General features: G+C 58.0%; 56 protein-coding genes (2 of these 56 only partly in view). 28 read left to right on the top strand and 28 right to left on the bottom strand.

The genetic code is table 11. The annotated features are described in order from the left end of the window. From AA74_RS0117585 to AA74_RS0117575, 3 genes are all read right to left on the bottom strand, one after another. Positions 1-512 carry the 5' portion of a helix-turn-helix domain-containing protein gene (locus AA74_RS0117585; protein ID WP_023292914.1) on the bottom strand. The gene continues 112 nt to the left of window position 1, outside the view, so only the first 512 of its 624 coding nucleotides appear in the window; its start codon is at positions 510-512; its stop codon lies beyond the left edge, outside the window. Positions 513-787: 275 nt separating this feature from the next. Continuing rightward, positions 788-1618, bottom strand: a complete 831-nt coding sequence (locus tag AA74_RS0117580; RefSeq protein WP_025912908.1) for an N-acetylmuramoyl-L-alanine amidase — start codon at positions 1616-1618, stop codon at positions 788-790. Beyond that, positions 1615-1938 carry a heavy metal-binding domain-containing protein gene (locus AA74_RS0117575; RefSeq protein WP_008500028.1) on the bottom strand — a complete coding sequence of 108 codons (324 nt, stop codon included), beginning with the start codon at positions 1936-1938 and terminating at the stop codon, positions 1615-1617. Before AA74_RS0117575 ends, AA74_RS0117580 begins: the two co-directional genes overlap by 4 nt. 97 nt (positions 1939-2035) lie before the next feature. On the opposite strand from AA74_RS0117575, the gene AA74_RS0117570 reads away from it, so the two are divergent. From AA74_RS0117570 to artJ, 6 genes are all read left to right on the top strand, one after another. Further along, entirely contained in the window at positions 2036-2554 is a 519-nt protein-coding gene (locus AA74_RS0117570) for a lipoprotein (RefSeq protein ID WP_023292915.1), read from the top strand. A gap of 226 nt (positions 2555-2780) precedes the next feature. Beyond that, positions 2781-3509, top strand: coding sequence for an arginine ABC transporter ATP-binding protein ArtP (gene artP, locus AA74_RS0117565; protein ID WP_008500030.1), 729 nt, complete (start codon positions 2781-2783; stop codon positions 3507-3509). Positions 3510-3528: 19 nt separating this feature from the next. Beyond that, positions 3529-4260 (top strand): arginine ABC transporter substrate-binding protein ArtI, encoded by a 732-nt coding sequence (gene artI, locus AA74_RS0117560; RefSeq protein WP_008500032.1) that lies wholly within the window; start codon positions 3529-3531, stop codon positions 4258-4260. A gap of 6 nt (positions 4261-4266) precedes the next feature. Continuing rightward, positions 4267-4983, top strand: a complete 717-nt coding sequence (artQ, locus tag AA74_RS0117555; protein ID WP_025912907.1) for an arginine ABC transporter permease ArtQ — start codon at positions 4267-4269, stop codon at positions 4981-4983. Beyond that, complete coding sequence (gene artM, locus AA74_RS0117550; RefSeq protein ID WP_008500034.1) at positions 4983-5651, top strand: arginine ABC transporter permease ArtM; 669 nt, start codon at positions 4983-4985, stop codon at positions 5649-5651. The genes artQ and artM overlap by 1 nt, the downstream gene beginning before the upstream one ends. A 174-nt stretch (positions 5652-5825) precedes the next feature. Beyond that, positions 5826-6557, top strand: a complete 732-nt coding sequence (gene artJ / locus AA74_RS0117545; RefSeq protein WP_025912906.1) for an arginine ABC transporter substrate-binding protein ArtJ — start codon at positions 5826-5828, stop codon at positions 6555-6557. Between the two features lie 84 nt (positions 6558-6641). On the opposite strand, the gene AA74_RS0117540 is transcribed toward artJ, so the two are convergent. The 11 genes from AA74_RS0117540 to nfsA all read right to left on the bottom strand — a co-directional run bounded on the left by AA74_RS0117540 (position 6642) and on the right by nfsA (position 17363). After that, positions 6642-8111: an ATP-binding protein gene (locus AA74_RS0117540; protein WP_025912905.1), complete on the bottom strand. Its 1470-nt coding sequence runs from the start codon at positions 8109-8111 to the stop codon at positions 6642-6644. Then, positions 8095-8802, bottom strand: a complete 708-nt coding sequence (locus AA74_RS0117535; protein ID WP_025912904.1) for a response regulator transcription factor — start codon at positions 8800-8802, stop codon at positions 8095-8097. The genes AA74_RS0117540 and AA74_RS0117535 overlap by 17 nt, the downstream gene beginning before the upstream one ends. A 105-nt stretch (positions 8803-8907) precedes the next feature. Continuing rightward, positions 8908-10047, bottom strand: a complete 1140-nt coding sequence (gene rlmC / locus AA74_RS0117530) for a 23S rRNA (uracil(747)-C(5))-methyltransferase RlmC (protein WP_025912903.1) — start codon at positions 10045-10047, stop codon at positions 8908-8910. 40 nt (positions 10048-10087) lie between these two features. After that, complete coding sequence (locus tag AA74_RS0117525; RefSeq protein ID WP_021240927.1) at positions 10088-10561, bottom strand: YbjO family protein; 474 nt, start codon at positions 10559-10561, stop codon at positions 10088-10090. A 65-nt stretch (positions 10562-10626) separates the two neighbouring features. After that, the gene (gene potI / locus AA74_RS0117520; protein WP_008503447.1) at positions 10627-11472 is read right to left on the bottom strand and encodes a putrescine ABC transporter permease PotI; all 846 of its coding nucleotides are present in this window, start codon (positions 11470-11472) and stop codon (positions 10627-10629) included. Beyond that, complete coding sequence (gene potH / locus AA74_RS0117515) at positions 11469-12422, bottom strand: putrescine ABC transporter permease PotH (protein WP_021240928.1); 954 nt, start codon at positions 12420-12422, stop codon at positions 11469-11471. Before potH ends, potI begins: the two co-directional genes overlap by 4 nt. Before the next feature lie 10 nt (positions 12423-12432). Then, positions 12433-13566, bottom strand: coding sequence for a putrescine ABC transporter ATP-binding subunit PotG (gene potG / locus AA74_RS0117510; protein ID WP_021240929.1), 1134 nt, complete (start codon positions 13564-13566; stop codon positions 12433-12435). A gap of 98 nt (positions 13567-13664) precedes the next feature. After that, positions 13665-14777, bottom strand: coding sequence for a spermidine/putrescine ABC transporter substrate-binding protein PotF (potF, locus tag AA74_RS0117505; RefSeq protein ID WP_008503444.1), 1113 nt, complete (start codon positions 14775-14777; stop codon positions 13665-13667). Between the two features lie 351 nt (positions 14778-15128). Then, on the bottom strand, positions 15129-15605 hold the full coding sequence (locus tag AA74_RS0117500; protein ID WP_003858385.1) for a YbjN domain-containing protein: 477 nt from the start codon (positions 15603-15605) through the stop codon (positions 15129-15131). A gap of 63 nt (positions 15606-15668) precedes the next feature. Then, positions 15669-16571, bottom strand: coding sequence for a 30S ribosomal protein S6--L-glutamate ligase (gene rimK, locus AA74_RS0117495; RefSeq protein ID WP_021240931.1), 903 nt, complete (start codon positions 16569-16571; stop codon positions 15669-15671). 69 nt (positions 16572-16640) lie between these two features. Further along, positions 16641-17363, bottom strand: a complete 723-nt coding sequence (nfsA, locus tag AA74_RS0117490; RefSeq protein ID WP_008503442.1) for a nitroreductase NfsA — start codon at positions 17361-17363, stop codon at positions 16641-16643. Between the two features lie 185 nt (positions 17364-17548). Between nfsA and AA74_RS0117485 the strand changes: the two genes are divergently transcribed. Continuing rightward, entirely contained in the window at positions 17549-17818 is a 270-nt protein-coding gene (locus tag AA74_RS0117485; protein ID WP_006809455.1) for a GrxA family glutaredoxin, read from the top strand. Positions 17819-17853: 35 nt separating this feature from the next. On the opposite strand, the gene AA74_RS0117480 is transcribed toward AA74_RS0117485, so the two are convergent. Beyond that, positions 17854-18228 carry an inner membrane protein YbjM gene (locus AA74_RS0117480; RefSeq protein ID WP_025912901.1) on the bottom strand — a complete coding sequence of 125 codons (375 nt, stop codon included), beginning with the start codon at positions 18226-18228 and terminating at the stop codon, positions 17854-17856. Positions 18229-18501: 273 nt separating this feature from the next. Between AA74_RS0117480 and AA74_RS0117475 the strand changes: the two genes are divergently transcribed. The 6 genes from AA74_RS0117475 (at position 18502) to arsC (ending at position 24519) form a co-directional block, all read left to right on the top strand. Then, a complete protein-coding gene (locus AA74_RS0117475; protein ID WP_008503440.1) occupies positions 18502-20187 on the top strand; it encodes an aspartate:alanine antiporter in 1686 nt (561 codons plus the stop codon). A gap of 604 nt (positions 20188-20791) precedes the next feature. Further along, positions 20792-21499 (top strand): hypothetical protein, encoded by a 708-nt coding sequence (locus AA74_RS0117470; protein WP_025912900.1) that lies wholly within the window; start codon positions 20792-20794, stop codon positions 21497-21499. 221 nt (positions 21500-21720) lie between these two features. Beyond that, positions 21721-22200: a type VI secretion system tube protein TssD gene (locus AA74_RS0117460; protein ID WP_021240935.1), complete on the top strand. Its 480-nt coding sequence runs from the start codon at positions 21721-21723 to the stop codon at positions 22198-22200. A 224-nt stretch (positions 22201-22424) separates the two neighbouring features. Further along, on the top strand, positions 22425-22745 hold the full coding sequence (locus AA74_RS0117455) for a metalloregulator ArsR/SmtB family transcription factor (protein WP_025912898.1): 321 nt from the start codon (positions 22425-22427) through the stop codon (positions 22743-22745). A gap of 40 nt (positions 22746-22785) precedes the next feature. Beyond that, the gene (locus AA74_RS0117450) at positions 22786-24075 is read left to right on the top strand and encodes an arsenic transporter (protein WP_025912897.1); all 1290 of its coding nucleotides are present in this window, start codon (positions 22786-22788) and stop codon (positions 24073-24075) included. A 12-nt stretch (positions 24076-24087) separates the two neighbouring features. Then, entirely contained in the window at positions 24088-24519 is a 432-nt protein-coding gene (gene arsC / locus AA74_RS0117445) for a glutaredoxin-dependent arsenate reductase (RefSeq protein WP_025912896.1), read from the top strand. A gap of 69 nt (positions 24520-24588) precedes the next feature. On the opposite strand, the gene AA74_RS0117440 is transcribed toward arsC, so the two are convergent. Further along, positions 24589-26046, bottom strand: a complete 1458-nt coding sequence (locus tag AA74_RS0117440) for a GGDEF domain-containing protein (protein WP_253270963.1) — start codon at positions 26044-26046, stop codon at positions 24589-24591. A gap of 164 nt (positions 26047-26210) precedes the next feature. Next, on the bottom strand, positions 26211-26774 hold the full coding sequence (locus tag AA74_RS0117435; protein WP_021240939.1) for a TetR/AcrR family transcriptional regulator: 564 nt from the start codon (positions 26772-26774) through the stop codon (positions 26211-26213). A gap of 81 nt (positions 26775-26855) precedes the next feature. Between AA74_RS0117435 and AA74_RS0117430 the strand changes: the two genes are divergently transcribed. Then, positions 26856-28070, top strand: a complete 1215-nt coding sequence (locus tag AA74_RS0117430; protein ID WP_023326980.1) for an MFS transporter — start codon at positions 26856-26858, stop codon at positions 28068-28070. Further along, positions 28060-28872 (top strand): Cof-type HAD-IIB family hydrolase, encoded by an 813-nt coding sequence (locus AA74_RS0117425; RefSeq protein WP_025912894.1) that lies wholly within the window; start codon positions 28060-28062, stop codon positions 28870-28872. The genes AA74_RS0117430 and AA74_RS0117425 overlap by 11 nt, the downstream gene beginning before the upstream one ends. A gap of 58 nt (positions 28873-28930) precedes the next feature. Here AA74_RS0117425 and AA74_RS0117420 read toward each other — a convergent pair whose 3' ends face one another. Continuing rightward, complete coding sequence (locus tag AA74_RS0117420) at positions 28931-30163, bottom strand: MFS transporter (protein WP_025912893.1); 1233 nt, start codon at positions 30161-30163, stop codon at positions 28931-28933. Positions 30164-30331: 168 nt separating this feature from the next. Between AA74_RS0117420 and AA74_RS0117415 the strand changes: the two genes are divergently transcribed. The 3 genes from AA74_RS0117415 to deoR all read left to right on the top strand — a co-directional run bounded on the left by AA74_RS0117415 (position 30332) and on the right by deoR (position 32502). Further along, complete coding sequence (locus tag AA74_RS0117415; protein ID WP_021240943.1) at positions 30332-31060, top strand: phosphatase PAP2 family protein; 729 nt, start codon at positions 30332-30334, stop codon at positions 31058-31060. Between the two features lie 7 nt (positions 31061-31067). Continuing rightward, on the top strand, positions 31068-31676 hold the full coding sequence (gene ybjG, locus AA74_RS0117410; protein ID WP_021240944.1) for an undecaprenyl-diphosphate phosphatase: 609 nt from the start codon (positions 31068-31070) through the stop codon (positions 31674-31676). A 67-nt stretch (positions 31677-31743) separates the two neighbouring features. Next, on the top strand, positions 31744-32502 hold the full coding sequence (gene deoR, locus AA74_RS0117405; RefSeq protein ID WP_023292922.1) for a DNA-binding transcriptional repressor DeoR: 759 nt from the start codon (positions 31744-31746) through the stop codon (positions 32500-32502). Positions 32503-32588: 86 nt separating this feature from the next. On the opposite strand, the gene dacC is transcribed toward deoR, so the two are convergent. Continuing rightward, positions 32589-33794 carry a serine-type D-Ala-D-Ala carboxypeptidase gene (dacC, locus tag AA74_RS0117400; RefSeq protein WP_008501207.1) on the bottom strand — a complete coding sequence of 402 codons (1206 nt, stop codon included), beginning with the start codon at positions 33792-33794 and terminating at the stop codon, positions 32589-32591. 241 nt (positions 33795-34035) lie between these two features. On the opposite strand from dacC, the gene AA74_RS0117395 reads away from it, so the two are divergent. Continuing rightward, positions 34036-34662 (top strand): glutathione S-transferase family protein, encoded by a 627-nt coding sequence (locus AA74_RS0117395; RefSeq protein WP_023326978.1) that lies wholly within the window; start codon positions 34036-34038, stop codon positions 34660-34662. Here the strand turns inward: AA74_RS0117395 and AA74_RS0117390 are convergent, their stop codons facing one another. Both AA74_RS0117390 and bssR read right to left on the bottom strand, forming a co-directional pair. After that, complete coding sequence (locus tag AA74_RS0117390) at positions 34663-35781, bottom strand: PQQ-dependent sugar dehydrogenase (RefSeq protein ID WP_023326977.1); 1119 nt, start codon at positions 35779-35781, stop codon at positions 34663-34665. A 106-nt stretch (positions 35782-35887) separates the two neighbouring features. Beyond that, entirely contained in the window at positions 35888-36271 is a 384-nt protein-coding gene (gene bssR / locus AA74_RS0117385) for a biofilm formation regulator BssR (RefSeq protein ID WP_021240947.1), read from the bottom strand. Between the two features lie 216 nt (positions 36272-36487). On the opposite strand from bssR, the gene rimO reads away from it, so the two are divergent. Next, positions 36488-37813 carry a 30S ribosomal protein S12 methylthiotransferase RimO gene (gene rimO / locus AA74_RS0117380; RefSeq protein WP_008501203.1) on the top strand — a complete coding sequence of 442 codons (1326 nt, stop codon included), beginning with the start codon at positions 36488-36490 and terminating at the stop codon, positions 37811-37813. A 64-nt stretch (positions 37814-37877) separates the two neighbouring features. On the opposite strand, the gene gsiD is transcribed toward rimO, so the two are convergent. From gsiD to iaaA, 5 genes are read right to left on the bottom strand one after another with little or no spacing between them, the layout of a single operon-like run. Continuing rightward, a complete protein-coding gene (gene gsiD / locus AA74_RS0117375; protein WP_021240948.1) occupies positions 37878-38789 on the bottom strand; it encodes a glutathione ABC transporter permease GsiD in 912 nt (303 codons plus the stop codon). Position 38790: 1 nt separating this feature from the next. Further along, positions 38791-39711 carry a glutathione ABC transporter permease GsiC gene (gene gsiC, locus AA74_RS0117370; RefSeq protein WP_025912892.1) on the bottom strand — a complete coding sequence of 307 codons (921 nt, stop codon included), beginning with the start codon at positions 39709-39711 and terminating at the stop codon, positions 38791-38793. A gap of 5 nt (positions 39712-39716) precedes the next feature. After that, the gene (gene gsiB, locus AA74_RS0117365) at positions 39717-41255 is read right to left on the bottom strand and encodes a glutathione ABC transporter substrate-binding protein GsiB (RefSeq protein WP_025912891.1); all 1539 of its coding nucleotides are present in this window, start codon (positions 41253-41255) and stop codon (positions 39717-39719) included. 23 nt (positions 41256-41278) lie between these two features. Further along, the gene (gene gsiA, locus AA74_RS0117360; RefSeq protein ID WP_025912890.1) at positions 41279-43150 is read right to left on the bottom strand and encodes a glutathione ABC transporter ATP-binding protein GsiA; all 1872 of its coding nucleotides are present in this window, start codon (positions 43148-43150) and stop codon (positions 41279-41281) included. Between the two features lie 11 nt (positions 43151-43161). Beyond that, positions 43162-44100: a beta-aspartyl-peptidase gene (iaaA, locus tag AA74_RS0117355; RefSeq protein WP_025912889.1), complete on the bottom strand. Its 939-nt coding sequence runs from the start codon at positions 44098-44100 to the stop codon at positions 43162-43164. 187 nt (positions 44101-44287) lie between these two features. Between iaaA and moeA the strand changes: the two genes are divergently transcribed. Both moeA and moeB read left to right on the top strand, forming a co-directional pair. After that, positions 44288-45520 carry a molybdopterin molybdotransferase MoeA gene (moeA, locus tag AA74_RS0117350; RefSeq protein ID WP_025912888.1) on the top strand — a complete coding sequence of 411 codons (1233 nt, stop codon included), beginning with the start codon at positions 44288-44290 and terminating at the stop codon, positions 45518-45520. A gap of 1 nt (position 45521) precedes the next feature. Further along, a complete protein-coding gene (gene moeB, locus AA74_RS0117345) occupies positions 45522-46274 on the top strand; it encodes a molybdopterin-synthase adenylyltransferase MoeB (RefSeq protein WP_025912887.1) in 753 nt (250 codons plus the stop codon). Positions 46275-46360: 86 nt separating this feature from the next. Here moeB and fsa read toward each other — a convergent pair whose 3' ends face one another. After that, on the bottom strand, positions 46361-47023 hold the full coding sequence (gene fsa / locus AA74_RS0117340) for a fructose-6-phosphate aldolase (protein WP_025912886.1): 663 nt from the start codon (positions 47021-47023) through the stop codon (positions 46361-46363). 129 nt (positions 47024-47152) lie between these two features. Between fsa and AA74_RS0117335 the strand changes: the two genes are divergently transcribed. From AA74_RS0117335 to AA74_RS0117320, 4 genes are all read left to right on the top strand, one after another. Further along, positions 47153-48052, top strand: coding sequence for a glycyl-radical enzyme activating protein (locus AA74_RS0117335; protein ID WP_025912885.1), 900 nt, complete (start codon positions 47153-47155; stop codon positions 48050-48052). Positions 48053-48056: 4 nt separating this feature from the next. Continuing rightward, positions 48057-50489, top strand: coding sequence for a formate C-acetyltransferase/glycerol dehydratase family glycyl radical enzyme (locus AA74_RS0117330; RefSeq protein ID WP_023343643.1), 2433 nt, complete (start codon positions 48057-48059; stop codon positions 50487-50489). A gap of 166 nt (positions 50490-50655) precedes the next feature. Beyond that, positions 50656-51471, top strand: a complete 816-nt coding sequence (locus AA74_RS0117325; RefSeq protein ID WP_008501192.1) for a Cof-type HAD-IIB family hydrolase — start codon at positions 50656-50658, stop codon at positions 51469-51471. Between the two features lie 151 nt (positions 51472-51622). Further along, positions 51623-52879: a DUF1479 domain-containing protein gene (locus tag AA74_RS0117320; RefSeq protein ID WP_025912884.1), complete on the top strand. Its 1257-nt coding sequence runs from the start codon at positions 51623-51625 to the stop codon at positions 52877-52879. Here AA74_RS0117320 and AA74_RS0117315 read toward each other — a convergent pair. Beyond that, entirely contained in the window at positions 52876-53949 is a 1074-nt protein-coding gene (locus tag AA74_RS0117315; RefSeq protein ID WP_025912883.1) for a LacI family DNA-binding transcriptional regulator, read from the bottom strand. The two genes, AA74_RS0117320 and AA74_RS0117315, sit on opposite strands and share 4 nt — an antisense overlap. A gap of 288 nt (positions 53950-54237) precedes the next feature. Here AA74_RS0117315 and AA74_RS0117310 point away from each other — a divergent pair, with 288 nt between their 5' ends. Together AA74_RS0117310 and AA74_RS0117305 are read left to right on the top strand one after the other, a co-directional pair. Continuing rightward, a complete protein-coding gene (locus AA74_RS0117310) occupies positions 54238-55539 on the top strand; it encodes an MFS transporter (RefSeq protein WP_025912882.1) in 1302 nt (433 codons plus the stop codon). Positions 55540-55556: 17 nt separating this feature from the next. Beyond that, positions 55557-56935, top strand: partial view of a TIM-barrel domain-containing protein gene (locus AA74_RS0117305; RefSeq protein WP_025912881.1) — the 5' portion only. Its footprint extends 985 nt past the window's final position; only the first 1379 of its 2364 coding nucleotides appear in the window; it begins with the start codon at positions 55557-55559; its stop codon lies beyond the right edge, outside the window.

Below are 56935 nucleotides of genomic sequence, written 5' to 3'. Positions count from 1 at the left end.
CTGGTGTATTCCTGAATATAATCATAAACATTAATATCGCGTTGATGATGTACAATCAGTTCATTAATTTCCAGCAAAAACTCGCGCACGACAGAATAGGCGCTGCGGGCAACCAGCACGTCATCGCGCTTGCTCAGGAGACAGATATACCAGGCCAGCACCTTGGTGAGTTCAGGCCACAAGCCTTTCTCGGTCATCAGTTGAGAGAAAACGCTTTTCGGAATCGAGCGCACCACGGTATTCGAGCGGACCAGGCCATACATATGGGACGAATGATAGAAAATGGAAGAGAGTCCAAAAATGCACTGCCCCTGCAGGGTGAACAAGCAGAGCTCGTCGGATTCGCGGCGGAATTCCACTTCACCGCTGACGATAATATGAATAAATTCATTATCGACGGTGGAAATTTTTTGCCATTTCTTTAACGATTTTTCTTCAAATCCTTCCGTTGCGGAAATGATTTTTTCTATTTCATGATGAGGACGTAATTTTCTGCCGTAAATGCTTAACATTGTTATACCCGAATTAAGATGTAAATTTTAGATAAAAAATGGCCACGGTGGAACCACCGAAACTATTCGTATAATCCTGATAAAAAACTTCAAGGAGAAGTGATAATAAAAATCACTATGCAGGTGTTATTTTTTATAAATACTTAGCAAGCTATACGTCTATCTTAAATGAGGGTACTTTTAAGTCAATTAACTAAAAATGAATTGAGAATGTACTTAAGATTAATCTCAAGAAAACTAAGGTAATACGGCCTGGTCAGGGGCAGCCCTGAGGACTACCCTTGCCCGTACTTCTCTAAAAGCGCCTCGGCGATGGCCAGGGTTTCTACGTCAGCCACGCCGTTCCACAGCGCGGGGCGGAAGTGCATCTGAAACGCGCTGATCACCCTCTTCTGCTGCTGTTCTGTGGCGTTGTCCGGCACCTCGTAGCCATAGCGTTTCAGCACATCAAGCAGCGCACCGCGCTCGACCTCCTGATAGCGCGGCCGCCCGTTAAGATAGAACGCCACGCGCGCGGGATCGGGCCAGGCACCTATCCCCTGCTGCGCCAGCTGCTGCCACGGAAACAGCGGGCCGGGATCGTCTTTACGCTGCGGGGCTATGTCGGCATGGGCAACCACGTTCTGCGGCTGAATGTCATAGCGGGCAATAATGTCCCTGGCAAGCGGGATCAGCGCTGCAATCTGCGCAGGCGCAAACGGGGTAAAGGTTTTCACGCCGTCACGCGTTTGCCAGCCGCGGTTCTCGAGCTCAATCCCCACGGACGTATCATTAATCCGGTTGGTGCCGCGCCAGAAGCTAATGCCCGCATGCCAGGCCAGCTCGCTCTCGGGAACCAGCTGCCAGATGCGCGGCTTGCCGTCCGGCGCCGGGGGGCTGGCGGGGATCAAATAGTGAGAGCTAACGTTTTTATCCGTCAGCGTGGCCAGCGAGCTGTCAAAATCATCCGCGGTGTAGTGGATCACCAGCACCTTGATGCGCGGGTAAGCCGCCTGCGCCTGATGACGCGTATCCAGCTCGTAGGCACCTTTATCGATAATCCCCTTTTCCGTAACGCATCCTGCCAGCAGCAGCGCCAGCAGGAGCGTGGCAAACGCACGCCTCATCGCAGGGTTTTCACCGCCGTACCGCTTACGCTCACCATCAGCATGCTGCCGTCTTTCCCGACCGTTTCGTAGTCAATATCGATTCCCACGACCGCATCCGCGCCGAGGGCTTCCGCCTGCTCGCCGAGCTCTTTAAAGGCGATTTCGCGTGCTTTGCGCAGCTCTTTTTCGTATGCGCCAGAGCGGCCACCCACGATATCGCGGATACCGGCAAAAAAGTCACGGAAGATATTGGCGCCGAGAATCGCTTCACCGGTGACCACGCCGCAGTACTCGGTTATTGTCTGTCCTTCCAGGGTTGGCGTTGTTGAAAACTGCATGGTTTCTCTCCTTCTTTAGCGTTCAATGCCTTAGGCACAGCATTATCGGTTCGTTACGCTATGATTGAAAGGATAGTTAATAAATAAGGAAATCAACATGCGCTATTCAGCTTTAACACTTTTCGTGCCCTGCGCGCTGGTGCTCAGCGCCTGTACCACCACGGTCACGCCAGCCTTTAAGGATATCGGTACACGCAGCGGCCCCTGCATTGAGGGCGGCCCGGACACCGTGGCGCAGCAGTTCTATGATTACCGCATTCAGCACCGCAGCAACGACCTCACCGGCCTGCGCCCGTATCTGAGCGATGGTCTGGCAAAACTGCTTAACGATGCCACCCGCGATCCGCAGCACAACGCGCTGCTGAAATCCGACCCGTTCTCCAGCCGCACCACGCTGCCGGACAGCGCCGAAGTGGCCAGCGCGTCAACCATCCCGAACACGGATGCCCGTAATATTCCGCTGCGCGTGAAGCTGACGCAGGGCAGCCAAACCTGGCAGGACGAAGTGCTGATGATCCGTGAAGGACAGTGCTGGGCGGTGGACGACGTACGCTACGTGGGCGGCAGCGTGCATGCCCCGGCAGGCACGCTGCGCCAGTCGATTGAGAACCGCTGATTCATCAGTGATAAAAATGTTACCCCCGTAAAATGTCCGGCATTTCTCGCGGAATGCCGACATTTATACTCGCCGCCCTTGCCCTTCGCTATTTTGTGCTATGTTTAAGAGGAAATACGGGTTATATTTAACTTTTAACGCAGAAATATTGCATAACTATTCTGTCAACGGTACTATCTGCGGCCTCAATTGCTATAGATTGCCTGGATGAGTAAAGACTGCCCCGATGAGTATTAAACTAAACGGCATTAACTGCTTCTACGGCGCACACCAGGCGCTGTTTGACATCACGCTGAACTGCCCGGAAGGCGAAACGCTGGTTTTGCTTGGCCCAAGCGGTGCAGGCAAAAGTTCCCTTCTGCGCGTCCTTAATCTGCTTGAAATGCCTCGTTCAGGTACGCTGGCAATTGCCGGTAACCATTTTGATTTCGCAAAGACGCCGTCTGATAAGGCGATTCGCGAGCTGCGTCAAAACGTCGGCATGGTCTTCCAGCAATACAATCTCTGGCCGCACCTGACGGTGCTGCAAAACCTGATTGAAGCCCCGTGCCGCGTGCTGGGGTTAAGCAAAGATCAGGCCATCGCGCGTGCCGAAAAGCTGCTGGAGCGTCTGCGCCTCAAGCCCTACAGCGACCGCTACCCGCTGCACCTGTCCGGTGGTCAGCAGCAGCGCGTGGCCATTGCCCGTGCGCTGATGATGGAGCCTGCGGTACTGCTGTTTGATGAACCCACCGCCGCGCTGGACCCGGAAATCACCGCTCAGATCGTCAGCATTATTCGCGAGCTGGCGGAAACCAACATTACGCAGGTTATCGTTACCCACGAAGTGGAAGTGGCGCGTAAAACCGCCAGCCGTGTGGTGTACATGGAAAACGGGTATATCGTTGAGCAAGGTGATGCGAGCTGCTTCGCTAACCCGCAAACCGATGCCTTCAAAAACTATTTATCTCATTGATTGTGTCAGGGGAAATATAATGAAAAAAGTATTACTTGCCGTGCTGCTTGCTGGCGTTACCCTTTCCGCTACCGCAGCTCAGACCATTCGTTTCGCCACGGAAGCCTCTTACCCTCCGTTTGAATCCATTGATGCGAACAACAAAATTGTTGGCTTTGACGTGGACCTGGCTAACGCCCTGTGTAAAGAGATCGATGCGACCTGCACCTTCAGCAACCAGGCGTTCGACAGCCTGATCCCAAGCCTGAAGTTCCGCCGTATCGACGCCGTAATGGCCGGTATGGACATCACCCCGGAGCGTGAAAAGCAGGTGCTGTTCACCACCCCTTACTACGATAACTCTGCCCTGTTCATTGGTCAGAAAGGCAAATTCACCTCTGTCGATCAGCTGAAAGGCAAAAAAGTGGGCGTGCAGAACGGTACCACGCACCAGAAATTCATCATGGATAAGCATCCGGAAATCACCACCGTGCCATATGACAGCTACCAGAACGCGAAGCTGGATCTGCAGAATGGCCGTATCGACGGCGTATTTGGCGATACCGCTGTCGTGACCGAGTGGCTGAAAGCCAACGACAAGCTGGCGCCAGTGGGCGACAAAGTGACCGATAAGGACTACTTCGGTACCGGTCTGGGGATTGCCGTTCGTCAGGGCAACACTGAGCTGCAGCAGAAATTCAACGCTGCGCTGGAAAAAGTGAAGAAAGACGGCACCTACGAAACCATCTACAAAAAATGGTTCCAGAAGTAATTCCTGATGAATGAAATTTTTCCTTTAGCAAGCGCCGCCGGGATGACCGTCGGCCTTGCCGTTTGCGCACTGATTATCGGCCTGGTGCTGGCGATGTTCTTTGCGGTGTGGGAATCCGCGAAATGGTTCCCCGTCGCCTGGGCAGGCTCCGCGCTGGTCACCGTGCTGCGTGGGCTACCGGAAATTCTGGTGGTCCTGTTCATCTATTTCGGTTCCTCGCAGCTGCTGCTCACGCTGTCGGACGGCTTCACGATTAATCTCGGCTTTGCGCAGATCCCGGTGCAGATGCAGATTGACAACTTCGACGTCAGCCCGTTCCTGTGCGGCGTCATTGCGCTCTCCCTGCTCTACTCCGCGTACGCGTCGCAAACCCTGCGCGGTGCGCTGAAGGCCGTGCCGCAGGGACAGTGGGAGTCGGGTCAGGCGTTAGGGTTGTCGAAATCCGCCATCTTCTTCCGTCTGGTGATGCCGCAGATGTGGCGTCATGCCCTGCCGGGCCTCGGCAACCAGTGGCTGGTGCTGCTGAAAGATACCGCGCTGGTGAGCCTGATCAGCGTTAACGATCTGATGCTGCAAACCAAAAGCATCGCCACCCGTACCCAGGAGCCGTTTACCTGGTACATTGTGGCGGCGGCAATCTACCTGGTGATCACGTTGCTCAGTCAGTACATCCTCAAGCGTATTGACCTGCGAGCGACGCGCTTTGAACGGAGACCAGGCTGATGCTTGAATACTTTCCCGAGTTGATGAAAGGGCTGCACACCAGCCTGACGCTGACCGTGGCGTCCATTATCGTGGCGCTGATCCTGGCGCTCATCTTCACCATCATCCTGACGCTGAAAACGCCGGTGCTGGTGTGGATTGTGCGCGGGTACATCACCCTGTTTACCGGTACGCCGCTGCTGGTGCAGATCTTCCTGATTTACTACGGCCCGGGCCAGTTCCCGTCGCTGCAGGAATATCCGGTTATCTGGCATCTGCTCTCTGAGCCATGGCTGTGTGCCCTGATTGCCCTTTCGCTGAACAGCGCGGCCTATACCACCCAGCTGTTCTTTGGTGCGATCCGCGCCATTCCGGAAGGCCAGTGGCAGTCCTGCGGGGCGCTGGGCATGAGCAAGAAGGACACGCTGGCGATCCTGCTGCCGTACGCCTTTAAGCGCGCGCTCTCCTCCTACTCCAACGAAGTGGTGCTGGTGTTCAAGAGTACCTCGCTGGCCTATACCATCACCCTGATGGAGGTGATGGGACACGGACAGCTGCTGTACGGGCGCACCTATGACGTGATGGTGTTCGGTGCGGCGGGCGTGGTCTATCTGGTGGTGAACGGTCTGCTGACGCTGATGATGCGCCTTATTGAGCGTAAAGCGCTGGCGTTTGAGCGCAGGAATTAACCGCGCAAGTGCATAAAACGGTATTCATGGAGCGGGTAACCTGATGGGTTATCCGCTTTTTTTTCGCGCTCAACACAATACTTAATCATTTTTATTGCATACAAATTCATTAACTGGCATTGTACATCCAGGCCGCAGACACGGCGCATCAATAAGACAGACGGGAGCATTACAATGAAAAAGTTAGTTCTGGCCGCATTACTCGCCACCTTCGCCGCTGGCGCATCCGCTGCGGATAAAATCAATTTCGGCGTCTCCGCCACCTATCCGCCGTTTGAATCGCTGGATGCCAGCAACCAGATCGTCGGTTTCGATATCGATCTGGCGAAAGCGCTGTGCAAACAGATGCAGGCCGACTGCACCTTTACTAACCATGCTTTTGACAGCCTGATCCCGTCGCTGAAGTTCAAAAAATACGACGCGGTGATCTCCGGGATGGACATCACGCCTGAGCGCAGCAAGCAGGTCGCGTTCACCGACCCGTACTACGCCAACTCGGCGGTGGTGATTGCGAAGAAAGGCGCGTATACCTCTTTCGAGCAGCTGAAAGGCAAACGCATCGGGATGGAAAACGGCACCACGCACCAGAAATATCTCCAGGACAAACATCCGGAAGTGAAGACCGTGGCCTATGACAGCTACCAGAACGCGATTATCGACCTGAAAAATGGCCGTATCGACGGCGTCTTCGGCGATACCGCCGTGGTGAACGAATGGCTGAAAACCAACCCGCAGCTGGGCACCGCAACGGAAAAAGTGACCGACCCGCAGTACTTCGGCACGGGCCTCGGCATTGCGGTACGTCCGGATAACAAAGCCCTGCTGGAAAAACTGAACGGCGCGCTGAAAGCGATTAAAGCGGACGGGACGTACCAGAAAATTAGCGAACAGTGGTTCCCGCAGTAATGTCTTTTGCCGGGTGACGGCTTCGCCTTACCCGGCCTACGGGGGGAGTTGTGCCGGGTAAGCGCAGCGCCACCCGGCACTCTCTCACAGCGGCACAAAGAACCTGAACCGCGCCCCGCTCGCCGACTCCATCAGCCTGATCCCGCCGCCGTGCAGCTCCAGCATCCGTTTCACAATCAGCAGCCCTAACCCGCCGCGATTCTCTCTCGACGCCTGGGTGTTGAGCGCCGACGGCCGCTGGAACAGATCGTCGCGCAGCGCGGCATCCACGCCCGTTCCGCTGTCGGACACTTCGACCTGCAGCTGTTCATTTTCCTGCCACACCGCCAGGCGAATTTCTCCGCCGCCAGGCGTATGGCGCATCGCGTTATCCAGCAGGTTGGTCACCACGCGTTCAATCATCGACACATCGGCGTTTACCATCGGCAGCGGCCCCGGCACGTCAATATGCAGATTGACCTCGCGCGTGCGGGCCGTGAGCTCAAACTTCTGCGCCACGTCGGAAATCAGCTCCGCCATTGCGAACCGCTCGCGCTGGGGTTTAATACCGCCGTGTTCAAGGCGCGCCAGCTCAAAAAGCTGCTGCGAAAGATGCCGGACTTTTTGCCCCTGACGCAGCGCGGTGGCGAGATACTGCTGATGCTCCTGCGGCGTCAGGGTGGCGGATTTGAGCGACAGGGTTTCGAGATAGCCCAGCAGCGAGGTGAGCGGCGTGCGGAGATCGTGCGAAATATTGGCGATAAACTCACGACGCTGACGATCGCTGTCGGCCAGCCGATCCCACTGTTGGGTGATTTTGCGCGCCAGCTCGATAAAGCTGTTGCGCAGGATCGCCACCTCATCTTTTGCCGCCGCGTCCGGCGTCTGTCCCGCCAGCAGCCTGATGGCGCTTATGCTGTCCTGCTCCAGCCCGGCGACCTCCACCGTCAGCTGTTTGACCGGGCGCGTGACCCAGTACCAGACCAGCAGCCCTGCCAGCAGCCCAAACAGCGCGACCCACAGCAGCGACCACAGGACGGTACTCCACAGCGCCTTGTGCCAGGCCATTTCCGCCAGGGCGTTTGACTCCTCGCCCTGCAAAATAATGTACAGATAGCCTTTTAGCTCGCCGTCCTGCCGCAGCGGCGTGGCGCTAAAGACTTTTTGATTTTGACTGCGCGGATCGTCGCCCAGTACCGGCATGGCGGTGCCGCTCAGGAAGCTCTGCACCGGTGCCAGATCGATTTTTTGCCGCTGAATATGGCCCGGCGGGGCAGCGTCGGCGAGGATATCGCCGTCCGGGGAGACAACGTAGAGCTCAACGCTCGGATTAAAGGTCATCAGCCGGCCAAACAGCGGTTTCAGCGCGCTGCGGTCGACCCTGCCCTGCGCATCCAGAATCGGTTCGCGCTGGACGATCTGCTGCGCCAGCCCGCCCGATAACCGCTGCACCATCGCATTACCGTACTGCATGCTGCTGTAGAGCTGGACCGCGCAGGCGACGGCGGCGCAGAGCATCATCAGCAGGATGAAGAGCAGCGTCAGGCGCTGGCTCAGGCTAAAGCGACGCATCATGCTGCGGCTCCGCAAATTTGTAGCCCTTGCCCCAGACGGTGCGAATGATCTCCGGCTCGGCGGCGTCCTTCTCTATCTTGATGCGCAGGCGGTTGATATGGGTGTTGACGGTGTGCTCGTAGCCTTCGTGCTGGTAGCCCCAGACCTGCTCCAGCAGCGCCAGACGGGAGAACACCTCACCGGGATGACGGGCAAAGAAGTAGAGCAGCTCGAACTCGCGCGGGGTGAGGTCCACCACCTGGCCGTGAAGCAGCACGCTGCGCGCCAGCGGATCGATGGTCAGCCCGTGCGCCTGAATATGTCCGTCAGTTTGCGCCTGCCCCATCGCCTGCTGGCGACGAAACAGCGCTTTGATCCGCGCAATCAGCTCCTGCACGGAGAACGGTTTTGCCAGATAGTCATCGGCGCCGGTTTCCAGCCCGGTAATGCGGTCGGTTTCGCTGCTGCGGGCGCTGATGATGATCACCGGCAGGTAGCGCGTCATCTGACGGATGCGGCGGCAAATCTCCAGACCGTCAACGTTGGGCAGCATCAGGTCGAGGATCACCGCATCCCACGTCTGGGCTTCAAGACGCTGTAAGGCGTTGCCCCCGTCGGGCTCGTGGGTGATGGCGTAGCCTTCGTCTTCTAAATTGAGTCGCAGAAGCGCCGCGATATCGTGGTCGTCTTCTACCAGCAGGATCTGCTTCATGGGTAAGCCTATATTCATGTCTTATGACGTAAGCTTACCTGATTTCGCCGGGATGAAGAGTTCACATTTTGTTGAACATTGTGCGGGGGTCATGCCGGGTGGCGGCTACGCCTTGCCCGGCCTACGGGTTAACAACGTCAACACTTCATAATGTGCGGTGTGCGGGAACATATCGAAAAGCTGAACGCGTTCAATGCGATAGCCCGGCAGTTGAGCGATGTCTTTCGCCATGGTCTGCGCGTTGCAGCTGGAATAGATGATGTATTCCGGCGCCATCTGGCTCAGGTAGTCGCATAGCACATTCCCGATGCCGCGGCGCGGCGGGTTAACCAGCACCAGCTCCGGCACGTTGCCCTGGCCGGTGGCGAACTGCGTGGAGTCGAGCGCCTGGAAGCGCAGATTCGTTAACCCCAGCTCAGAGGCAGACTGCTTCGCGCAGGCAATCGCTTCGGCAGAGATCTCAATCCCGGTGAGCTGCATCTCCGGCGTGGCGCAGTGCAGGCCAAACCCGCCCACGCCGCAGAACAGATCCCACATATGGTGAACGTTCAACGCACGCACCCAGTCGCGGGCGGTGGCGTACAGGCGGCTTGCCACGGTCGGGTTGGTCTGGAAGAAGCTTTGCGGGCGGATCCACAGCGGCACGCCGTTGAAGCGCTCCGCCAGCGCGTGCTGGTCGGTGAAGAAAATCTCTTTCTCCCCTTCCATGATCGCCATATGCACCGGCTGAATGTTCGCCGTAATGACCTTCAGCTGCGGAAGCTGCGCCTGCAGCCACGGCAGGGCCGCGCGCAGCTGCTCAAGCTTAGTTTCAGAGCGCAGCACGAAGCGCAGCATCATGCCGCCGTCGATCTGGCTTTCGGTCAGCAGAAGGTATTTCAGCTCGCCGCGCTTGCGGGCCACGTTATAGGGCGTTAACCCCGCCCGGGCAATAAACGGCTTAAGCGCGGCAAAGACCGGTGCAAAGGAGTCGGGATACAGCGGGCAGTCGGTTAAGTCTTCCGGCGTGCCGTCGCGGTGCAGCATTCCCAGCAGCGGTTTTTCTACGCTGCCGCTGACCACCATTTTGGCTTTGTTGCGAAAACCCTGTTCCGGGCCGCTGACGGGTGCGCACCACTCGCCCACCGCGTGTGCTGCCAGCAGCTGTTGCAGGTCGGCCATTTTGGCGGTGAGTTGTTGAGAGACCGGCTGTTCTATCCACTGACAGGAGCGGCAGCGTCCGGCGTCATAGAGTGCGCACTGCATATCAAAACCTTAAGAATCACGAGGGCTGCGATTATACACATTATTGCAGGCGGAAGAACCGCCGACTGGAGGCCGGAACGAAGAGGAGACAGAGCACCAGCATATCCGGCAGCTTTTGCATAAACAGCGCGCGCAGGATCTCACGTTTGGATTCACCGGCAATGCTGAACAGCTCCGGGTAGCCGTAGCCCAGCGAGGCGGCCCACAGATAGCTCGCCGCGGTAATCTGCGTCAGCAGATAGACCCAGCGCGCCCAGTTGCGCCCTTTGACCAGCGAAAACGCGCAGTAAATCTCGATAAACACCAGCACCAGGCTGCTCAAAAAGACCAGCGTCAGATTCCACGTCTGCACGCTGCGGTGAATGAATTCACCGATGCCGCGCACGCCCAGGGTGTTTAAAATCATCAGCACGTCCAGGCAGCGGATCATAATAATGGCGAGCGCCGCCACCTGAACCAGTGCAGGTACGTTAGGACGCGCGTGCGTAATACGTGATTTTTTTAATAATCCCAATGTTTTACTTCCCTGAAAAACAGTGCCGCGTCATGCGCGGCACATCACTGGAAATTTTAAATCCTTCAGCCGCGTCTTGCACGCTGGATATCGCGCACGCGCTGTTTTTCCGCGCGCGCCATCAAATACCAGGCGATAAATCCGACAATTCCGACCACGCCGAGGATGATAGAGGCCAGGGCGTTGATCTCCGGGTTGACCCCCATGCGCACGCTGGAGAAGACCAGCATCGGCAGCGTCGTCGCCCCCGGGCCGGAAACAAAGCTGGCGATCACCAGATCGTCGAGCGACAGGGTAAACGCCAGCAGCCAGCCAGAGATCACCGCCGGCATAATCATCGGCAGCGTGATGATGAAAAAGACCTTCAGCGGCGTCGCGCCGAGATCCATCGCCGCCTCTTCAATGGAGCGATCCAGCTCGCGCAGGCGCGAGGCGATCACCACCGCGACATAGGCGGTACAGAAGGTGACGTGCGCCAGCCAGATGGTGAGCATCCCGCGATCCGCCGGCCAGCCGATGGCATGCGCCAGGGCCACGAACAGCAGCAGCAGCGCGAGACCGGTGATCACGTCCGGCATAACCAGCGGGGCGGTGATCATAAAGGCGAAGCCGTTCGAACCGCGAAAACGCCCGAAGCGCACCATCACCAGCGCGGCGATCGTGCCCAGCACGGACGCCATGGTCGCCGCCAGCGCCGCAATGGTCAGGCTCAGCCCCACCGCGCTCATCATCGCATCATCGTGGAACAGCTCGCTGTACCAGCGCGTCGACCAGCCTGCCCAGACCGTCACCAGTTTGGAGCTGTTGAACGAGTAGATCACCAGCATCAGCATCGGCGCATACAGGAAGGTAAAGCCGATGACCAGGATCGCAATTCGCCACGGGGAGCGCACTACCGGTAAGTTGTTCATCCGCGATCTCCCATCTGTTTCTGCTGATGCTTGTGGAACCACATGATCGGCACGATCAGCAGCAGCAGCATGACAATCGCCACCGCCGACGCCACCGGCCAGTCGCGGTTATTGAAGAACTCCTGCCACAGCACGCGGCCAATCATGATGCTGTCCGGGCCGCCGAGCAGTTCAGGGATCACAAACTCCCCTACCGCCGGGATAAAGACCAGCATTGACCCGGCGATAATGCCGCCTTTGGTCAGCGGGACAATGACGCTGAAGAAGGTTTTTAACGGGCGGGCGCCGAGATCGAGCGACGCTTCCACCAGCGAATAATCAATGCGCGTCAGCGCCGTGTAGATCGGCAGCACCATAAACGGCAGGTAGGCGTACACAATGCCGATATAGACCGCGAGGTTGGTGTGCAGGATCGTCAGCGGCTGATCGATAACCCCGAGCCACATGAGAAAGTTATTCAGCACGCCATTGTTTTTCAGGATCCCCATCCAGGCGTAAACGCGGATCAGGAACGAGGTCCACGACGGCAGGATCACCAGCAGCAGCAGGATGTTACGCGTCGACGGCTTGCTGTGCGCCACCGCCCACGCCAGCGGATAGCCCATCACCAGACAGCAGAGCGTCGAGATCGCCGCTACCTGCAGCGACTGCAGATAGGCTTCGAAATAGAGCGGATCGTCGGTGAGCTGCAGGAAGTTACCCAGGTTTAAGGTCAGCGTCAGCTGCCCGTCGGCCCAGTCCAGCAGGTTGGTGTAAGGCGGGATCGCCCGCGCCATTTCCGCCAGGCTTATCTTGAAAACAATCAGGAACGGCAGCAGGAACAGCAGGATCAGCCACACGTATGGCATGGCGATCACCAGCTTGCGGCCGTGCTTCATCTGCATGCGCGTCAGCCAGTGGGCAAAGCCGCCCGGCTTTTCGACGCGGGCTGGAGGTTCAAGTGTACTCATTGGCCGCTCCTTATACCGTCAGCACAACGCAACTGTCTGCATCCCAACACAGGCGCACTTCGTCGCCCCAGGTAGGCTGCCCCTTGCGGTAGCGATGTTCGTTCTGTAACTGCGCGCTGAGCATCTGCCCGCTTTTCAGGCGCACGTGGTAGATGGAGAGATCGCCCAGATAGGCAATGTGCACCACTTCGCCCACGGCAAAGTTATAGCCATCGGCAGGCGGATCCTCACAGAGCATGATCTTCTCCGGACGCAGCGCGACGTAGACCGGCACGTTATCCACCACGGAGTTATCCGGATCGACCTTAAGCGGATGCTGCAGCCCCGGCGATTCGATGACCAGACCGTCTTCCTGACGATCTTTCAGCAGCCCCTCGAAGACGTTAACCGAGCCGATGAACTCCGCGCTGTAGCGGGTGGTCGGATGCTCATAAATCTCTTCCGGCTCGCCAATCTGCACGAACTTCCCGCGGTTCATGATGGCGATACGCCCGGCCATGGTCATGGCCTCTTCCTGGTCGTGGGTGACCATCACGCAGGTCACGCCCACGCGCTCGAGGATATCGACTACTTCAAGCTGCATACGGTCGCGCAGCTTTTTATCCAGCGCGCCCATCGGCTCATCAAGCAGCAGCAGTTTCGGGCGTTTTGCCAGGCTGCGGGCCAGGGCCACGCGCTGGCGCTGGCCGCCGGAGAGCTGGTGCGGCTTACGCTTCGCGAACTCCTGCATGTGCACCAGGCTCAGCATCTCTGCCACGCGCGCGGTAATTTCAGCCTTCGGCAGCTTGTCCTGCTTCAGGCCAAAGGCGATGTTCTGCTCCACCGTCATATGCGGGAACAGCGCGTAGGACTGGAACATCATGTTGATCGGGCGCTGATACGGCGGCACGCTGGAGAGGTCCACGCCGTCGAGCACGATCTGCCCGGCGGTGGGCTGTTCAAAACCGGCCAGCATACGCAGCAGGGTCGATTTACCACAGCCAGAGGCCCCCAGAAGGGCAAAAATTTCGCCTTTATAGATCGTCAGGCTGACGTCGTCCACGGCATGCTGGCCATCGAAAGATTTGGTGAGGTTACGAATTTCAAGAAGCGGGGTCAGCGCTTTACGGACTTTCGCCTGCGGGCGGGGGATCGCGTCATTCACGGGGTGTTCTCCGGTAGAGATCAAATCATGGTGCAGGCGCACCAGAACGGTGCGCCTGTTGCCGGGGGCGCTTCGCTTGCCCGGCCTGTGACAAAGGGTTATTTACCGCTTTTCACCTTGGTCCACGCGCGGGTACGCACGCGGTCAATTTTTGGATCCTGGACTTTCAGGGTGAAGAGCTTGGCGAACACATCCGCTGGCGGATAGATAGCCGGGTTATTACGGATCTCTTCGCTCACCAGCGGCACGGAGGCCTTGTTACCGTTCGCGTAGTAAACGTGGTCGCTGATGTGGGCGATAACCTCAGGACGCATCAGGTAGTTGAGGAACTGATACGCTTCGTCTTTGTTTTTGGCGTCAGCCGGCATCGCGAAGACGTCGAAGAAGGCCAGCGCCCCCTCTTTCGGAATGAAGTAGGAGACGTTCACGCCGTTTTTCGCCTCTTTCGCGCGGTTCGCCGCCTGCCATACGTCCCCTGCCCAGCCGATCGCGACGCAGATGTCGCCGTTCGCCAGGTCGTTGATGTACTGGGACGAGTGGAAGTAACGAATGTTTGGACGCAGCTTCAGCAGCAGATCGGTCGCCGGGCCTGTGTAATCATCGGCCTTATTGCTGTTCGGATCTTTGCCCAGGTAGTTCAGCACGGTCGCGAAAATCTCTTCCGGCGCATCGAGGAAGGAGACGCCGCAGCTTTTCAGCTTCTCAAGGTTTTCCGGCTTCAGCACCACGTCCCAGCTGTCCAGCTTCACGTCCGGGCCCAGCGCGGCTTTGACTTTATCCACGTTGTAGCCGATACCGGTGGTCGCCCACAGGTAAGGCATCGCGTATTTGTTGTCCGGGTCGTGCTTAGCCACCAGCTTCAGCACTTCCGGATCGAGATTTTTCCAGTTCGGTAATTTGCTCTTATCCAGCGGCTGGAAGACGCCTGCCGTCAGCTGGCGCTCCAGGAAGCTTGCGGAAGGCACCACGAGGTCGAACCCGGTGCTGCCCGCCATCAGCTTTCCTTCCAGCACTTCATTGGAATCGAACACGTCGTAGACGACTTTAATGCCGGTCTCTTTTTCAAAATTTGCCACCGTGTCCGGCGCAATATAGTCAGACCAGTTATAAACGTGCAGCGTTTTTTGTTCCGCAGCGAGCGTGCCGGCAGAGACGGCCATCAGAGCACCCGCAACCAGACCCGATAACCATTTTTTATTCAAGGCGATCATAGTGTTATTCCTTCTGAAAGCTCGTTAACAAACGAACTAAAACTGTGCAATCAGGATATATGCAAAAATCATGCATAGTTTGTCGCTCTGCTCAAAATAAAAAGAAACCTCTTTACCCGGCAGCTTCCGCTCGCTTTTTTAAGCATCGCAAGAATAACTGTAGCCCGTGTCCCCGGCTATAGCCCAGACGAAAAAACGCCTTTTATCAATTTTTTATGCAGGTTAAGTCTACGTGATAAGCCGAAACGGCCTTCAGGGAGGTGAATAATTCTTTAAAGAAAGGTTAAAAGCAGCAGAAAAAATGGCCTTCTGCAGCCGCTATGGCAGCGACTGCGCAAAAGTCAGACAGGCTTAGTGAAGAAAATTGGGAGATGCATCATTATTCTCTGCATCATCTTCCGCGCTATACAGCAGATGGTGTGCATTGGCTTCCATCATAACCATGGAAATTTGCTCTTCGCTCAAGCGCATAAACCAGGCGAACTGCTTGAACGACAGCCCTGCCCCGGAGAATAAAGACTGGCAAACGACCAGTTTTGGCAGATTATCATCCTGTATGTCGAGAAATGCCTTCACCGTCAAAGAACTGGCATTGATTGCCGACAGGTCGGAAGCCAGCGCCAGCAGCGCGGAGGGCTTCACTTCGGCCAGCGCGGAGAAAAGGATCACGTCGTTAATCAGATCGATTTTGGCATCGAAAATGCCGTCGAAATTCTGCATATGAGGCAGATGCAGCGCCTGGCAGGAATCACATTCGAAGAACGTAATTCCGGCATCATCAAGCCATTGACGTAACGTATCCAGTGTAGGTACGACCTGTAAATCCATCGCGATGCAGCCTCTTTAATAAAAACTTCGCATAGGGTACTTAAAAAGCGCGCGGTAATCCATTTAACCACCCGTTTTCAGACAGTAGCCCGGCGTCGCATGACGCTCGATCCATAAGATCATTTTACCCGCAATATCGACCCCTGTGGTTTTTTCCACACCTTCCAGCCCCGGCGAGGCGTTCACCTCCATGACCAGCGGCCCACGCGTCGCCCGCAGAAGATCTACACCCGCCACGTCCAGCCCCAGGGTTTGCGCCGCTTTCACGGCAATTTCCCGTTCGCGATCGCTGATATCGGCGATTCTGGCAATGCCGCCGCGGTGAAGATTAGAGCGGAAATCGCCCTCTTTGGCCTGCCGCTCGATAGCCGCTACGACCTCGTTACCCACCACAAAACAGCGAATATCGCGCCCTTTCGCCTCTTCGATATACTCCTGCACCAGAATGTGGGCATTGAGGCCCCGGAAGGCATCAATCACGCTCTCCGCCGCCTGACGGGTCTCCGCCAGCACCACGCCAATGCCCTGCGTGCCTTCCACCAGCTTGATCACCAAAGGCGCGCCGCCCACCATGTCGATCAGATCGCTGGTGTCGTCCGGGGAATGGGCAATCCCGGTGACGGGAAGATCGATCCCCTGACGGGCAAGAAGCTGCAGCGAGCGCAGCTTGTCGCGGGCGCGGGAAATGGCGACGGATTCGTTGAGCGGGTAGCTGCCCAGCATCTCGAACTGGCGCAGCGCGGCGGTGCCGTAATAGGTAATCTGGGAGCCGATGCGGGGGATCACCGCATCAAAGTGCGGCAGCTTGCGGCCTTTGTAGTGAATCGACGAGGCGGCCGGATCGATGTTCATATAGCAGGACATCGGGTCGAGGATTTCAACCTGATGCCCGCGTTTCGCCGCCGCTTCTCGCAGGCGCTTACATGAATAGAGCGTTCCATCCCGGGACAATATGGCAATTTTCACCCTGCACCTCTCTGAAGACATGGAAAAAGCCTGCGTATCATATACGCAGGCAGGCGCAGGATAAATGGACTATCGCGTCGCCCAGCCCTGTTTGTGCAGGTAATCAAGAATAAACGGGCGATTTTCTTTAATGATGGTGCGGCGAATATGGTCCGTCCAGGTGTCGCGACGGTTATTGCTGCCGCGCGTCATGTAGTAGTTCGCCAGCTCTTCGTCGTAGTGATTCAAGACGTCCTGATCGACCGGCTGGTAGTGGTTTTCATGCACCAGCATCGCCGCAGGAATGCGCGGCTTCAGATCCGGGTTATCCGCCGGCCAGCCAAGGCACAGGCCAAACAGCGGCAGCACGTGTTTTGGCAGCTTCAGCAGGTCGGTCACACTTTGAATGTTGTTACGCAGGCCGCCAATGTAAACGCCGCCTAACCCCAGCGACTCCGCCGCCGTAAAGGCGTTTTGCGCCATCAGCGCGGTATCCACCACGCCCAGCAGCAGCTGTTCGGCCAGGCCCAGCTCGGCCTCAGGGCAGATCTGCAGGTGGCGGTTAAAGTCGGCGCAGAATACCCAGAACTCGGCAGCCTGAGCCACATGCTTCTGCCCGCCGGTCAGCGTCACCAGCTGTTCACGCATCGCCGGGTCGGTAATGCGGATAATGGAGCTGCACTGCAGGAAGCTGGAGCTGGAGGTCGCCCTTGCGCTGTTAATAATCGCTTCGCGCTGCGCATCGGTAATCGGCTCATCGGTGAAGTGGCGAATGGAACGATGGGAAAGGAGCAGGTCTATGGTTGGCGTCATCTTATCTCTCTTTGTCTTGCTTAAACCGTATGGCAGCCAGTATAGGCAATGATATGCGCGGTGTAATTGGCGAAACATAGCTCATAGATATTATAACGACAGGCGAAACCTTCTTTAATGACGACAGGTTATGGGGCACTATACGTGTCATTCGCCGTCAGGCTTGTTTTTTTGAGGAGAGAGAAATGTTTGCAGTTATTTTTGGTCGTCCAGGGTGCCCTTACTGTGTGCGCGCGAAAGAGTTGGCTGAGAAACTGACCGAAGAGCGCGATGACTTCAACTTCCGCTATGTGGACATCCACGCGGAAGGCATCACCAAAGCCGATCTGGAAAAAACTGTCGGTAAGCCGGTTGAAACCGTACCGCAGATCTTCCTCGATCAGAAACACATTGGCGGCTGCACCGACTTTGAAGCTTACGCCAAAGAGCACCTGGGCCTGTTTGCTGCCCAGTAATGAAATGAAAGGACGCCCTCACCGAGAGGGCGTTTTTATTTGTGGTGCCGTCGGTTATGAAGCAGACTGCGCACAAATAAGTAGCAGAGCGCGCCAAGGGCGCACCAGAAAACAGCGCTCATCAACCACGCCAGCTCCTGCCAGAAACTCCGCGTAGAGATATACAGCAAGCGCATCATCAGCAAACAGAGCGGCGCGGCCAGCATGGCGCCCAGCAGTGGCTTCACCACCTCCCCTTTACGGGAGAGAAAACTGGCAGCTGCCCCCGGCAGGGTAAAAAAGAGCAACCCGAGCTCCGGATGACCCGACGCCCTGAATGCCCCTTTCACGTTAAAAGCAAGCGACATGCATACGACCGTGAACAGCAAAAAGCAGCTGATCACCCCCGCCCAGTTTCGTTTCATATTCAACCTATCCTCCTGACTTATCTCTATCAAATACACTTTCGTCGGGTAGACGCCCAGTCAGATAAAGCAATGCGGCAATCCTTGCCAAAGTACGCACAGGGTGATGCGATAATCAGTAGCTGTCAGTAGCTAATGCGATTAAACTACACGCCAGCTAATGTTTTAGGGAATAAAGCAGGAAACAGGGAGCGTTAACGCTTTTCCCTGACCCAAAAAACAGTAGCCCAAAAAGTCCTTTCATTCAACAACTTACTGGTAAACAAGAAGTTAGCCTCCGTGAATATAAACGTCGCAGACTTGTTAAATGGGAATTACATCCTGTTATTATTTGTGGTACTGGCGCTGGGTCTTTGCCTGGGTAAATTGCGCCTGGGTTCGGTTCAACTCGGTAATTCCATTGGCGTTTTAGTCGTCTCCTTATTATTAGGCCAGCAGCACTTCAGCATTAACACGGACGCGCTCAACTTAGGTTTTATGCTGTTTATTTTTTGTGTTGGCGTGGAAGCGGGGCCGAACTTTTTTTCTATTTTCTTCCGCGACGGCAAAAATTATCTGATGCTGGCGCTGGTGATGGTCGGCAGCGCGCTGCTGATCGCGTTAGGGCTGGGTAAACTGTTTGGCTGGGATATCGGGCTAACGGCCGGTATGCTGGCAGGTTCGATGACCTCCACCCCGGTGCTGGTGGGTGCCGGTGATACCCTGCGCCACTCCGGGATGGCCGGGGAACAGCTCTCCACCGCCCTCGACCACCTGAGCCTGGGCTATGCCCTGACCTATCTGATTGGTCTGGTAAGCCTGATCGTTGGCGCACGCTACCTGCCAAAACTGCAGCATCAGGATCTGCAGACCAGCGCCCAGCAAATCGCCCGCGAGCGCGGTCTGGATACCGACTCCAAACGTAAAGTTTATCTCCCGGTGATCCGCGCCTACCGCGTCGGGCCGGAGCTGGTGGCATGGGCAGACGGCAAAAATCTGCGCGAGCTGGGGATTTACCGCCAGACGGGCTGCTACATCGAACGTATCCGCCGCAACGGCATTCTGGCGAACCCGGACGGCGACGCGGTGCTGCAGATGGGCGACGACATCGCGCTGGTCGGTTACCCGGACGCCCACGCCCGTCTCGACCCGAGCTTCCGTAACGGCAAAGAGGTGTTCGACCGCGACCTGCTCGACATGCGCATCGTCACCGAAGAGATCGTGGTGAAAAACCATAACGCCGTGGGCCGTCGCCTGGCGCAGCTGAAGCTGACCGACCACGGTTGCTTCCTCAACCGCGTGATCCGCAGCCAGATTGAGATGCCGATCGACGACAACGTGGTGCTCAACAAAGGCGACGTTCTGCAGGTCAGCGGCGACGCCCGCCGCGTGAAAACCGTGGCCGACCGCATCGGCTTTATCTCCATTCACAGCCAGGTCACCGACCTGCTGGCCTTCTGCGCCTTCTTTATCGTTGGCCTGATGATCGGGATGATCACCTTCCAGTTCAGCAACTTTAGCTTCGGCATCGGTAACGCCGCCGGGCTGCTGTTCGCCGGGATCATGCTGGGCTTCCTGCGAGCGAACCACCCGACCTTCGGCTACATTCCGCAGGGCGCGCTGAACATGGTGAAAGAGTTCGGTCTGATGGTCTTTATGGCGGGCGTCGGCTTAAGCGCGGGCAGCGGCATTGGCCACAGCCTCGGCGCCGTTGGCTGGCAGATGTTGGTTTCCGGACTTATCGTCAGCCTGGTGCCGGTGGTGATCTGCTTCCTGTTCGGCGCCTACGTGCTGCGCATGAACCGCGCCTTGCTCTTCGGGGCGATGATGGGGGCGCGTACCTGTGCGCCTGCTATGGAAATCATCAGCGACACCGCGCGCAGCAACATTCCGGCGCTGGGCTATGCGGGCACCTATGCTATCGCTAACGTACTGCTCACGCTGGCGGGTACGCTGATCATCATCATCTGGCCGGGGCTCGGATAACTCCTAAGAATGCGCGTGGCGGAAAATATTTTCGTTACGCGCAGAACTTTTTTATCAGGGGGCAGTCATAACTAGTGCCACTGCTTTTCTTTGATGTCCCCAATTTGTGGAGCCCATCAACCCCGCCGTTTTGGTTCAAGGTTGATGGGTTTTTTGTTGCCTGAAAATTACCACTCTGTAAATTAATGCTTTATGCCGCCACGTTCCCCTGCATAGTGACATCGTCGCGGCAGAACTTATATAGCTGTAACAGGTAATAAAAAACCAGCCAGCGGCGGGTCTATATTAGTCAGCTAACTGTTCCTGCAATCCATTTGGGCTTTGGAACGCGCCACTCAGTATTGAACTCATCTATTCGCCCTAAAACCTCCCGATAAATCGTATTTAGATTAAAAAATATCAGGTCATTCTCCTAAAAATCCCCTGTTTTTCATAAACATGATCTGCTTTGAACTTCCATATTAGTTACGGGCATACGCTGGAGCGGATAGAAACACTATGGAGGGGACAGGAATGCAGTTTTCAAGCTCAGTAATGGCAATTCCGGTCTTGGGGAATGCAGCAAAAGATCGCTCAAGTGAGCTGAAGTGCGAGGTCAGTAAGCATGTACCATTCTGAAGAGATCATCCGCCAGCTTCAGAGCCAAAAAATACTGGCCATGAAGCTGGACCAGGCGGTACGCGCGGTAGGTGAAGAAGTAAAGAGCCAGCTGAGTAATATAGGTGCCGGTGCCCAACGCCTGCTGTACTACACTTCCTGCTTTACTGATGAATATTACGATGTATGCACCCGACAAAACCTGGAGGACACTCGCTTCCGAAAGGGCATATTCCATCTCGTTTCTCGCTGGAACATCGTCTTTGACCTAATCAACACGTACGTTGAGGAGCTGGTTAAGGATTATTCCCCGGCAGAATTATCAGGGATACAGCATGCTCTAATGCGCGCTAACGTTTATATATCCACCAGCACGCTAACCTCTTATTCATTCTCTGCAGGGGTCACATCGACTGTTTGCCTTTATATAACCCTTCCACCTTCAGGGTTAAAGGTCGTTTCAGGATTAACGGGCGCGGCTATTGGCGGGCTGGGGATATATGGGATTGTGCAACAGGCCGCTGACAGCGCTCATCGCTTGCAAGTGATGCATCCCGCCTACTATCAAGCGTTGTACCTGCGAGAACTGGAAATGATGTATTTCCTGGTGGAACCTGCTTTTATGCGCGCGGGCGTGCTAACCCATCAATGGACCGACAGTCAAAGCCCTTATGATGCTGCTGACACTATCCTGAAGCTCATGGGCAGGCACTAATGGGCTTTCTAAGACGCTGGCTCAAATCTCAGGCCCAGTTTTTCTTCTGGACTTATCTACCCATCATCCTCGCGTTCATTTTTGGCTATGTCCTTGACGTTTACTTCCCTGAGGTTAGCCAGGGATTCATCCTCCTGTTTTACCTGGTCACACTGGGGCTGGCTTACTGGATATGGCATTGAGGACCATAAAAGCTTCACGTTTGCTAATAAGGAAATGACATGTCTACACCCGCACATCTCTGGCTTGAGGACGAGAACGGCTCGCCAATTGTTGGTAGCTGTATGATGCCCACCCGTCATGGTTCCATAGAACTGAAATCGTTCTCCCATGGCGTAACCATTCCGGTTGACCCAAGTTGGGGCAAGCTCACCGGCACGCGCGTCCATCGCCCTATTACGATAATCAAAGAATTTGATCAGACTACCCCACTTCTTTACCGAGCCGTGTGCGAAGGGCGAGTGATGAAGAAGGGGATTATTAAGATGTACCGTATTCTGGAGTCCGGTATCGAGGCCGAATATTTCAATATCGTGATGGAAAACGTTAAGTTCACGACAGTGGCACCCTTCCTGACCCCTAACGGGATGAGCAGCACCCATCTTGAAACACTCGAATTGCGTTATGAAGCTATCTCATGGAAGTACACGGAGGGGAATATCATTTACCGTGACACCTGGAACGATCGCTGTTGCGCCTGAGCACAGAAGAGTGTTGAAAGTGAGCAGATAAAATGAAACCGTTCCAGGGGACGGTTTCTTTCCCATGACTGTCAGGATTGGTCCGGGCAAGCCATAAAAGACTATTTTGACCTTCAACAAGCCCTCCCTGAGTTTTTCTATCCTTCCTGCTTTTCCCTCTTCTCTCGCCAGCCATAAACACATATGATTTAATGCATATGATTAAAGACATTCAGGATGACCGAATGCTCCACCCACTCCACCTCTTCAAAACCCTCTCCGACGAAACGCGGCTCGCCATCGTCATGCTGCTCCGCGAAGCGGGCGAGCTGTGCGTCTGCGATCTCTGCGCCGCCACCGCCGAATCTCAGCCGAAGGTTTCCCGCCATATGGCGCTGCTGCGCGAGTCCGGGCTGGTGATCGACCGTCGCGAGGGTAAGTGGGTCCATTACCGTCTCTCTCCCAACATGCCTGCATGGGCGGCAGCCGTTATCGACACCAGCGGGAACTGCCTGCGGGAAGAGACGCGTATGAAGCTGAAAAACCGGCTTCCGGGTTCGTGCTAATTGCAACACATTCACAAAAACAGATATAACGGAGTAAGCGATGTTTCTGGCAGGGGCAATTTTTCTGTTTACGCTGGTGCTGGTCATCTGGCAGCCCAAAGGACTGAGTATCGGCTGGAGCGCGACTCTTGGCGCCGTGCTGGCGCTGGCCAGCGGCGTAATTCACATTAACGATATTCCGGTAGTCTGGAATATCGTCTGGAACGCCACGGCAACGTTTATCGCCGTCATCATTATCAGTCTGCTGCTGGATGAGTCCGGCTTTTTCGAGTGGGCAGCGCTGCACGTCGCTCGCTGGGGGAAAGGTCGAGGGCGATTGCTGTTTACCTGGATTATCCTGCTGGGCGCAGCCGTCGCAGCGCTGTTTGCTAATGACGGCGCGGCGCTGATCCTCACGCCTATCGTCATCGCCATGCTGCTGGCGCTGGGGTTCAGCAAACAGGCCACGCTGGCGTTTGTGATGGCGGCAGGTTTTATCGCCGATACCGCCAGCCTGCCGCTGATTGTCTCCAACCTGGTCAACATCGTCTCGGCAGACTTCTTCACGCTGGGGTTCAGCGAATACGCTTCGGTGATGATCCCGGTGGATATCGCCGCGATTGCCGCAACGCTGGTCATGCTGCACCTGTTCTTTCGCAAGGAAATTCCTCCAGAATATGACCTGGCGAAACTCCAGGAGCCTGCGCGGGCCATTCACGACCTCCCGACGTTCAGAACGGGCTGGATCGTCCTCCTTCTTCTGCTCGTCGGTTTCTTCGTGCTTGAACCTCTCGGCATTCCGGTCAGCGCCATTGCGACCGTCGGCGCGCTGATTTTATTCGCTGTCGCAAAACGCGGACATGCGATAAATACCGGAAAAGTGCTGCGCGGCGCGCCGTGGCAGATCGTCATCTTCTCGCTGGGGATGTATCTGGTGGTGTATGGCCTGCGTAATGCCGGGCTGACGGACTCTCTCACAGGCGTACTGAATAGCCTGGCCGGACACGGGCTGTGGGCCACCACGCTGGGAACCGGGTTCATCACCGCGTTCCTGTCATCCATAATGAACAATATGCCCACGGTGCTGATTGGCGCGCTCTCCATTGACGGCAGCACGGCAACAGGGTTGATAAAGGACGCGATGATTTACGCCAACGTGATTGGCTGCGATCTGGGGCCAAAAATCACGCCTATTGGTAGTCTCGCCACCCTGCTCTGGCTCCACGTGCTGGCGCAGAAAAACATGACGATTACCTGGGGCGGCTATTTCCGGACGGGCATCATCATGACGCTGCCGGTCCTGTTTGTGACGCTCGCCGCCCTGGCGCTACGTCTCTCCTTCACACTGTAATGAGCCACTGATATGAGCCACATCACCATTTACCACAACCCCGCCTGCGGCACCTCGCGCAACACGCTGGCGATGATCCGCAACAGCGGCGCGGAGCCAGAGATTATTCTCTATCTGGAAACCCCGCCGTCGCGCGATACGCTGACCGCCCTGATTGCCGATATGGGCATTTCGGTGCGCGATTTGCTGCGTAAAAACGTGGAGCCCTATGAACAGCTCGGCCTTGCCGACGATAAGTTCACCGACGACCAGCTTATCGATTTTATGCTGCAACACCCGATTCTGATTAACCGTCCGATTGTGGTGACGCCGCTGGGCACCCGCCTGTGCCGCCCGTCTGAAGTCGTCCTCGACATTCTGCCGGACGCGCAGAAAGGGGCGTTTACGAAAGAAGATGGCGAAGCGGTGGTGGACGCCAGCGGGAAGAATATCCTGAAAAAATAATCCATCCTCAGGTGGACGACAGGGCCAGCGCCCGGCGGGCCCTGAACGCCTGGAGAAAACAACCGCCCGCTAGCTCGCCACGCAGACCCGGTTGCGCCCCTCACGTTTTGCACGATAAAGCTCACGATCGGCTCGCGCCAGGGCTGACTGCATGCCATCTTCAATCTCCAGTTCATCCGGCGTCATGCATACGAGCCCCATGCTGGCGGTGAAGCGGATCGTCTGCCCGTTGAAGTCGACGTTCTGGCTGGCAAGGCTCATCCGTACGCGCTCGGCGATCTCAGCGGCCGTCTCCAGAGAGGTCTGCGGCATTGCCACGACAAACTCTTCCCCGCCGAAGCGGGCGACAATGTCGCTGCCTCTCACCAGTGCCGGAAGCGCGTTGCCAATATGCTTCAGCACCGCATCGCCGCCGTCATGGCCCCAGGTGTCGTTAATACGCTTGAAGAAATCCAGATCCATGCTCATCAGGCACAGGGGTTGCTGATGCCGACGGGCAAGATTGCAGGCCCGCAAAGACCACTCATCAAACTGGCGACGGTTTGCCAGCCCGGTGAGCGGATCGAGCCGCGCCTCCTGCTGGAAACGCGCCCGCTGCAGGGCGTTGACGTGGATGTAATGCATCAGAAACCACTGCGTAATGGAGATAACCAGAATCGCCAGCGCCGTCCACAGAGCCTGATAATACCAGCCGTGCAGCACGTCTTTTCTGGCCAGCCCGACGGCCAGCACCCATTTGCGTTCGTTGAGGTTAAGAAATACACCCATACGTTCAACGCCATCAATCGGAGAGGTATATCGTTGGACCTGTGCGGTATCGCTTGCGTATTCCAGCAGCTTCGCGAGGCGCGGGTCGGAGGTGTTCAATTGCGAACCGTCATTCGCCCCCATACGGGCAAGCTGCACCGCATTGTCACGATCAAGGACCGCCATCGCCCCACCCTGACCTAAATCGAAGCCCTGCGCTTCCATTTTGCGAAACATATCGTTCATGGTGTTACCATTGAAGAAACCCAACGCACCACCAAGAAAGCGACCATGCGCATCGCGCACTGCACGGAACATAACGAAGCCCAACATGTTTTTATCCGTGCCGTTGCTCTGCCAGTAAAACAAACTTTCGGTAACTTCATCCCGGCGAAAACCGGTAAACAGAGGGTGCTGCCGAAAGCTGGCCTGCGCAAGCGTAGTGGCGTCCAGAGCGCGCTCAAAAGGAAATAGCGCGCGGCTGCTGAGAAAATCACCGTCTTCATCAAAGACGACAACGCCATCCAGCCAGGCGCGCTTGAGCTCCCCTTGCAGGAATGGCTGCGCGTTTTCAGGCGTGACCGTATGGTTGAGCAGAAAGGCATTCCCGATAAAGCGCATCTGGTAGCGCATCGCGTTAAGGCTGGTTTCAAACTGCTGGGACTGGAGTATGGCCGTATTGCGAAGAATACGTGCGGCGTTATCCTCCACATAGCCGCGCTGGTAGAGCAGATGCCCAATCAGCAGACTCGTCTGAACCAAAATCAACAGTACTAACAACGCTCTCTTTTTTGCCAGACTGACCTGCACGATCCAGGTACTTACTTTTTCACCCAACGCCAACCTCAACCACTGAACAGTAAATAACCGCCGCGGTGGATAGTCACGTGATCGGTCCGGATTGTCAATATGGAGAAAATTCGTAACACATTGAAAAATATTAACTAATTTTCTTTATTTAACGGTGTAATGCCCGCAATCCTCCCCACCATCGCCCGAATCTCCTCCCGGCTTAACGGCGCCCGGTCGGTGACATAGTGCAGCGTCATCCCTTCGATAAACGCGTCCAGCGCGCGGGTGGTGACCGGGTCGAACCACTGCTCCAGCGTGGTCTGGCTCATCTTCATCCAGTCCTGCATCACCGTTTTGAGCGCCGCGCTGCGGTGCATAAAGGCGTAGAGCTGATACATCAGCGCCATGTTGTGCGGCGTGGTCACCTGCGAGCTGTGGATCAGCGTGGTGATGGATTCGCACGCCATTTCCGGCCCGGTGACGCCCGCGAAGAAATCCCGGTACTGCTGCGACATCTGGCGGGTAAACCACGTGAAGGCCTCCTCCAGCAGCGGCTCCATGCCGTCGAAATAGTAGGTCATCGACCCCAGCGGCACGCCCGCGCAGGTGGCGATTTTACGGTGCGTGACGGCGTGAATACCGTGTTCAGCAATGGTGTCGAGCGTCGCCTGCAGGATCTTCTCCCGGCGATGCGGATCGTTGGGTGGTCTGCTCATCAATTCCTCACCTGGTTTGTGTACAAATGTACACAAACTTGCTAGTGTTGTCGCTATTGTTGTACTTCTGGTGCTATCCCGATGACGCTGACCTCTCCCCGCAAAGCCCTGCAGCTCCGCCTGTGGGCGCTGTTTATGTTCTTCTTCATTCCCGGTCTGCTGATGGCCTCCTGGGCCACGCGCACGCCCGCCATTCGCGATATTTTGTCCGTCTCTACCGCGGAAATGGGCATCGTGCTGTTCGGCCTGTCGATAGGCTCCATGAGCGGCATTCTCTGCTCCGCGTGGCTGGTAAAGCGCTTCGGTACGCGAGCGGTGATCCGCACCACCATGTGCTTCGCGGTGTTCGGGATGATGGTGCTGAGCGCGGCGCTGTGGTTTGCCTCACCGGTGCTGTTTGCCCTCGGGCTGACGGTATTTGGCGGCAGCTTTGGTTCGGCGGAAGTGGCGATAAATGTGGAAGGGGCAGCGGTCGAACGCGAGATGAACAAAACCGTGCTGCCAATGATGCACGGCTTCTATAGCCTCGGCACGCTGGCCGGTGCGGGCGTGGGGATGGCGCTGACGGCCACTGGCGTGAGCGCGAATCTGCATATTCTGCTGGCGGCGCTGGTGTGCATCATTCCCATTCTGACCGGCATCCGGGCCATCCCGGACGGCACCGGTAAAAACTCCGCGGACGAACAGCACTCAGCCGAAAAAGGGCTGCCCTTCTACCGCGATTTCCAGCTGATGCTGATCGGCGTGGTGGTGCTGGCGATGGCGTTCGCGGAAGGGTCCGCCAACGACTGGCTGCCCCTGCTGATGGTGGACGGTCACGGCTTTAGCCCGACCTCCGGCTCGCTGATTTACGCCGGGTTTACGCTGGGGATGACCGTCGGGCGCTTCACCGGCGGCTGGTTTATCGACCGCTACAGCCGCGTGGCGGTAGTGCGCGCCAGCGCCCTGCTCGGCGGGCTGGGTATCGCGATGATCATCTTTGTGGATGTGGACTGGATTGCCGGCGTCTCGGTGATCCTCTGGGGGCTGGGCGCATCCCTCGGCTTCCCGCTGACCATCTCTGCCGCCAGCGATACCGGCCCGGATGCCCCGACGCGCGTCAGCGTGGTGGCAACCACGGGCTATCTCGCCTTCCTGGTCGGGCCGCCGCTGCTCGGCTTCCTCGGGGAGCACTACGGGCTGCGCAGCGCCATGCTGGTGGTGTTAGGGTTGGTCATCATCGCGGCGCTGGTGGCGCGCGCGGTGGCAAAGCCGGAAACGAATCAAACGACACTGGAGAAGGGATATGAGCGTTAAACTGATCGCCGTCGACATGGATGGCACATTCCTGAGCGATGCCAAGACCTACAATCGCCCGCGCTTTCTGGCGCAGTACGCGCGCATGAAGGCGCAAGGCATTCGTTTCGTGGTCGCCAGCGGCAACCAGTACTACCAGCTCATCTCCTTTTTCCCGGAGATTGCGCATGAAATTTCATTCGTCGCCGAAAACGGCGGCTGGGTCGTGAGCGAAGGTGAAGACGTCTTTAACGGTGAACTGTCGAAAGCCCATTTCGAGACCGTCGCGAGCGTCTTAAACGACGTGCCGGGCATTGAGATTATCGCCTGCGGGAAGAGCAGCGCCTATACGCTGAAGTGCTATGACGAGGGCTTTAAGGCCCTCGCGGCGAAGTATTATCACCGTCTGGAAATGGTCAGCGATTTCGACAACCTGAACGATATTTTCTTCAAGTTCGGACTCAACGTGTCCGATGATGAAATTCCGCGTATTCAGGCGCTGCTGCATGAAAAGCTGAGTGACATCATGGTGCCCGTCACCACCGGTCACGGCAGTATCGACCTGATTATCCCCGGCGTGCATAAGGCCAACGGCCTGCGGATCCTGCAACAGCGCTGGGGCATAGAGAACAGCGACGTGGTGGCCTTCGGCGACAGCGGCAACGACGTGGAGATGCTGCGCCAGTCCGGGTTCAGCTTTGCGATGGCGAATGCCAGACCGCATATCAAAGCGGCGGCGCGTTTTGAAGCACCGCATAATAACGATGAAGGCGTGCTGGATGTGATTGAGAAGGTGTTGAACGGGGAGGCACCGTTTAATTGACCGCGTGCGGTCTGGTGCCCTTACCCTAGCCCTCTCCCACAGGGAGAGGGCATAAGAATTAAGGTTGCAGAGCGTTTCCGACGCGCTTGTCTTTCAGGAATACCACCATCAGGCCAACCCACAGCACGCCATTGGCGAGGTTAAACAGGCTGAACAGCCCGTTACCGCCCATCGCGTAGGCATGCTTGCTCACCTCGATACCGACGGTAAAAATCAGCATCTGTAGCATCCCCATCGCCGCGGAGATCGTGCCCTTACTCATCTCGCTGGCAAACAGCGTCAGGCGCACCAGCCCGGCGTTCGCCACGCCAATCCCGAAGGCGTAGATACTCAGCCCCGCCGTCATCCACAAATAAGCGTGAGATGACGCGACGGTTGCCACCGCCGCCAGAATCAGTCCTGCCGCAATCGGCCAGCCGCCCATGATAATCAGCGAGCGCACGGTGCGGCGTGACGTCAGACGCGCCAGCACCAGGTTACCGATAATCAGCGCGCCAAAGATCGGCACCTGCAGCAGGCCGTACTCGTAGCTGCTGAGCTTTTCACCGCTGATGATAATGACCGGAGACTGGGCAATCCACGCCAGCAGCGGCAGGCTAACAAACCCGGTCGCCAGCGCGCCCGCTACAAAGCGGCCGTTTTTCAGCACCTCTTTGTAATCCCGACCCAGCTCTTTCAGCGAGAGTTTCTCGCCGATGCGGGTGGCGGTTTCCGGCATCGCACGGTGCAGGCCAAAGAACGCGATGGCGGCGAGAACGGCAAAGAGCACAAACATCCCTTCCCAGGGGGCCATATGCACCCATGCGGCGCCCACCAGCGGCCCGAGTAAGGGAGCGATCAGCGCCACGTTCGCCATCAGCGCGGTGATTTTGATACACACCGCCTCTTCAAACGACTCCTGAATGGCCGCATACCCCACGGCGCCGATAAAGCACAGGCTCACCCCCTGCAGGAAGCGCAGCAGGGTAAATTGTTCAATATTTTGCGCCAGCAGCGTGGCAAGACAGGTGACGATGAACCACACCACGCCCGTCAGCATCACCGGACGACGGCCAATACGATCCGACAGCGGGCCTAACAGCCACTGCAAAAACATGCCGCCGGCCAGATAGGCGGTCATGGAGGTCGGTACCCACTCAATTCCGGCGTTGTACTGCGCCACCACGGCCAGCATACCGGGCTGAATCATATCGTTGCCGATATAGGTAGAAAATTCGTAGAGCACCAGACACAGGGGGAAAAGCAACGCCTGACGACCCAGACGTGAACCTGAAGAAGAACGGTTTAACATGCAATCTCTTTATAATGACAAAATCGCGACGAGTGTAATGAAATGCCGCAGCCCGAGATAGTGATTTATCGAGGATAAACAGAAATAAAGCACATATCGTCTTCGTTTAAGGTTTCCTTAATTTGACAGATTTATGATAGCCCCATTACTCGTCAACGACCCCAAATTATGTCTCTCACCTCCAGCCGTTCAGAATTGTCTAAGTTACAGACAAATAAGACAAAACGCCTTTACCGCTTGCCGTCCCGCTTTTATGGTTATCAGCTTTTCATACTGATAGTCCTTGCCGTGGTGTTTACGTGGCTATCGCGCAATGAAGCGCTCGACAGATGGATCACCGGCTTCTGGTATGACGCGGCGACGCAGAGCTTCCCGCTGCAGAAAGACCACCTGCTGGATCTGCTCAACCATCGTCTGGCGAAGTACATTGCCATCGCTTTAGGCGCCGTGGCGCTGTTTTACGGCGCGTACAAGCGTAACGCGAGGCTGGTTACGGCGGCGCTGCTGATGGGGCTTGGCGCGCTGGTCGTGGGCGTGCTGAAAAGCATGAGCCATCACAGCTGCCCGTGGGACCTGGTGGAATATGGCGGTAAGGCGATGTCCTATCCCCTGTTCAGCGCCGTCCCGGCGGACAGCGGCCCGGGGCGCTGCTTCCCCGGCGGCCATTCTTCCAGCGGCTTTATGGTGATGGGACTGTTTTTTGCCTTCTGGCGCGAGCGGCCGCGTCTGGCCTGGAGCTTTGTCGTTCTCGGCATTTTGCTGGGTCTGGCGATGGGCTTCGGTCAGGTCATGCGCGGGGCGCATTTTTTCTCTCACAACCTGTGGGCCGGGTGGTGGGTCTGGTTTTCCCAGGTGGCAGTCTACGGGCTGGTTTCCACCCGGTTTGCTAAAGAGTGATAACGCTATGCTAGAGAATCTGAATTATCAGCTGTTTTATCTGATCAACGCCACCCCGGCCTCGCCCGAGTGGATGATCGACTTCGCCACCTTTTTGGCAAAAGATCTGATCAGTATCGTGCCCGCGCTGGCAGCCATCCTCTGGCTGTGGGGACCTCGTAGCCAGGTGAAAGCGCAGCGCAAGCTTGTAATCAAAGTGGCGATGGCTCTCGGCGTAAGCGTCCTGGCGAGTTACATTCTGGGCCATGCGTTCCCGCACGATCGTCCGTTTGTCGATCACGTCGGCTATACCTTCCTGCACCATGCGCCGGATGACTCTTTCCCGAGCGATCACGGTACGGTGATCTTCACCTTCGCACTGGCCTTCCTGTTCTGGCATCGCCTGTGGTCGGGTGCGGTGCTGATGGTGGTCGCTGTGGCCATCGCCTGGTCTCGCGTGTATCTGGGCGTCCACTGGCCGCTGGATATGGTGGGCGGCTTCCTGGTGGGGCTGATTGGCTGCGTGAGCGCGGCTATCCTGTGGAGCCTCATCGGGGAAGCGCTCTACCGTGCGCTTTCTTCACTCTATCGCGCCATTTTCGCCATCCCGATCCGCAAAGGCTGGATACGTGACTAACCCCGACCTGACAGGTTACACTTGAACCCCCGCCCTGCGGGGGTTCATTTTTTTATGCCGAGGAACTATGGAAACACGTCGCGATGACCGCATTGCTCAGCTGCTACAGGCGCTGAAGCGCAGCGATAAGCTGCATCTTAAGGAAGCCGCCAACCTCCTCGGCGTCTCGGAGATGACCATTCGTCGGGATCTGAACAGCGAGAGCGCGCCCGTCGTGCTGCTGGGCGGATACATTGTGCTTGAGCCGCGTAGCGCCAGCCATTATCTGATCAGCGACCAGAAGACGCGCCTGGTGGAAGAGAAACGCAAAGCCGCGCGGCTTGCGGCTTCCCTGGTACAGCCGCACCAGACGCTGTTTTTTGACTGCGGTACCACCACGCCGTGGATTATCGAAGCCATCGACAGCAGCATTCCGTTTACCGCCGTCTGTTATTCCCTGAACACCTTTCTGGCGCTTCAGGAGAAACCCGAGTGCCGGGTGATCCTCTGTGGCGGTGAGTTTCACGCCAGCAACGCGATCTTTAAGCCGCTCAACCTGCAGGACACGCTCAGCAATCTCTGCCCGGACATCGCGTTTTATTCCGCCGCAGGCGTCAATGTGCGTCAGGGGGCAACCTGCTTTAACCTGGAAGAACTACCGGTCAAGCACTGGGCGTTAAGCGCCGCGCAGTACCATGTGCTGGTGGTCGATCACAGTAAGTTTGGTAAGGTGCGTCCGGCAAGAATGGGCGAGCTGGCGCAGTTCGATGCCATCGTCAGCGATTGCCGCCCGGACGACGAGATTGTGGCCCACGCGAAAGCGCAGCAGGTGAAGTTGATGTATTGAGGTTATGCCGGGTGGCGGCTTCGCCTTACCCGGCCTACAACGGCTCGAACGTAGGCCGGGTAAGCGCAGCGCCACCCGGCAAAAACTTAGCTAAACCAGCTGCCAAACCACCCGTGGAATTTCATCATCACGAAATCCCACATCCGGCTGAAGAAGCCGCCCTCTTCCACGGCTTCCATCACAATCAGCGGACGCTGTTCAATCGACTTACCGTTAAGCTGGAAATCAATCGTCCCAACCACCTGGCCTTTTTTCAGCGGGGCGGTGAGCTGTGGGTCGGTCAGAGTGTAGCTGGCCTTCAGGTTTTTCAGCTGGCCGCGCGGAATGGTTACCGAGCCCGCCTCACCCGCGCCCAGGTTCACCTCGCTCTTGTCACCAAACCAGACGCGCTGGCTGACGAACGTGGCATCCGGTTTAATCGGCGTCACGGTTTCGTAAAAGCGGAAGCCCCAGGTCAGCAGTTTTTCTGATTCGTTAAAGCGAATGCGGTCGGTTTTGGTGCCCAGCACTACCGAAATCAGGCGCATGTCGCCCTGGGTCGCGGAGGCCACCAGGTTATAGCCTGCACCCGCCGTGGTGCCGGTTTTCATCCCGTCCACGTTGACGTTGCTGCTCCACAGCAGGCGGTTGCGGTTCGGCTGGCGAATTTTGTTGAAGGTAAACTCTTTCTCTTTGTGGATGGCGTATTCATCCGGCACGTCGTGGATCAGCGCTTTCCCCAGCAGCGCCATGTCGCGCGCGGTGCTGAACTGGCCCGGCGCATCCAGGCCGTGAACCGTTTTGAACGTGGTGTTGGTTAAGCCCAGCTTCTGCGCGTAACCATTCATCAAGCCAATGAAAGAATCCTGGCTGCCGGCAACGTAGTCGGCCAGCGCGATGCACGCATCATTTCCTGACTGAATAATCACCCCTTTATTCAGATCGGAAACGGAGACCTGATCCCCTGGCTTCAGGAACATCACGGAAGATCCGCGCAGGGCCGGGTTGCCGGTCGCCCAGGCGTCTTTCCCGATGGTCACCATATCGTCCAGCTTGATCTTGCCCGCTTTCAGCGCCTGGCCTACCACATAGCTGGTCATGATTTTGGTCAGGCTTGCCGGATCGAGTTTCTCATCCGCATTCCCTTCCGCCAGCACTTTACCGCTGGCGTAGTCCATCAGGATCCAGGCGCGCGCATCCACAGGCGGCGCTTCGGGCGCAGCCTGTTCAGCTGCGTAGAGCGTTGGTGCAAACAGGAAAAGAAGCGCAGAGCCTGCCGCCAGGCTGCGCAGAGAAGTCATTTTACGCGTCATAAATGCCACCCGAGTGTCCATTCAAAAATTACGTCACATCACCGTGTCGCAAGAAGCGATGAGTAATAGCGCACTAAAACCGTTAAAGAAACCCAACGAGGGTAAAGTTATTAAAGTTTATGCAATAACATTCAGATACGCTTTGATTAAGGCGATTTTTTTGTCTTCTGTTGCGTAATTGTTAGGTTTATCTCACCATGGCGAAAAGCTGATTCGGATTCACATCTCATCGGGAGTAAATATGATTACGCTGTGGGGCAGGAATAATTCGACCAACGTTAAGAAAGTGCTCTGGACGCTGGAAGAGCTGGATTTACCGTTCAATCAAATCATGGCAGGCATGGCGTTCGGCGTGAACAAGGAGGCCGACTATCTGGCCATGAACCCGAATGGCCTGGTGCCGCTGCTGCGCGATGATGAAACGGACGCGACGCTTTGGGAGTCCAATACGATTGTGCGTTACCTCGCCGCCCAGTACGGTCAGGGCCGCCTGTGGGTAGAAAACCCGGCCCGCCGCGCCCAGGGCGAAAAGTGGATGGACTGGGCGAACCAGACGCTGTCCCCGACCCACCGCGTGATCCTGATGGGGCTTATCCGCACGCCGGAAGCGGAACGCGATTATCCCGCGATTCATGCCGCGCAGGATGCCTGCGAAAATCTGTTTGCGATGATGGATGACGAGCTGGCGAAGCACGCCTGGTTCTCCGGCGAGGCGTTCGGCACCGGCGATATCGCCGTGGCGCCATTCGTCTGGAACCTGACCAACATGGGCCTGAAGTGGACGCCGCGCCCGCACCTGGAGCGCTGGCTTAAACAGCTGAGCGATCGCCCGGCGTACCGTAACGTCGTGATGATCCCGGTTACCTGATTACGCGCCGGACGGGCTGACTTTCAACAGCTGCCCGTCCGTCTCGTCGGTCAGGACATACAGATACCCATCCGGCCCCACCCGCACATCGCGAATACGCTGATCCCGGTCGCCCAGAATGCGCCCGTCCTCTGTCACCTTGTTACCCTCCACGCTCAGCACGATCACGTCCTTCTCCTTCAGCGCGCCGATAAACAGCTTGTTTTTCCACTGCGGGAAGACGTCGCTGTTGTAGAACGCCATGCCGCTTACCGCGGGTGAGACTTTCCAGACGAACAGCGGCTTCTCGGTGCCCTCAACGTGCTCGCCTTTGGCTTCCGGGATTTTCAGACCGCTGTAGTTAATGCCGTGCGTTGCCAGCGGCCAGCCGTAGTTCTTACCCTTCTCCGGGATATTGATCTCATCCCCGCCGCGAGGGCCGTGCTCGTTCAGCCACAGCGTGTCGCTCCAGGGGTTCATCGCCATCCCCTGCGGGTTGCGGATGCCGTAAGACCAGATTTCAGGTCGCGCACCGGGGGTATTCACAAAGGGGTTATCCGGCGGGACTTTTCCGTCTTCGGTGAGGCGCACCACTTTGCCCTGCAATTTATCCAGATCCTGCGCCGTGGGACGCTGGTTATTCTCGCCGAGTCCGATAAAGAGGGAGCCTTTGCCGTCGAACACCAGCCGTCCGCCGAAATGGTTACCGGTTGAGAGTTTCGGCATCTGGCGGAACGCCACCTGGAATCCCTCGATGCGGGAATAGTCGTCGCTCAGGCGGCCAAAGCCCACCGCCGTTCCGGCTTTGCCGTCATGCCCGGCCTCGGCGTAGCTCAGCCAGACGCGGCGCGACGTTTCAAAATCCGGCGCCAGCACCACATCCAGCAATCCTCCCTGGCCGTTTGCCCAGACCTTCGGTACGCCGACAATCGGATCGGAGAGCCCTTTTCCGGCCTGCCAGCGTTTGAGCTGGCCGCCCTTCAGGGTCACCAGCAGCCCGTTATTATCCGGCAGGAACGCCAGGGACCAGGGGTGATCGAGTCTGTTTTGCAGCACCTCGACCTTCACCGCCTCTGGCGCAGCTAGAAGTGAAAACGGAATAAATAACGCAGGCAGGGAAATCAGCGAGGATCGAGGCATAACGCGCTCCTTTATCGGCATATGGCTTAAAGATTAGCCACTGCGTCCGGGCGCGTTACCACTTTTACAAAAGCTTAAGCAGAAGGGGGAGTTGCCTCCCCCGGGATCAGTGCTGTTCAAGCTGTTTGTGCTCGTTCAGGCACATGATGCATAGAGAGAGCGTTGTCAGGCAGTTTTCAAGCTTCTCCGCGTTTACGGCGATAAAATTCGGGCAGTCGTGGCGTCCGTTCATCAGACACACCCCTGCAATGGAGAGCACCTCGGCGGCGCGGCGCAGCGCGACTTCTTCACTTTCGCCGTAGTTCGCCTGCAGGGCCGGTGCTTTTTCACGCATGAAATTGCAAAGTTCAAACAGGTTATCACGCAGATGTTCGCTTTCGCTGACTGACATATACCCTTTTGCCTTCCTCAACTGCAGGTACGCGGCCAGGTCGATTCGGGCGTTGATCAGCTTGTTCAGCAGATCGCGTTTTAGTCTGTCAACGGTCATGCTCTTTCCTCCTCTGTCAGCCATTGTGCATAGTCAGGATAAGTACATTTTTTGTACAGTTTAATGCCTGGGATCAATTTTTATTAACTGATTAACATTATTTACAATGTTACAACCTCTGCCCGGCGCATCCGCCTTGCAAAGAGTGTATAAATCCCCCGCGATACGCTGTAAAATCCCGCCCTGATAACTCCATAATTGATGAATTTTTAACCTATGAGCAATGTTACGCACCAGCCGAAAATCGGCTTCGTCTCCCTGGGCTGCCCGAAAAACCTGGTGGATTCAGAACGCATCCTGACCGAACTGCGCACCGAGGGCTATGACGTGGTGCCAAGCTACGACAACGCCGATATGGTGATCGTTAACACCTGCGGGTTTATCGACAGCGCGGTCCAGGAGTCACTGGAAGCCATCGGTGAAGCGCTGACCGAAAACGGCAAAGTGATCGTGACCGGCTGTCTGGGCGCGAAAGAAGACCAGATCCGCGAAGTGCACCCGAAGGTGCTGGAGATTACCGGCCCGCACAGCTACGAGCAGGTGCTGCAACATGTTCATCACTACGTGCCAAAACCCAAGCACAACCCGTTCCTGAGCCTGGTGCCGGAACAGGGCGTGAAGCTGACGCCGCGCCACTACGCGTACCTGAAAATTTCCGAAGGCTGCAACCACCGCTGCACCTTCTGCATCATCCCGTCCATGCGTGGCGATCTGGTGAGCCGTCCAATCGGCGAAGTGCTGGCGGAAGCCAAACGTCTGGCCGATGCGGGCGTGAAGGAACTGCTGGTCATCTCCCAGGACACCTCAGCTTATGGCGTGGACGTTAAGCACCGCTCCGGTTTCCACAACGGCGAGCCGGTGAAAACCAGCATGGTCGGCCTGTGCGAGCAGCTGTCCAAACTCGGTATCTGGACGCGTCTGCACTACGTTTACCCGTACCCGCACGTTGACGACGTGATCCCACTGATGGCGGAAGGCAAGATTCTGCCATACCTGGACATCCCGCTGCAGCATGCCAGCCCGCGTATCCTGAAGCTGATGAAACGTCCTGGCTCCGTTGACCGCCAGCTGGCGCGCATCAAGCAGTGGCGTGAGATCTGCCCGGATCTGACCCTGCGCTCCACCTTCATCGTTGGCTTCCCGGGTGAAACCGAAGAAGATTTCCAGATGCTGCTCGACTTCCTGAAAGAAGCGCGTCTGGACCGCGTCGGCTGCTTCAAATACAGCCCGGTAGAAGGCGCAACCGCTAACGAGCTGGCGGATCAGGTGCCGGAAGAGGTGAAAGAGGAGCGCTGGAACCGCTTCATGCAGCTTCAGCAGCAGATTTCTGCCGAACGTCTGCAGGAGAAAGTGGGCCGCGAGATCATGGTTATCATCGACGAAGTGGACGAAGAAGGCGCGATTGGCCGCAGCATGGCGGACGCCCCTGAAATCGACGGTGCGGTGTACCTGAATGGCGAAACCAACGTTAAGCCGGGTGATATTATTCGCGTGAAGGTTGAAAACGCGGATGAGTATGACCTATGGGGTAGCCGGGTTTAATTCCCCCCACTCCGCTTTTGTAGGCCGGGTAAGGCGTAGCCGCCACCCGGCACATTTCACTGCACTACCCCTTTATCCTCGGATCCAGCGCGTCGCGCAGCCCATCCCCCAGCAGGTTAAACGCCAGCACGGTCAGGAAAATCGCCAGACTCGGGAAGATCGCCACGTGTGGCGCAATCACCATATCGGCCCTCGCCTCGTTCAGCATCGCGCCCCACTCCGGTGTCGGAGGCTGTGCCCCTAGCCCCAGAAACGACAGGCTGGCCGCCGAGATTATCGACACGCCAATACGCATGGTGAAGTAGACCACGATGGACGACACCGTCCCCGGCAGAATATGGCTGAAGAGGATGGTCGCATCGCTGGCCCCCATACTGCGGGCCGACTCGATGAAGGTCTGCTGTTTCAGCACCAGCGTGTTGCCGCGCACCAGGCGGGCAAAGGCCGGAATCGAAAACACCGCGACCGCAATGATGACGTTGGCCATGCCGCTGCCCATGATCGCCACCACGGCAATCGCCAGCAGAATGCCGGGGAAGGCAAACAGCACGTCGCAGATGCGCATGATGATGCGGTCCCACCAGCCTTCGTAATAGCCGGCGACCAGCCCCAGCACGATCCCGATAGCCGCGCCGATCAGCACCGCAAACACCCCGGCGGCTAGCGAGATCTGCGCCCCCACCAGCACCCGGCTAAAGATATCCCGCCCGAGAGAGTCCACGCCGAACCAGTGGAGCATTGAGGGCCCGTCGTTCAGGCGGTCGTAGTCAAAATAGTTTTCCGCATCAAACGGCGCCACCCACGGCGCCACGATCGCCACCACGATCAGCAGCAGCACGAACAGCCCCGCCGTCATCGCGACCGGCTGGCGGCGGAAACGCCGCCAGAATTCAGACCACGGGGTGCGGATGTGGTCCGGTTTTAGCCCCGGCATGGCGTTTAATACGGCCTGACGCCGCCAGTTCAATAATCGCATCTTACTTATACCTGATGGCCGGGTTAATGGCGGCGTAGAGCACGTCCACCACGAGGTTGATAAGAATAAACTCCAGCGAGAAAAGCAGGACTTCCGCCTGAATCACCGGGTAGTCGCGCATCTCGACGGAATCGACCAGCAGACGTCCCAGCCCCGGCCAGTTGAAGACCTTTTCCACCACGATAGAGCCGCCCAGCAGGAAGCCAAACTGCAGCCCCATCATCGTCACCACCGGGATCATCGCATTGCGGAACCCGTGCTTGAGAATGACCCACTTCTCGCTGACCCCTTTCGCCCGCGCGGTGCGAATATAATCTTCGCTCAGCACGTCAACGAACGAGGCGCGGGTAAAGCGGGCCATCACCGCCGACACGGCAGCCCCCAGCGTCATCGAGGGTAGAATGTAATGCTTCCAGGTATCGGCCCCGACGGTGGGCAGCCAGCCCAGCTCAACGGAGAAGACCTGCATCAGCAGCATCCCCAGCGCGAACGCCGGGAAGGAGATGCCGGTCACCGCCAGCGCCATGCCGAGCTTGTCCGGCCAGCGGTTGCGCCAGACGGCCGCCACAATCCCGGCGCCAAGTCCGAACACCACCGCCCAGCTCATGCTGGCTAACGTTAACCAGAACGTGGGCATAAAGCGGCTGGCGATCTCCTCCGACACCGGACGACGCGACACCATCGAGATACCAAAATCACCCTGCAGAACGTTGCCAATATAGTGCAGAAACTGCATATACAGCGGCTGGTCAAGACCAAGCTGTTTACGCACCAGCTCAATGACCGTGGCATCCGCTTCAGGCCCGGCAACCAGACGCGCCGGATCGCCCGGCAGCATATGGACAAACAAAAACACCAGCACCGCCACAATCAGTAGCGTCGGGATAAGCCCCAGCAGGCGTTTACAAACATAGTTCAGCATGGGCGTTATTTTAAATCCGCATCGTCAAAGCTAAAGCCCGTATCCGGCATGATGTAGAACCCGGTCAACGCTTTGTTATGGGCTGACACCAGTTTCTCCACCACCAGCGGCACCCACGGCGACTCTTTCCAGATGATGTCCTGCGCGTCCCTGTAGAGGCGTGCCTTCTCGTCCGGTTTGGTGGTTTTCAGCGCATCGGCCAGGTCTTTGTCCACCTGCGGGTTGCTGTAGAATGCGGTATTGAACAGGGTTGGCGGCCAGTTCTGCGAGGCAAACAGCGGCGACAGCGCCCAGTCGGCTTCACCGGTCGAGGCCGACCAGCCGGTGTAGAACATCCGCACGCCGCTCTCTTTCTGCCCTTTACCCTCGACCTCTGCCGCACGCTGTCCGGCATCCATGGCGGTAACCTGCGCCTTAATCCCCACCTGCGCCAGCTGCTGCTGGGTAAACTGCAGCACCTTCTGGGCGGTACTGTGGTTATGCGACGACCACAGCGTGGTGCTAAAGCCGTTCGGATAGCCCGCCTCCTTCAGCAGCTCGCGCGCTTTGGCCGGATCGTACGGCCACGGCTGATAGCTTTGCGCATACGCGATAGCCGGCGGCAGCACGCCGGTGGCCGGGGTGGCATAGCCCGCAAAAGCGACCTTCACCAGCGCCTGGCGGTTAATGGCATAGTTAATGGCTTCGCGCACCTTCGGATTATCGAACGGCTTTTGCGTGACGTTCATGCTGATGTAGCGCTGCATGATCGACGGGCTGGCGACCAGCTCCAGCTTGCTGTTTTTCTCCAGAATGGCGGCCTGCTCGTACGGGACCGGGAAGGCAAACTGCGCCTCGCCGGTTTGCAGCATCGCCGCACGGGTGTTGTTATCCACTACCGGACGCCAGGTGATGGTGTCCAGCTTCGGCAGCCCTTTCTGCCAGTATCCCGCGTATTTCTTCACCTTCACAAAATCGGTCTGATTCCAGGTGACCAGCTCGTACGGACCGGTACCGACCGGGTGGAAGCCGATCTCCTTGCCGTATTTCTTCAGCGCGGCAGGGGAGATCATCGCCGTCGCCGGGTGCGCCAGAATATTGATAAACGCGGAGAACGGCTCTTTCAGGGTGATTTTTACCGTCGCCGGGTCGACCACCTCGGTTTTGGCGATGTTTTTATAGAGGTTATAACGCTTGAGGCTGTTTTCAGGATTGCTGGCGCGATCGAGGTTAACCTTCACCGCGTCTGCATTAAAGTCGGTGCCGTCCTGGAATTTCACCCCGGTTTTGAGCTTAATGGTGTACACCAGCCCGTCATCCGAAACGGTGTACCCCTCCGCCAGCACGTTTTTAAGCTTCATCTCTTTATCCAGGCCAAACAGCCCCTGGTAGAACGATTTCGCCACCGCCTGGGAGAGCGTGTCGTTAGCGTCATACGGATCCAGCGTGGTGAAGTTAGAGCCGACGGCGACCACCACATCTTTGGCAGCGAACGCGGGGGCAGCGGCCAGGGCTGCCGTCACGCTCGCGGCTAACAACCATCTACGCGCTACAAATGTAACCATTATGTTCTCCTGCCTGTTGAAAGTTATAACCGCGAAAAAGCATTGTCCTGACGCGGGGGAGCCACGAAATGACCCGGCCCGACCTCACGCAACGCCACGCGCTCCACGGCCTCGCCGCGTTTACGAATATTGCTCGGCATTTCATCCTGCAGCAGCACGCGCTGGCCGTGACGATGCGCCGGATCGGCGACCGGGACCGCCGCGATGAGCTTGCGGGTATACGGATGCTGTGGGTTCTCGAACACCGCTCTTCGCGGACCGATTTCCACAATTTGCCCCATAAACATCACCGCCACGCGATGGCTGATGCGCTCAACCACCGCCATGTCGTGCGAGATAAACAGGAAGGCGATCCCCATATCCCGCTGTAAATCCAGCAGCAGATTGATGATTTGCGCCCGGATAGAGACATCCAGCGCCGAGACGGATTCATCCGCAATCACCACTTTTGGGTTCAGCGCCAGCGCGCGGGCGATGCAGATACGCTGCCGCTGCCCGCCGGAAAACTCGTGCGGATAACGCCAGGCGTGTTCCGGCTTCAGGCCAACGCGCTCCAGCAGCCAGGCCACGCGACGCTGCGCCGCCTCGCCGTCGAGCAGGTTATGCACCCGCAGCGGCTCCATAATCGAATACCCCACCGTATGTCGCGGATCGAGAGAGGCATACGGATCCTGAAAAATAAACTGAATATCCCGCCGCACCGCCTGCAGCCTGCTGTCCGGAAGGGTATCAATGCGCTCGCCGTTAAAGGTAATGCTGCCCTCCTGCGCGTCCACCAGACGGAGCAACGCGCGCCCGGTCGTGGATTTACCGCAGCCGGACTCCCCTACCAGCGCCAGCGTTTCGCCCGGCCAGAGGTCGAAGCTGACGTTTTCCACCGCGTGCACTTCGCGCTTTACGCGGTTCAACACACCGCTGCGCAGCGGAAAACGCGTGACCAGATTGCGCACTTCCAGAATGGGCTTGCCCGGCACCACGGTGTCCTGCTCGCGTTCCTCCTCCTGCGGCTCAGACGCCTCCAGGGAGATCAACGGAAAACGACGCGGCAGATCGCTGCCGTTCATCGCCCCCAGGCGCGGAACCGCCGCCAGCAGCGCTTTGGTGTAAGGATGCGCGGGCGCGTGAAAAATCTGCTCGACCGGGCCGGTTTCCACCGCGCTGCCCTTGTGCATCACCAGCACCCGATCGGCGATATCGGCGACCACGCCCATATCGTGGGTGATGAAAATCACCCCCATCTCCATCTCCAGCTGCAGCACCTTGATGAGCTGCAGGATCTGCGCCTGAATCGTCACGTCCAGCGCCGTCGTTGGTTCATCGGCGATCAGCACCGCCGGACGGCAGGAGAGCGCCATGGCAATCATCACCCGCTGTCGCATGCCGCCGGAAAGCTGATGCGGATAGCGGCTCAGGATGGCCTGCGCCTCCGGAATGCGCACCAGCTCCAGCATGCGTCTGGCCTCCCTGAGCGCCTCATCACCGCTTAGCCCCTGATGCAGGCGGATGGACTCGGCAATTTGTTCCCCGACCGGGAACACCGGGTTCAGGGAGGTCATCGGCTCCTGAAAAATCATCGCAATGTCCGCCCCGCGCACGCCCTGCATCTGCGCGCCGCTCAGCTCGTTTAAATCAATGACCTGACGGTTACGGCGGCGCAGCAGCATTTTCTCGCTGCTGATTTGCCCGCCCGTCTGTTCCAGCAGGCGCATCAGCGCCAGCGCGGTGACCGATTTCCCGGAGCCGGACTCGCCAACAATCGCCAGCGTCTCGCCGCGCCTGAGCGTGAACGATAAATTCTGTACTGCGGGGATGAACTGCCGCTCTTCCTGAAACGCAATATTCAGCTGATGGACAGCCAGCACTTCGCGGTTGTCCAGCTCTTCACTGTGCGGCACGCGCTGCCCCCTTATTCACGATAGATCCCCGTGCTCGGCTCATCGCCGGCATAGCCCCAGGCGCGGTACATGCCTTCGCTGTTGAACGGCAGGGCCACGTTACCCTCGCGATCCACCGCAATCAGCCCGCCGACGCCGCCCAGGGCAGGCAGTTTCTCCATCACCACGCGCTCGCAGGCTTCGCTGAGGCTTAAACCGCCGTAATCCATCAGCGCGGTAATGTCGTAGGCCGCAAGGGCACGAATAAAGACTTCCCCGGTGCCGGTACACGACACCGCCGCCGTCGCGTTATTGGCATAGCAGCCGGCGCCCGGCAGCGGGCTGTCGCCCACGCGTCCGGGGAGCTTGTTGGTCATCCCGCCCGTGGAGGTTGCCGCCGCGAGGTTGCCCGCTTTGTCGAGCGCCACCGCGCCGACCGTGCCCATTTTGCTGCGCTCATCCAGCGGCGCAGTATGGTCAAGCTGCGTCATACCCGCCGAACGGGCGTCCAGCAGCTGCTGATAGCGCGCCTCTGTGGAAAACAGATCGGGCGATACCGGCTCCATTCCGTGTTCGAAGGCAAACCTCTCCGCCCCCGCGCCCGTCAGCAGCACGTGCGGGCTCTCTTCCATCACCAGACGCGCGGCCAGCACCGGGTTACGCAGGTGGCTGACGCCTGCCACGGCCCCCGCTTTCAGGGAGATACCGTCCATGACGCAGGCATCCAGCTCGTGGGTTTCATCCCGGGTAAAGACCGAACCTATCCCCGCATTAAATAACGGGCACTCCTCCAGCAGGCGTACCGCCTCGGTGACCACGTCCAGCGCGCTCTCGCCCGCTTCCAGCATTTTCTGGCCCGTTTCGACAATGGCGTACAGCGCGTCGATGTAGCGCTTTTCCTGCTCAGGAGTGAGCTGTGCACGGGTGATTGCCCCGGCCCCGCCATGAATTGCGATTACCGCCTTAACCATTCGCATCACCCGTTAGCCTGTTTTGCGGCTTTTTCTATAAATATCATTATCGTCGACGAAACTTCAGATGATTTTTGAATATAGAAAGACGTAACAGTGATGTAAAGCGTACACCCTCCGGTCATACAGTTAGCCGCACTTTTCTGCCATAATGGACGCTTTCGTTGTTACTCCGCAGGAGCCCACCATGGATTTTACCGCCGGACTGATGCCGCTTGAGACGGCACTCACGCAGATGCTTGACCGAGTTTCCCCGCTGCATGACGTTGAGACGCTGCCCCTCGTGCGCTGTTTTGGCCGTATTGCCGCACGCGATATCGTCTCCCCGCTCAACGTGCCGGGGTTTGATAACTCCGCGATGGACGGTTACGCGGTACGCCTGGCGGATCTCCAGACGGGTAACGCCCTGCCGGTGGCGGGTAAAGCCTTTGCGGGTCAGCCGTTTAGCGGCGAATGGCCTGCGGGCACCTGCGTGCGCATCATGACCGGCGCGCCAGTTCCGGCTGGCTGCGACGCTGTCGTCATGCAGGAAGAGACCGAACAGACCGACAACGGCGTGCGTTTTACCGCCAGCGTCAAAGCGGGCCAGAACATCCGCCGCACGGGCGAAGACATTACCCTCGGCGCGACCGTTTTTGCCGCCGGGCAAAGGCTGACGGTGGCGGAGCTGCCGGTGCTGGCCTCGCTCGGCATCGCGGAAGTTGACGTTATCCGCAAAGTGCGCGTCGCCGTTTTCTCCACCGGCGACGAGCTGCAGCTTCCGGGCCAGCCGCTGCAGGACGGCCAGATTTACGACACCAACCGCCTGGCGGTACACCTGATGCTGGAGCAGCTGGGCTGCGACGTGATTAACCTCGGCATTATTCCAGACGATCCGGAAAAACTGCGCGCGGCGTTTATCGAGGCGGATAAATCCGCCGACGTGGTCATCAGCTCCGGCGGCGTCTCCGTGGGCGAAGCGGATTACACCAAAACCCTGCTTGAAGAGCTGGGCGAAATCGCCTTCTGGAAGCTGGCGATCAAGCCGGGCAAGCCGTTCGCGTTTGGCAAGCTTCCACACAGCTGGTTCTGCGGCCTGCCGGGTAACCCGGTCTCGGCGGCACTTACCTTCTACCAGCTGGCGATCCCGCTGCTGGCGAAGCTTTCCGGCAACAAGGCCAGCCCGCTGCCGGAACGCCTGCGCGTGCGTGCTGCGACGCGGTTGAAAAAATCACCGGGCCGTCTCGACTTCCAGCGTGGCATTCTGGCGCGCGGCGCGGACGGTGAGCTCGAAGTGAGCACCACCGGACATCAGGGCTCGCACATTTTCAGCTCCTTCAGTCTGGGCAACTGCTTCATCGTGCTGGAGCGCGAGCGCGGCAACGTGGAAGTCGGCGAATGGGTTGAGGTTGAGCGCTTTAACCACCTGTTCGGAGGCTGACATGGCGGTGGAGCTGAGCGACCCGGAGATGATGCGCTACAACCGCCAGATTGTGCTGCGCGGGTTTGATTTCGAAGGTCAGGAAGCGCTCAAGGCGGCCAGCGTGCTGGTCGTCGGGCTGGGCGGGCTGGGCTGCGCCGCCGCGCAGTACCTTGCCGCGGCGGGCGCAGGAAGCATGACGCTGCTGGATTTCGATACCGTGTCGGTGTCCAACCTGCAGCGCCAGACGCTGCACAGCGACGCGACGGTGGGCCAGCCGAAAGTGGAATCCGCCAGGGCTGCGCTGGCGCGTATCAACCCCCACGTTCAGTTCACGCTAATTGACGAAATGCTGGATGACGACGCGCTCTCCGCGCAGATTGCCCGGCACGATCTGGTCCTGGACTGCACCGATAACGTCACCGTCCGTAATCAGCTCAACGCGGGCTGTTTTGCTCACAAAACCCCGCTGGTTTCCGGGGCGGCGATCCGCATGGAGGGGCAAATCAGCGTCTTCACGTACGCCGAGGGTGAACCCTGCTACCGCTGCCTGAGCCGTCTGTTTGGCGAGAATGCGCTGACCTGCGTTGAGGCGGGCGTGATGGCGCCGCTCGTCGGCGTGATTGGTTCACTGCAGGCAATGGAAGCGATCAAGGTGCTGACGAATTACGGCACGCCCGCCGCGGGGAAAATCGTGATGTATGACGCGATGACCTGCCAGTTCCGCGAGATGAAGCTGATGCGTAACCCGGGGTGTGAGGTGTGTAGCCAGTAAAAAAGTCGGGTGGCGGCTTAGCCTTACCCGACCTACAACGGCTCGAACGTAGGCCGGGTAAGCGTCAGCGCCACCCGGCAACCGCGTCAGATGGACGTCCGTCCAAACGCCCCCTGCCAGTCCTGCTCAAACTTCACAATCGCTGCGTCTACCGCCGGAGAGGTAATAAACTGCTGCGCCACGTCCAGCGGCAGCGTGATGGACTCGCAGCCTGCCAGCAGGCAGTCCAGCGCCTGACGCGGGGTTTTAAAGCTCGCGGCCAGCACCTTTGACTGCGGCGCGTGCAGCGTCAGCAGCTGTTGCAGCTCAATTACGGTCTGAATCCCGTCCCCGCCCTGCGCGTCCACGCGGTTAACGTAAGGGGCCACATACTCCGCCCCCGCCAGCGCGGAGAGCATTCCCTGCGCGGCACCGTAGACCGCCGTGCCCAGGGTCGGGATCCCTTCCGCCTTCAGCATCTTGATCGCCGCCAGCCCTTCTGCGGTCACCGGCACTTTCACCACCAGATCGTTAATGATGGCGCGCAGCTTACGCGCGTCTTCCACCATCCCTTCGGCGGTGGTCGCCATCACCTGCGCGAACAGACGGCCTTTACCGCCCAGCGCGTCGTGCAGCGCGGACAGCAGTTCGTCGAGCGGCGTTTTACCGGCCGCAACGATGCTTGGGTTGGTGGTCACGCCCGCCAGCGGGAAGATACGCGCCAGCTTTTTGACTGCCGCAACGTCAGATGTGTCGAGATAAAGTTCCATGATGTCACCTTCAAAATTAGCCTGCACTTACCCTATCACGACAAAACCTGCTCAAGAGTTGACCTGCATCAAGATAACTTTCATTCGAAAGTAATTTAATTTTCATATGCAAGATGAGAGGCGAAAAACATGATCTTCAATATTCAGCGTTACTCTACCCACGACGGCCCCGGAATTCGTACCGTGGTGTTCCTGAAAGGCTGCTCGCTGGGCTGTCGCTGGTGCCAGAACCCGGAAAGCCGCTCCCGCAGCCGGGACGTGCTGTTTGATGCGCGTCTGTGCCTGGACGGCTGCGACCTGTGCCAGCAGGCGGCACCGGGCTGCATCGAACGCGCGCTGAATGGCCTGGTCATCCACCGCGAAAAGCTGAGTGAAGAGACGCTTGATGCCCTCACCGACTGCTGCCCGACGCAGGCGCTGACCGTTTGCGGCGAAGAACAGCAGGTCGAGGAGATCATGGCGACCGTACTGCGCGATAAACCCTTTTACGACCGCAGCGGCGGCGGGATCACCCTCTCCGGCGGCGAACCGTTTATGAACCCGGAGCTGGCGCACGCGCTGTTTAAAGCCAGCCATGACCAGGGTATCCACACCGCCGTCGAAACCTGCCTTCACGTGCCGTGGCACTATATCGAGCCGTCATTACCGTACGTCGATCTGTTCCTCGCCGACCTGAAGCATGTCGACGGAGACGTTTTCAAGCAGTGGACGGACGGTTCGGCTAAGCGCATCCTGGACAACCTGAAACGCCTGGCCGCCGCCGGGAAAACGATCACCATCCGCGTGCCGCTGATCCAGGGCTTCAACGCGGATGAAGCCTCCATCACCGCCATTACCAACTTCGCTGCCGATGAGCTCGGCGTCGACGATATTCATTTTCTACCGTATCACACGCTGGGCATGAACAAATACACCCTGCTCGGCCAACCCTACTCTGCCCCTGACAAACCGCTGGATAACCCTGCCCTGCTGGACTTCGCGCAGCAGTACGCCTGCCAGAAAGGGTTAACCGCGACCTTACGAGGATAAACTTATGACAACCCTGAATCTCAATACCCTCAGCGAGCGCATTAAGGCGCACAAAACGGCGCTGGTACATATCGTTAAGCCGCCGGTCTGTACCGAGCGTGCCCAGCATTACACCGAAATGTACCAGCAGCACATGGACAAGCCGATCCCGGTCCGTCGCGCCCTGGCGCTGGCGCATCACCTGGCCGAGCGTACCATCTGGATCAAACACGACGAGCTTATTATCGGTAACCAGGCCAGCGAAGTGCGCGCCGCACCGATCTTCCCGGAATACACCGTCTCCTGGATTGAGAAAGAGATTGACGACCTGGCGGATCGCCCGGGCGCGGGCTTTGCGGTGAGCGAAGAGAACAAGCGTGTGCTGCATGAGATCTGCCCGTGGTGGCGCGGCCAGACGGTGCAGGACCGCTGCTACGGCATGTTCACCGACGAGCAGAAAGGCCTGCTGGAAACCGGCATCATCAAAGCCGAAGGCAACATGACCTCCGGCGACGCGCACCTGGCGGTGAACTTCCCGCTGGTACTGGAGAAAGGTCTCGACGGCCTGCGCGCCAAAGTGGCCGAGCGCCGCTCGCGCATCAACCTGACGGTGCTGGAAGACCTGCACGGCGATCAGTTCCTGAAAGCCATTGATATCGTGCTGGAAGCCGTCAGCCTGCACATCAAACGCTTCGCCGATCTGGCGCGCGAGATGGCCTCCACCGAAACCCGCGTAAGCCGCCGCGACGAGCTGCTGGCAATGGCGGAAAACTGTGACGTAATCGCCCACGAGCCGCCAAAAACCTTCTGGCAGGCGCTGCAGCTGTGCTACTTCATTCAGCTGATCCTGCAGATTGAGTCCAACGGCCACTCCGTCTCCTTCGCGCGTATGGACCAGTATCTCTATCCGTACTACCGCCGCGACGTGGAGCTGAACCAGAGCCTGGACCGCGAGCACGCCATCGAGCTGCTGCACAGCTGCTGGCTGAAATTGCTGGAAGTGAACAAGATCCGCTCCGGCTCGCACTCGAAGGCTTCCGCCGGTAGCCCGCTGTACCAGAACGTCACCATCGGCGGCCAGAAGCTGGTCAACGGTGAGCCGATGGACGCGGTGAACCCGCTCTCCTACGCGATTCTGGAATCCTGCGGTCGCCTGCGCTCCACCCAGCCGAACCTGAGCGTGCGCTATCACGCGGGCATGAGCAACGACTTCCTCGACGCCTGCGTGCAGGTGATCCGCTGCGGCTTCGGGATGCCTGCGTTCAACAACGATGAAATCGTCATTCCGGAATTCATCAAGCTCGGCGTTGAACGCGACGACGCCTACGACTACGCGGCCATTGGCTGCATCGAAACCGCGGTAGGCGGCAAGTGGGGCTACCGCTGCACCGGCATGAGCTTTATCAACTTCGCCCGCGTGATGCTGGCCGCGCTGGAAGGCGGCCGCGACGCCACCAGCGGCAAGGTGTTCCTGCCGCAGGAGAAAGCCCTCTCTGCCGGTAACTTCGATAACTTCGACGAAGTGATGGCAGCCTGGGATAGCCAGATCCGCTACTACACCCGCAAATCCATCGAGATTGAGTACGTCGTGGACACCATGCTGGAGGAGAACGTCCACGACATTCTCTGCTCGGCGCTGGTGGACGACTGCATCGAGCGCGCGAAAAGCATCAAGCAGGGCGGCGCGAAGTATGACTGGGTGTCCGGCCTGCAGGTGGGCATCGCCAACCTCGGCAACAGCCTGGCGGCGGTGAAGAAGCTGGTGTTCGAACAGGGCGTCATCGGTCAACAGCAGCTGGCGGCGGCGCTGGCCGATGATTTCGATGGCCTGACCCACGAGCAGCTGCGTCAGCGCCTGATCAACGGCGCGCCGAAGTACGGCAACGACGACGACAGCGTGGATATGCTGCTGACCCGCGCCTATCAGACCTACATTGAAGAGCTGAAGCAGTACCATAACCCGCGCTACGGCCGCGGCCCGATTGGCGGTAACTACTACGCGGGCACCTCTTCCATCTCCGCGAACGTGCCGTTTGGCGCGGCGACGATGGCGACACCGGACGGACGTAAGGCGCATACCCCTCTGGCGGAAGGGGCCAGCCCGGCTTCGGGTACGGACCACCTCGGCCCGACGGCGGTAATTGGCTCGGTGGGCAAACTGCCGACGGAAGCGATTCTCGGCGGCGTGCTGCTGAACCAGAAGCTGAACCCGTCGACGCTGGAAAACGACAGCGATCGCCAGAAGCTGATGGTGCTGCTGCGCACCTTCTTCGAGGTGCATAAGGGCTGGCATATTCAGTACAACATCGTCTCGCGCGAAACGCTGCTGGAGGCGAAGAAACACCCGGACCAGTACCGCGACCTGGTGGTGCGCGTCGCGGGTTACTCGGCGTTCTTCACCGCCCTGTCGCCGGATGCGCAGGACGATATTATCGCCCGTACTGAGCATACGCTGTAAGAAAACGCCCGGTGGCGCTGCGCTTACCGGGCCTACAGAGTCTCCCCGTAGGCCGGGTAAGGCGAAGCCGCCACCCGGCTTTCTGACTTTCATTCGAAATTAAATTTGTGCTCCTCGTCACCTTGTTATTAGAATGTTTCAAAACGCAGTGACCCAGGAGCACAGTATGACCGTTAAAGTTATCGTCACCGATATGGACGGAACTTTCCTTGATGATGCCAAGCAGTACGATCGTGACCGCTTCCAGGCACAGTTTGAACAGCTTAAAGCCCGCGACATTGAATTTGTTGTCGCCAGCGGCAACCAGTATTACCAGCTCATCTCCTTCTTTCCGGAGCTTAAAGATCGGATCTCCTTCGTGGCGGAAAACGGCGCGCTGGTGTTCGATCGCGGCGAGCAGATTTTTCACGGCGAGCTGACGCGCCATGAATCGCAGATCGTGATTGGCGAACTGCTGAAAGACAAAGGGCTGAACTTCGTGGCCTGCGGGCTGGAGAGCGCCTACGTCAGCGATAAAGCGCCGGACGCGTTCGTGGCGCTAATGTCAAAGCACTACCACCGCTTAAAGCGCATCAGCGATTACCGCGACATTGACGACGTGCTGTTTAAGTTCTCCCTGAACCTGCCGGACAGCGACATTCCTAATCTGGTGGATAAACTCCACGTCTCCCTGGACGGCATCATGAAGCCGGTCACCAGCGGCTTTGGCTTTGTCGATTTGATTATCCCCGGCCTGCACAAAGCGAACGGCATCAGCCGCCTGCTGAAACGCTGGAAAATCTCTCCTCAAGAGTGCGTGGCCATTGGCGACAGCGGCAACGATGCCGAGATGCTGAAGCTGGTGAAATATTCCTTTGCGATGGGCAACGCGGCAGAGAGCATCAAAGAAATCAGCCGCTACAGCACCGATGACAACAACCATCACGGCGCGCTGAACGTCATCCAGGCCGTGCTCGACAACCATTCCCCGTTCGACGCCTGATCCTCTTCTCGCCGGAGCCCTGCTCCGGCACCCTCACTCATTTTCCCGTCCTGTGGCGCAGGTCAAGTTTTTAAACTTGCATTAACTTATTTTTAACTTAAAGTATCACTTGTAGACATTTTTACTTTCGAATGAAAGATGCGAGGCAGTTATGACCTTTACCAGTGAAACCTTGCCAGCGGATCACAAAGCGGCAATCCGTCAGTTGAAACGTGAATTACGCGCGCAGATCGGCGACGTGCAGGCGGTCTTCAACAAGCTCAGCGACAGCATTGCCACCCGAGTGGCGGAAATTAACGCCCTTAAAAATAAAGGTGAATCCGTCTGGCCGGTGATTCCGTTTAACGATGTGAAAAACGGCACGATTACCGACGCACAGCGCGAGGCCGTTAAGCGCCGCGGCTGCGCGGTGATTAAAGGTCACTTCCCGCGCGAGCAGGCGCTGGCGTGGGATCAGTCGATGCTCGACTACCTCGATCTGAACAAGTTTGATGAGGTGTACAAAGGGCCAGGCGATAACTTCTTCGGCACCCTGAGCGCTTCCCGTCCGGAGATTTACCCGATCTACTGGTCGCAGGCGCAAATGCAGGCGCGCCAGAGCGAAGAAATGGCGCAGGTGCAGTCGTTCCTGAACCGCTTATGGACGTTCGAGAGCAACGGCAAGCAGTGGTTCGACCCGGACGTGAGCGTGATTTACCCGGATCGTATTCGCCGCCGTCCGCCGGGAACCACCTCGAAAGGACTCGGCGCGCATACCGACTCCGGCGCGCTGGAGCGCTGGCTGCTGCCTGCCTACCAGCAGGTCTTTGCCCGCGTGTTTGACGGCAACGTCGACAAGTACGATCCGTGGAACGCCGCGCACCGTACCGAAGTGGAAGAGTATACCGTCGATAACACCACCAAATGCTCGGTGTTCCGCACCTTCCAGGGCTGGACGGCGCTGTCGGACATGATCCCCGGCCAGGGGCTGCTGCACGTAGTGCCGATCCCGGAAGCAATGGCGTACATTCTGCTGCGTCCGCTGCTGGACGACGTGCCGGAGGACGAGCTGTGCGGCGTGGCGCCGGGGCGCGTGCTGCCGGTTTCCGAGAAGTGGCACCCGCTGCTTATCGAGGCGCTGACCAGCATTCCTGCGCTGGAGGCGGGTGATTCGGTGTGGTGGCACTGCGATGTGATCCACTCCGTCGCGCCGGTGGAAGATCAGCAGGGCTGGGGCAACGTGATGTACATCCCCGCCGCACCGATGTGCGAGAAAAACCTCGCCTACGCGAAGAAGGTCAAGGAAGCGCTGGAAACCGGCGCGTCGCCGGGAGACTTCCCGCGCGAGGATTATGAAAAAACCTGGCAGGACCGCTTTACCGTGAACGATCTCAACATCCACGGCAAACGCGCGCTGGGCATGGTCTAGCTGTCGTACAGCCCTTCCCGCTCCACGGCGGTGCGTCGTTTCCCCTGACGTATCCGCCGTACCGATTCCCGCACGGCCAGCGTGCCGTTCAGCAGCAATGTGCCTACCGGCGCGTCCAGGCGCATGAGCCGCTGCTGGAGCATGTGTACCGCTTCCGTTCCCAGCTCATCGCGGGGAACATGCACGGCCGTTAATGGAACATCCTGAATCGCCGCCAGGTTAAAGCCGTCGATGCTCATCACCGAGACGTCCTGCGGCACGCGCAGGCCGTGGTTTTGTAAGGCGCTGATGGTGCCCGCCGCCATAAAGTCGCCGCCAACCAGGAACGCCGTCGGCAGGTCTTTTCCCTGCTGCTGATTTAGCCAATCGCTCACCAGCTGCTCCGTCTCTCTGGCGCTGAAGCTCGGCACCACCAGCAGATCGCGCTTGTCGTTGAACGCCAGGTTGTGGGACTGCCACGCGTCGCGGATCCCCGACAGGCGCAGCTCCATCGTGTAGCGACGCAGGCACAGCACGTTCATCACCTCGCGGTGTCCCATCTCGAACAGGTACTCCGCCGCCCGCTCGCCGATGGCGCGGTGATCCGGCGCAACGGCAGGCAGACGCATGTGCCGGTCGCGGCAGTTAATCAGCATGCAGGGTTTGCCCACGTCCACAGCCAGATCGTGGATATGCGGATCGTCAATACCGAGAAGAATGGCCGCCTGGGTATCCGGCTCGTTCATCCGCGCCAGAAACAGCTGGGCGTCGCTGTCGTTCTCCTCCAGCGCGCAGTAGCGCAACCGGACCTCGTGGGAGGCAAGTGCATTGCTCACGCTCTGGATCACGCGGTAGTAAAAGATGTCGGACCGCTCGTCGAAGGCGCGCTGCGGGGCAAAAACCACCAGGCTGTTAAGCAGCAGACGCCCGGCCGCCATGCCGTCCATTACCCCCAGCTCTCGCGCGCACGCCAGCACCTTTGCACGCGCTTTTTCGCTGGTATTCGCTTTCCCCGCCAGCACCCGCGACACGGTGCTGATGGAGAGCTGCGTGCGGGCCGCGATTTCGGTGATTTTTAGCCTTTTGTCCATTTTGTGATCTGGCTCCATTTGCGAAATGAAAAAATTTTCATAGCGTGTTTGTCAGGCAATAACTGGCATAAATGCCATCATGCCAGAGTGTTTTCGTCTGTTATGAGAAATTTTGCACAAAATCCACTTTTGCCCACTCATTTTCTTCCTTAAGGTGAACTTGTCACACAGCTTCCATACTAGTTGTATAGCAACTTAAGCATTATAAGCGTATAGAAATCAAAGGCATAACAATCTGTGTGACACCTGAACCTCCGTCCCCTTACCGTCCGTCTTGTGGAGAGTAAAATGAGTCAGGACATCAATAACACCATTGCGACAAGCAAAACCCGTCGCGTCATCAAGAACCTGCGCTGGTACATGCTGGTGCTGTTTTTGCTGGGCGTCACCGTTAACTACATCACCCGAAATTCCTTAGGTATTCTCGCTCCGGAGCTAAAAGAGAGCCTCGGGATCACCACCGAGCAATACTCCTGGATCGTCGGCGCGTTTCAGATCGCCTATACCATTTTCCAGCCCCTGTGCGGCTGGCTGATTGACGTCATTGGCCTCAAGATTGGCTTTATGGTCTGCGCCGGGATCTGGGCGCTGATGTGTATTTTCCATGCGGGCGCCGGAAGCTGGCTGCACCTGGCCATACTGCGCTTCTTTATGGGGGCTTCAGAAGCCGCTGCCACCCCGGCGAACGCCAAAACCATCGGCGAATGGTTCCCGAAATCAGAGCGTCCCGTTGCCGCCGGTTGGGCGGGCGTGGGCTTCTCCATCGGCGCGATGCTGGCTCCCCCTATCATCTACTTTGCTCACGCCTCGTTCGGCTGGCAGGGGGCGTTTATGTTTACCGGCGTGCTGGCGCTGCTGTGGGTGATCCTCTGGTGGGCGTTCTACCATAACCCGGAGCAGCACCCGAACCTGAGCAAGGACGAGCTGGCGTTTATCAAGCAGGATAACGAACCGGCGCCGGTCAAACTGCCCTTCCTGACCGCGCTGAAAACCGTTTCAAAAAACAAACGCTTCTACGGTATCGCCATCCCGGCCTTTATGGCGGAACCGGCCTGGGCGGTGCTGAGCTTCTGGGTGCCGCTGTATCTTGCCAAAGAGCACGGTATGGACCTGAAGCAGATTGCGATGTTTGCCTGGCTGCCGTTCCTCGCCGCCGACCTCGGCAGCGTGGCAAGCGGCTACCTGACGCGTCTGTACACCCGCCTGTTCGGCTGCTCCCGCGTTAACTCGGTCGTCGCCAGCTCCGTGACCGGCGCGTTCCTGATGATCTCGCTGGCCATCGTGGCCATTACCCGCGACCCGTATATCACCATCGTGCTGATCTCCATCGGCGGCTTCGGGCACCAGATCATCTCCTGCATGCTGAGCGCCCTGGTCGTGGAGTCGTTCGACAAAGGCCAGATGGCGACCGTCAACGGCATGCGCGGCTCGGCGGCGTGGATCGCCAGCTTCCTGTTCTCGCTGTTAATCGGTGTGACCGCCGACAAAATCGGCTTTAACCCGCTCTTTATCGCCATGGGCTTCTTTGACCTGATTGGCGCTCTCTTCCTGGTAGCATTTATTGCTGAACGTCGCGCCAAGCGCGCCTGATAGTGGATGTATTGCATATGAAAACCCTGAAAAACTGGACCGTTGATACGCAGTCGGCAAACCATCTTGAACTGCTGGTCGATAACCAGCACCGTCTGTGCCTGTATGTGCTGGAAGAGAACCTGTTCCGCGTGCTGATCAAACGCAAAGGCGAGCTGGCGCTGGACCGCACCTGGAGCATCGCACCGGAAAAAGACGTGCCGTGGGAAGGTCGCCGTCGTGACGATGTCAGCGGCTTCACCTGCCCGGCCTGGACGCTGAAGCAGCAGGAGGACACGTTAACGGTAGCAACCGAGCAGCTGCGCGTGACGGTCCACCAGCCGCTGTGGCTGGAGTGGCACTACCGCAATGACGCGGGCGAGTGGCAGCCGCTGGTCAACGACCGTCCCACCAGCGCCTACCTGCTGAACGCCCACGGCGACGGCGTGGCGCACTACCTCAGCCGCCGCAAGGACGAGCGTTTCTACGGCCTGGGCGAGAAAGCGGGCGATCTGCAGCGCAACGGTAAACGCTATGAGATGCGTAACCTGGACGCGATGGGCTATAACGCGGCCAGCACCGATCCGCTTTACAAGCACATCCCGTTCACCCTCACCCGTCGCGATGACGTGAGCTACGGTCTGTTCTACGATAACCTGAGCAACTGCTGGCTGGATCTGGGTAACGAGATCGACAACTATCACACTGCCTACCGCCGCTGGCAGGCGGAAGCGGGCGATATTGACTACTACCTCTTCACCGGCAAGCGCGTGCTGGACGTGACCAAAGCCTTCGTGCGCCTGACGGGGAAAACGCTGTTCGGACCGAAATGGAGCCTGGGCTACAGCGGCTCGACCATGCACTACACCGACGCGCCGGACGCGCAAAACCAGCTGATGAACTTCATCCGCCTGTGCGATGAGCATGCCATTCCGTGCGACTCGTTCCAGCTCTCCTCCGGCTATACCTCGATTAACGGCAAGCGCTACGTCTTTAACTGGAACTACGACAAAGTGCCGCAGCCGAAGGTGATGAGCCAGGCGTTCCACGACGCGGGGCTGCGGCTTGCGGCCAACATCAAGCCGTGTCTGTTGCAGGATCATCCCCGCTACAGCGAAGTGGCGGAACGCGGCCTGTTCATTCGTGATTCAGAAACCGATGCGCCTGAACGTTCCAGCTTCTGGGATGACGAAGGATCGCATCTCGACTTCACCAACCCGCAGACGGTGCAGTGGTGGCAGAACGGCGTGACCACGCAGCTGCTGGAGATGGGCATCGACTCCACCTGGAACGACAACAACGAGTATGAAGTGTGGGACGGGGAAGCGCGCTGCTATGGCTTCGGTCAGGAGATCGCCATCAAGCACATTCGCCCGGTGATGCCGCTGCTGATGATGCGCGCCTCGCTGGAAGCGCA

This window comes from Enterobacter sp. 5-4 (genome assembly GCF_000612205.1).
Classification (GTDB): Bacteria; Pseudomonadota; Gammaproteobacteria; order Enterobacterales; family Enterobacteriaceae; genus Enterobacter; species Enterobacter roggenkampii.
Note: the sequence above shows the minus strand (reverse complement) of the source record. Positions and strands in the feature narration are given on the sequence as shown.

Coding starts and splice junctions, on each gene's coding strand:
- AA74_RS0117580 (WP_025912908.1), bottom strand. CDS start 1,618: ATGAGGCGTGCGTTTGCCACGCTCCTGCTGGCGCTGCTGCTGGCAGGA.
- AA74_RS0117575 (WP_008500028.1), bottom strand. CDS start 1,938: ATGCAGTTTTCAACAACGCCAACCCTGGAAGGACAGACAATAACCGAG.
- AA74_RS0117570 (WP_023292915.1), top strand. CDS start 2,036: ATGCGCTATTCAGCTTTAACACTTTTCGTGCCCTGCGCGCTGGTGCTC.
- artP (WP_008500030.1), top strand. CDS start 2,781: ATGAGTATTAAACTAAACGGCATTAACTGCTTCTACGGCGCACACCAG.
- artI (WP_008500032.1), top strand. CDS start 3,529: ATGAAAAAAGTATTACTTGCCGTGCTGCTTGCTGGCGTTACCCTTTCC.
- artQ (WP_025912907.1), top strand. CDS start 4,267: ATGAATGAAATTTTTCCTTTAGCAAGCGCCGCCGGGATGACCGTCGGC.
- artM (WP_008500034.1), top strand. CDS start 4,983: ATGCTTGAATACTTTCCCGAGTTGATGAAAGGGCTGCACACCAGCCTG.
- artJ (WP_025912906.1), top strand. CDS start 5,826: ATGAAAAAGTTAGTTCTGGCCGCATTACTCGCCACCTTCGCCGCTGGC.
- AA74_RS0117540 (WP_025912905.1), bottom strand. CDS start 8,111: ATGATGCGTCGCTTTAGCCTGAGCCAGCGCCTGACGCTGCTCTTCATC.
- AA74_RS0117535 (WP_025912904.1), bottom strand. CDS start 8,802: ATGAAGCAGATCCTGCTGGTAGAAGACGACCACGATATCGCGGCGCTT.
- rlmC (WP_025912903.1), bottom strand. CDS start 10,047: ATGCAGTGCGCACTCTATGACGCCGGACGCTGCCGCTCCTGTCAGTGG.
- potI (WP_008503447.1), bottom strand. CDS start 11,472: ATGAACAACTTACCGGTAGTGCGCTCCCCGTGGCGAATTGCGATCCTG.
- potH (WP_021240928.1), bottom strand. CDS start 12,422: ATGAGTACACTTGAACCTCCAGCCCGCGTCGAAAAGCCGGGCGGCTTT.
- potF (WP_008503444.1), bottom strand. CDS start 14,777: ATGATCGCCTTGAATAAAAAATGGTTATCGGGTCTGGTTGCGGGTGCT.
- AA74_RS0117500 (WP_003858385.1), bottom strand. CDS start 15,605: ATGGATTTACAGGTCGTACCTACACTGGATACGTTACGTCAATGGCTT.
- nfsA (WP_008503442.1), bottom strand. CDS start 17,363: ATGACGCCAACCATAGACCTGCTCCTTTCCCATCGTTCCATTCGCCAC.
- AA74_RS0117485 (WP_006809455.1), top strand. CDS start 17,549: ATGTTTGCAGTTATTTTTGGTCGTCCAGGGTGCCCTTACTGTGTGCGC.
- AA74_RS0117470 (WP_025912900.1), top strand. CDS start 20,792: ATGTACCATTCTGAAGAGATCATCCGCCAGCTTCAGAGCCAAAAAATA.
- AA74_RS0117460 (WP_021240935.1), top strand. CDS start 21,721: ATGTCTACACCCGCACATCTCTGGCTTGAGGACGAGAACGGCTCGCCA.
- AA74_RS0117455 (WP_025912898.1), top strand. CDS start 22,425: ATGCTCCACCCACTCCACCTCTTCAAAACCCTCTCCGACGAAACGCGG.
- AA74_RS0117450 (WP_025912897.1), top strand. CDS start 22,786: ATGTTTCTGGCAGGGGCAATTTTTCTGTTTACGCTGGTGCTGGTCATC.
- arsC (WP_025912896.1), top strand. CDS start 24,088: ATGAGCCACATCACCATTTACCACAACCCCGCCTGCGGCACCTCGCGC.
- AA74_RS0117435 (WP_021240939.1), bottom strand. CDS start 26,774: ATGAGCAGACCACCCAACGATCCGCATCGCCGGGAGAAGATCCTGCAG.
- AA74_RS0117430 (WP_023326980.1), top strand. CDS start 26,856: ATGACGCTGACCTCTCCCCGCAAAGCCCTGCAGCTCCGCCTGTGGGCG.
- AA74_RS0117425 (WP_025912894.1), top strand. CDS start 28,060: ATGAGCGTTAAACTGATCGCCGTCGACATGGATGGCACATTCCTGAGC.
- AA74_RS0117420 (WP_025912893.1), bottom strand. CDS start 30,163: ATGTTAAACCGTTCTTCTTCAGGTTCACGTCTGGGTCGTCAGGCGTTG.
- AA74_RS0117415 (WP_021240943.1), top strand. CDS start 30,332: ATGTCTCTCACCTCCAGCCGTTCAGAATTGTCTAAGTTACAGACAAAT.
- ybjG (WP_021240944.1), top strand. CDS start 31,068: ATGCTAGAGAATCTGAATTATCAGCTGTTTTATCTGATCAACGCCACC.
- deoR (WP_023292922.1), top strand. CDS start 31,744: ATGGAAACACGTCGCGATGACCGCATTGCTCAGCTGCTACAGGCGCTG.
- dacC (WP_008501207.1), bottom strand. CDS start 33,794: ATGACGCGTAAAATGACTTCTCTGCGCAGCCTGGCGGCAGGCTCTGCG.
- AA74_RS0117395 (WP_023326978.1), top strand. CDS start 34,036: ATGATTACGCTGTGGGGCAGGAATAATTCGACCAACGTTAAGAAAGTG.
- AA74_RS0117390 (WP_023326977.1), bottom strand. CDS start 35,781: ATGCCTCGATCCTCGCTGATTTCCCTGCCTGCGTTATTTATTCCGTTT.
- bssR (WP_021240947.1), bottom strand. CDS start 36,271: ATGACCGTTGACAGACTAAAACGCGATCTGCTGAACAAGCTGATCAAC.
- rimO (WP_008501203.1), top strand. CDS start 36,488: ATGAGCAATGTTACGCACCAGCCGAAAATCGGCTTCGTCTCCCTGGGC.
- gsiD (WP_021240948.1), bottom strand. CDS start 38,789: ATGCGATTATTGAACTGGCGGCGTCAGGCCGTATTAAACGCCATGCCG.
- gsiC (WP_025912892.1), bottom strand. CDS start 39,711: ATGCTGAACTATGTTTGTAAACGCCTGCTGGGGCTTATCCCGACGCTA.
- gsiB (WP_025912891.1), bottom strand. CDS start 41,255: ATGGTTACATTTGTAGCGCGTAGATGGTTGTTAGCCGCGAGCGTGACG.
- iaaA (WP_025912889.1), bottom strand. CDS start 44,100: ATGGTTAAGGCGGTAATCGCAATTCATGGCGGGGCCGGGGCAATCACC.
- moeA (WP_025912888.1), top strand. CDS start 44,288: ATGGATTTTACCGCCGGACTGATGCCGCTTGAGACGGCACTCACGCAG.
- moeB (WP_025912887.1), top strand. CDS start 45,522: ATGGCGGTGGAGCTGAGCGACCCGGAGATGATGCGCTACAACCGCCAG.
- fsa (WP_025912886.1), bottom strand. CDS start 47,023: ATGGAACTTTATCTCGACACATCTGACGTTGCGGCAGTCAAAAAGCTG.
- AA74_RS0117335 (WP_025912885.1), top strand. CDS start 47,153: ATGATCTTCAATATTCAGCGTTACTCTACCCACGACGGCCCCGGAATT.
- AA74_RS0117330 (WP_023343643.1), top strand. CDS start 48,057: ATGACAACCCTGAATCTCAATACCCTCAGCGAGCGCATTAAGGCGCAC.
- AA74_RS0117325 (WP_008501192.1), top strand. CDS start 50,656: ATGACCGTTAAAGTTATCGTCACCGATATGGACGGAACTTTCCTTGAT.
- AA74_RS0117320 (WP_025912884.1), top strand. CDS start 51,623: ATGACCTTTACCAGTGAAACCTTGCCAGCGGATCACAAAGCGGCAATC.
- AA74_RS0117315 (WP_025912883.1), bottom strand. CDS start 53,949: ATGGACAAAAGGCTAAAAATCACCGAAATCGCGGCCCGCACGCAGCTC.
- AA74_RS0117310 (WP_025912882.1), top strand. CDS start 54,238: ATGAGTCAGGACATCAATAACACCATTGCGACAAGCAAAACCCGTCGC.